The organism is Aggregatibacter kilianii (assembly GCF_003129965.1).
Lineage (GTDB): Bacteria > Pseudomonadota > Gammaproteobacteria > Enterobacterales > Pasteurellaceae > Aggregatibacter > Aggregatibacter kilianii_A.
The window spans coordinates 1-54970 of sequence record NZ_NRCJ01000013.1 but is presented as its reverse complement, the minus strand read 5'-3'; the positions used below and the strand labels follow the sequence as shown (position 1 = coordinate 54970).

General features: G+C 46.5%; 68 protein-coding genes and 2 pseudogenes (1 of these 70 cut by a window edge). 33 read left to right on the top strand and 37 right to left on the bottom strand.

From position 1 onward, the window contains the following. The 5 genes from DK430_RS10425 to leuD all read left to right on the top strand — a co-directional run. Nucleotides 1-324, top strand: the 3' end of a protein-coding gene (locus tag DK430_RS10425; RefSeq protein ID WP_109078996.1) for an ABC transporter ATP-binding protein/permease. The gene continues 1458 nt to the left of window position 1, outside the view; 324 of the gene's 1782 nt are visible here — the last part of the coding sequence; its start codon lies off the left edge, out of view; its stop codon occupies nt 322-324. A gap of 576 nt (nt 325-900) precedes the next feature. Further along, nucleotides 901-2448 (top strand): 2-isopropylmalate synthase, encoded by a 1548-nt coding sequence (gene leuA, locus DK430_RS10420; RefSeq protein WP_109078995.1) that lies wholly within the window; start codon nt 901-903, stop codon nt 2446-2448. Nucleotides 2449-2541: 93 nt separating this feature from the next. Continuing rightward, the gene (gene leuB / locus DK430_RS10415) at nt 2542-3618 is read left to right on the top strand and encodes a 3-isopropylmalate dehydrogenase (protein ID WP_109078994.1); all 1077 of its coding nucleotides are present in this window, start codon (nt 2542-2544) and stop codon (nt 3616-3618) included. Between the two features lie 129 nt (nt 3619-3747). Further along, on the top strand, nt 3748-5157 hold the full coding sequence (gene leuC, locus DK430_RS10410; protein WP_109078993.1) for a 3-isopropylmalate dehydratase large subunit: 1410 nt from the start codon (nt 3748-3750) through the stop codon (nt 5155-5157). Between the two features lie 10 nt (nt 5158-5167). Then, the gene (leuD, locus tag DK430_RS10405) at nt 5168-5770 is read left to right on the top strand and encodes a 3-isopropylmalate dehydratase small subunit (protein WP_109078992.1); all 603 of its coding nucleotides are present in this window, start codon (nt 5168-5170) and stop codon (nt 5768-5770) included. A 54-nt stretch (nt 5771-5824) separates the two neighbouring features. Here the strand turns inward: leuD and glpQ are convergent, their stop codons facing one another. The 4 genes from glpQ to rnr form a co-directional block, all read right to left on the bottom strand. After that, the gene (gene glpQ / locus DK430_RS10400; protein ID WP_109078991.1) at nt 5825-6910 is read right to left on the bottom strand and encodes a glycerophosphodiester phosphodiesterase; all 1086 of its coding nucleotides are present in this window, start codon (nt 6908-6910) and stop codon (nt 5825-5827) included. A 235-nt stretch (nt 6911-7145) separates the two neighbouring features. After that, complete coding sequence (gene glpT, locus DK430_RS10395; protein WP_109078990.1) at nt 7146-8588, bottom strand: glycerol-3-phosphate transporter; 1443 nt, start codon at nt 8586-8588, stop codon at nt 7146-7148. A gap of 327 nt (nt 8589-8915) precedes the next feature. Continuing rightward, nucleotides 8916-9653 (bottom strand): 23S rRNA (guanosine(2251)-2'-O)-methyltransferase RlmB, encoded by a 738-nt coding sequence (gene rlmB / locus DK430_RS10390; RefSeq protein ID WP_109078989.1) that lies wholly within the window; start codon nt 9651-9653, stop codon nt 8916-8918. Beyond that, nucleotides 9650-12085 carry a ribonuclease R gene (gene rnr, locus DK430_RS10385; protein WP_109078988.1) on the bottom strand — a complete coding sequence of 812 codons (2436 nt, stop codon included), beginning with the start codon at nt 12083-12085 and terminating at the stop codon, nt 9650-9652. The genes rlmB and rnr overlap by 4 nt, the downstream gene beginning before the upstream one ends. Before the next feature lie 248 nt (nt 12086-12333). On the opposite strand from rnr, the gene DK430_RS10380 reads away from it, so the two are divergent. The 3 genes from DK430_RS10380 (at nt 12334) to mreD (ending at nt 15018) form a co-directional block, all read left to right on the top strand. Further along, complete coding sequence (locus DK430_RS10380) at nt 12334-13389, top strand: rod shape-determining protein (protein ID WP_109078987.1); 1056 nt, start codon at nt 12334-12336, stop codon at nt 13387-13389. A gap of 67 nt (nt 13390-13456) precedes the next feature. Then, entirely contained in the window at nt 13457-14530 is a 1074-nt protein-coding gene (gene mreC, locus DK430_RS10375) for a rod shape-determining protein MreC (RefSeq protein ID WP_109078986.1), read from the top strand. After that, nucleotides 14530-15018 carry a rod shape-determining protein MreD gene (gene mreD, locus DK430_RS10370; RefSeq protein WP_109078985.1) on the top strand — a complete coding sequence of 163 codons (489 nt, stop codon included), beginning with the start codon at nt 14530-14532 and terminating at the stop codon, nt 15016-15018. Before mreC ends, mreD begins: the two co-directional genes overlap by 1 nt. Before the next feature lie 77 nt (nt 15019-15095). On the opposite strand, the gene dprA is transcribed toward mreD, so the two are convergent. The 6 genes from dprA to lexA all read right to left on the bottom strand — a co-directional run bounded on the left by dprA (nt 15096) and on the right by lexA (nt 18578). Next, nucleotides 15096-16214, bottom strand: a complete 1119-nt coding sequence (dprA, locus tag DK430_RS10365) for a DNA-processing protein DprA (protein ID WP_109078984.1) — start codon at nt 16212-16214, stop codon at nt 15096-15098. Nucleotides 16215-16405: 191 nt separating this feature from the next. Further along, nucleotides 16406-16855 (bottom strand): 50S ribosomal protein L9, encoded by a 450-nt coding sequence (gene rplI, locus DK430_RS10360; protein WP_109078983.1) that lies wholly within the window; start codon nt 16853-16855, stop codon nt 16406-16408. Between the two features lie 15 nt (nt 16856-16870). Next, complete coding sequence (rpsR, locus tag DK430_RS10355) at nt 16871-17101, bottom strand: 30S ribosomal protein S18 (RefSeq protein ID WP_005541294.1); 231 nt, start codon at nt 17099-17101, stop codon at nt 16871-16873. Nucleotides 17102-17113: 12 nt separating this feature from the next. Then, nucleotides 17114-17440: a primosomal replication protein N gene (gene priB / locus DK430_RS10350; protein WP_109078982.1), complete on the bottom strand. Its 327-nt coding sequence runs from the start codon at nt 17438-17440 to the stop codon at nt 17114-17116. Next, nucleotides 17427-17804: a 30S ribosomal protein S6 gene (gene rpsF / locus DK430_RS10345; RefSeq protein WP_109078981.1), complete on the bottom strand. Its 378-nt coding sequence runs from the start codon at nt 17802-17804 to the stop codon at nt 17427-17429. Before rpsF ends, priB begins: the two co-directional genes overlap by 14 nt. A 150-nt stretch (nt 17805-17954) precedes the next feature. Next, a complete protein-coding gene (gene lexA, locus DK430_RS10340; protein ID WP_109078980.1) occupies nt 17955-18578 on the bottom strand; it encodes a transcriptional repressor LexA in 624 nt (207 codons plus the stop codon). A gap of 209 nt (nt 18579-18787) precedes the next feature. Between lexA and plsB the strand changes: the two genes are divergently transcribed. Next, nucleotides 18788-21226 carry a glycerol-3-phosphate 1-O-acyltransferase PlsB gene (gene plsB, locus DK430_RS10335; RefSeq protein ID WP_109078979.1) on the top strand — a complete coding sequence of 813 codons (2439 nt, stop codon included), beginning with the start codon at nt 18788-18790 and terminating at the stop codon, nt 21224-21226. A 61-nt stretch (nt 21227-21287) separates the two neighbouring features. Here plsB and DK430_RS10330 read toward each other — a convergent pair whose 3' ends face one another. Further along, nucleotides 21288-21989, bottom strand: coding sequence for a DUF8095 domain-containing protein (locus tag DK430_RS10330; protein WP_109078978.1), 702 nt, complete (start codon nt 21987-21989; stop codon nt 21288-21290). A gap of 83 nt (nt 21990-22072) precedes the next feature. Further along, nucleotides 22073-23452 carry a signal recognition particle protein gene (ffh, locus tag DK430_RS10325; protein WP_109078977.1) on the bottom strand — a complete coding sequence of 460 codons (1380 nt, stop codon included), beginning with the start codon at nt 23450-23452 and terminating at the stop codon, nt 22073-22075. A gap of 153 nt (nt 23453-23605) precedes the next feature. Between ffh and DK430_RS10320 the strand changes: the two genes are divergently transcribed. From DK430_RS10320 to DK430_RS10300, 5 genes are all read left to right on the top strand, one after another. Next, nucleotides 23606-24400, top strand: coding sequence for a cytochrome C assembly family protein (locus tag DK430_RS10320; RefSeq protein ID WP_109078976.1), 795 nt, complete (start codon nt 23606-23608; stop codon nt 24398-24400). Nucleotides 24401-24474: 74 nt separating this feature from the next. Next, entirely contained in the window at nt 24475-25737 is a 1263-nt protein-coding gene (locus DK430_RS10315; RefSeq protein ID WP_109078975.1) for an HlyC/CorC family transporter, read from the top strand. A gap of 178 nt (nt 25738-25915) precedes the next feature. Continuing rightward, the gene (gene exbB / locus DK430_RS10310) at nt 25916-26383 is read left to right on the top strand and encodes a TonB-system energizer ExbB (protein WP_109078974.1); all 468 of its coding nucleotides are present in this window, start codon (nt 25916-25918) and stop codon (nt 26381-26383) included. A gap of 3 nt (nt 26384-26386) precedes the next feature. Then, the gene (exbD, locus tag DK430_RS10305; protein ID WP_109078973.1) at nt 26387-26836 is read left to right on the top strand and encodes a TonB system transport protein ExbD; all 450 of its coding nucleotides are present in this window, start codon (nt 26387-26389) and stop codon (nt 26834-26836) included. Nucleotides 26837-26845: 9 nt separating this feature from the next. Then, complete coding sequence (locus DK430_RS10300) at nt 26846-27607, top strand: energy transducer TonB (protein ID WP_109078972.1); 762 nt, start codon at nt 26846-26848, stop codon at nt 27605-27607. 77 nt (nt 27608-27684) lie between these two features. Here DK430_RS10300 and purB read toward each other — a convergent pair whose 3' ends face one another. Next, on the bottom strand, nt 27685-29052 hold the full coding sequence (gene purB / locus DK430_RS10295) for an adenylosuccinate lyase (RefSeq protein WP_109078971.1): 1368 nt from the start codon (nt 29050-29052) through the stop codon (nt 27685-27687). Between the two features lie 23 nt (nt 29053-29075). Next, nucleotides 29076-29687 carry a high frequency lysogenization protein HflD gene (gene hflD, locus DK430_RS10290; RefSeq protein WP_109078970.1) on the bottom strand — a complete coding sequence of 204 codons (612 nt, stop codon included), beginning with the start codon at nt 29685-29687 and terminating at the stop codon, nt 29076-29078. Between the two features lie 110 nt (nt 29688-29797). Here hflD and DK430_RS10285 point away from each other — a divergent pair, with 110 nt between their 5' ends. From DK430_RS10285 to DK430_RS10255, 7 genes and pseudogenes are all read left to right on the top strand, one after another. Beyond that, a complete protein-coding gene (locus tag DK430_RS10285) occupies nt 29798-30208 on the top strand; it encodes a copper chaperone PCu(A)C (protein ID WP_109078969.1) in 411 nt (136 codons plus the stop codon). A 142-nt stretch (nt 30209-30350) separates the two neighbouring features. Continuing rightward, a complete protein-coding gene (pyrR, locus tag DK430_RS10280) occupies nt 30351-30887 on the top strand; it encodes a bifunctional pyr operon transcriptional regulator/uracil phosphoribosyltransferase PyrR (protein WP_109078968.1) in 537 nt (178 codons plus the stop codon). A 71-nt stretch (nt 30888-30958) separates the two neighbouring features. Continuing rightward, the gene (locus DK430_RS10275) at nt 30959-31885 is read left to right on the top strand and encodes a peptidylprolyl isomerase (protein WP_109078967.1); all 927 of its coding nucleotides are present in this window, start codon (nt 30959-30961) and stop codon (nt 31883-31885) included. A 78-nt stretch (nt 31886-31963) separates the two neighbouring features. Continuing rightward, on the top strand, nt 31964-32827 hold the full coding sequence (gene rsmA, locus DK430_RS10270; protein ID WP_109078966.1) for a 16S rRNA (adenine(1518)-N(6)/adenine(1519)-N(6))-dimethyltransferase RsmA: 864 nt from the start codon (nt 31964-31966) through the stop codon (nt 32825-32827). 3 nt (nt 32828-32830) lie between these two features. Then, a complete protein-coding gene (gene apaH, locus DK430_RS10265; RefSeq protein WP_109078965.1) occupies nt 32831-33658 on the top strand; it encodes a bis(5'-nucleosyl)-tetraphosphatase (symmetrical) ApaH in 828 nt (275 codons plus the stop codon). An 11-nt stretch (nt 33659-33669) separates the two neighbouring features. Then, nucleotides 33670-34200, top strand: coding sequence for a GNAT family N-acetyltransferase (locus tag DK430_RS10260; protein WP_109078964.1), 531 nt, complete (start codon nt 33670-33672; stop codon nt 34198-34200). After that, nucleotides 34197-34598: pseudogene (locus DK430_RS10255) on the top strand (HI_0552 family protein); the annotation flags it as partial. The gene DK430_RS10260 and the pseudogene DK430_RS10255, both read left to right, overlap by 4 nt. Nucleotides 34599-34789: 191 nt before the next feature. On the opposite strand, the gene DK430_RS10250 reads toward DK430_RS10255, so the two are convergent. The 16 genes from DK430_RS10250 to DK430_RS10180 all read right to left on the bottom strand — a co-directional run bounded on the left by DK430_RS10250 (nt 34790) and on the right by DK430_RS10180 (nt 44700). Then, nucleotides 34790-35140 carry a Mor transcription activator family protein gene (locus tag DK430_RS10250; RefSeq protein WP_109078963.1) on the bottom strand — a complete coding sequence of 117 codons (351 nt, stop codon included), beginning with the start codon at nt 35138-35140 and terminating at the stop codon, nt 34790-34792. Between the two features lie 3 nt (nt 35141-35143). Beyond that, nucleotides 35144-35614: a gp16 family protein gene (locus tag DK430_RS10245; RefSeq protein WP_109078962.1), complete on the bottom strand. Its 471-nt coding sequence runs from the start codon at nt 35612-35614 to the stop codon at nt 35144-35146. 78 nt (nt 35615-35692) lie between these two features. After that, nucleotides 35693-36238 (bottom strand): DUF551 domain-containing protein, encoded by a 546-nt coding sequence (locus DK430_RS13305; protein ID WP_204352541.1) that lies wholly within the window; start codon nt 36236-36238, stop codon nt 35693-35695. A 14-nt stretch (nt 36239-36252) separates the two neighbouring features. After that, on the bottom strand, nt 36253-36717 hold the full coding sequence (locus DK430_RS10235; RefSeq protein ID WP_109078961.1) for a hypothetical protein: 465 nt from the start codon (nt 36715-36717) through the stop codon (nt 36253-36255). A gap of 2 nt (nt 36718-36719) precedes the next feature. Beyond that, nucleotides 36720-37019 carry a hypothetical protein gene (locus DK430_RS10230; RefSeq protein WP_109078960.1) on the bottom strand — a complete coding sequence of 100 codons (300 nt, stop codon included), beginning with the start codon at nt 37017-37019 and terminating at the stop codon, nt 36720-36722. A gap of 10 nt (nt 37020-37029) precedes the next feature. Continuing rightward, nucleotides 37030-38475: a YadA-like family protein gene (locus DK430_RS10225; RefSeq protein WP_109078959.1), complete on the bottom strand. Its 1446-nt coding sequence runs from the start codon at nt 38473-38475 to the stop codon at nt 37030-37032. A 35-nt stretch (nt 38476-38510) separates the two neighbouring features. Beyond that, nucleotides 38511-38693 (bottom strand): FMN-dependent NADH-azoreductase, encoded by a 183-nt coding sequence (locus DK430_RS10220; protein ID WP_109078958.1) that lies wholly within the window; start codon nt 38691-38693, stop codon nt 38511-38513. Then, complete coding sequence (locus DK430_RS13300; protein ID WP_204352540.1) at nt 38690-38854, bottom strand: hypothetical protein; 165 nt, start codon at nt 38852-38854, stop codon at nt 38690-38692. The genes DK430_RS10220 and DK430_RS13300 overlap by 4 nt, the downstream gene beginning before the upstream one ends. 365 nt (nt 38855-39219) lie before the next feature. Continuing rightward, on the bottom strand, nt 39220-39741 hold the full coding sequence (locus tag DK430_RS10215; protein ID WP_109078957.1) for a host-nuclease inhibitor Gam family protein: 522 nt from the start codon (nt 39739-39741) through the stop codon (nt 39220-39222). A gap of 11 nt (nt 39742-39752) precedes the next feature. Continuing rightward, nucleotides 39753-40094 (bottom strand): hypothetical protein, encoded by a 342-nt coding sequence (locus DK430_RS10210; RefSeq protein WP_109078956.1) that lies wholly within the window; start codon nt 40092-40094, stop codon nt 39753-39755. A gap of 1 nt (nt 40095) precedes the next feature. Further along, on the bottom strand, nt 40096-41274 hold the full coding sequence (locus tag DK430_RS10205; protein WP_109078955.1) for an AAA family ATPase: 1179 nt from the start codon (nt 41272-41274) through the stop codon (nt 40096-40098). Nucleotides 41275-41284: 10 nt separating this feature from the next. Further along, a complete protein-coding gene (locus DK430_RS10200) occupies nt 41285-43057 on the bottom strand; it encodes a TnsB C-terminal domain-containing protein (RefSeq protein WP_109078954.1) in 1773 nt (590 codons plus the stop codon). Between the two features lie 11 nt (nt 43058-43068). Then, a complete protein-coding gene (locus tag DK430_RS10195; RefSeq protein ID WP_109078953.1) occupies nt 43069-44010 on the bottom strand; it encodes a hypothetical protein in 942 nt (313 codons plus the stop codon). Nucleotides 44011-44019: 9 nt separating this feature from the next. Then, on the bottom strand, nt 44020-44316 hold the full coding sequence (locus DK430_RS10190; RefSeq protein WP_109078952.1) for a helix-turn-helix domain-containing protein: 297 nt from the start codon (nt 44314-44316) through the stop codon (nt 44020-44022). 10 nt (nt 44317-44326) lie between these two features. After that, entirely contained in the window at nt 44327-44506 is a 180-nt protein-coding gene (locus DK430_RS10185) for a hypothetical protein (RefSeq protein WP_109078951.1), read from the bottom strand. An 11-nt stretch (nt 44507-44517) separates the two neighbouring features. After that, on the bottom strand, nt 44518-44700 hold the full coding sequence (locus DK430_RS10180) for a DNA-binding protein (RefSeq protein WP_109078950.1): 183 nt from the start codon (nt 44698-44700) through the stop codon (nt 44518-44520). Between the two features lie 118 nt (nt 44701-44818). Here DK430_RS10180 and DK430_RS10175 point away from each other — a divergent pair, with 118 nt between their 5' ends. From DK430_RS10175 to DK430_RS10165, 3 genes are read left to right on the top strand one after another with little or no spacing between them, the layout of a single operon-like run. After that, on the top strand, nt 44819-45226 hold the full coding sequence (locus DK430_RS10175) for a helix-turn-helix domain-containing protein (RefSeq protein WP_109078949.1): 408 nt from the start codon (nt 44819-44821) through the stop codon (nt 45224-45226). Nucleotides 45227-45276: 50 nt separating this feature from the next. Next, nucleotides 45277-45696, top strand: coding sequence for a hypothetical protein (locus DK430_RS10170; RefSeq protein ID WP_109078948.1), 420 nt, complete (start codon nt 45277-45279; stop codon nt 45694-45696). A 28-nt stretch (nt 45697-45724) separates the two neighbouring features. Continuing rightward, nucleotides 45725-45973, top strand: coding sequence for a hypothetical protein (locus DK430_RS10165; RefSeq protein WP_109078947.1), 249 nt, complete (start codon nt 45725-45727; stop codon nt 45971-45973). Between the two features lie 277 nt (nt 45974-46250). Here DK430_RS10165 and DK430_RS10160 read toward each other — a convergent pair whose 3' ends face one another. The 5 genes from DK430_RS10160 to DK430_RS10140 all read right to left on the bottom strand — a co-directional run bounded on the left by DK430_RS10160 (nt 46251) and on the right by DK430_RS10140 (nt 49136). Next, a complete protein-coding gene (locus DK430_RS10160; protein WP_109078946.1) occupies nt 46251-46601 on the bottom strand; it encodes a Mor transcription activator family protein in 351 nt (116 codons plus the stop codon). Between the two features lie 3 nt (nt 46602-46604). Further along, complete coding sequence (locus tag DK430_RS10155; protein ID WP_109078945.1) at nt 46605-47075, bottom strand: gp16 family protein; 471 nt, start codon at nt 47073-47075, stop codon at nt 46605-46607. A 78-nt stretch (nt 47076-47153) separates the two neighbouring features. Beyond that, a complete protein-coding gene (locus DK430_RS13375; protein ID WP_239496814.1) occupies nt 47154-47699 on the bottom strand; it encodes a DUF551 domain-containing protein in 546 nt (181 codons plus the stop codon). A gap of 2 nt (nt 47700-47701) precedes the next feature. Next, nucleotides 47702-48001, bottom strand: coding sequence for a hypothetical protein (locus DK430_RS10145; RefSeq protein ID WP_109078944.1), 300 nt, complete (start codon nt 47999-48001; stop codon nt 47702-47704). Nucleotides 48002-48014: 13 nt separating this feature from the next. Further along, nucleotides 48015-49136, bottom strand: coding sequence for a YadA-like family protein (locus DK430_RS10140; protein WP_109078943.1), 1122 nt, complete (start codon nt 49134-49136; stop codon nt 48015-48017). A gap of 96 nt (nt 49137-49232) precedes the next feature. Here DK430_RS10140 and DK430_RS10135 point away from each other — a divergent pair, with 96 nt between their 5' ends. After that, nucleotides 49233-49481 (top strand): hypothetical protein, encoded by a 249-nt coding sequence (locus DK430_RS10135; protein ID WP_021616456.1) that lies wholly within the window; start codon nt 49233-49235, stop codon nt 49479-49481. 1 nt (nt 49482) lies between these two features. On the opposite strand, the gene DK430_RS10130 is transcribed toward DK430_RS10135, so the two are convergent. Beyond that, nucleotides 49483-49860, bottom strand: a complete 378-nt coding sequence (locus DK430_RS10130; RefSeq protein WP_109078942.1) for a hypothetical protein — start codon at nt 49858-49860, stop codon at nt 49483-49485. 1 nt (nt 49861) lies between these two features. Beyond that, on the bottom strand, nt 49862-50212 hold the full coding sequence (locus DK430_RS10125) for a Gp49 family protein (protein ID WP_109078941.1): 351 nt from the start codon (nt 50210-50212) through the stop codon (nt 49862-49864). 156 nt (nt 50213-50368) lie between these two features. On the opposite strand from DK430_RS10125, the gene DK430_RS10120 reads away from it, so the two are divergent. From DK430_RS10120 to DK430_RS10085, 8 genes and pseudogenes are all read left to right on the top strand, one after another. Beyond that, complete coding sequence (locus DK430_RS10120) at nt 50369-50737, top strand: putative holin (protein ID WP_109078940.1); 369 nt, start codon at nt 50369-50371, stop codon at nt 50735-50737. A 2-nt stretch (nt 50738-50739) separates the two neighbouring features. Continuing rightward, nucleotides 50740-51381: a transglycosylase SLT domain-containing protein gene (locus tag DK430_RS10115; RefSeq protein WP_109078939.1), complete on the top strand. Its 642-nt coding sequence runs from the start codon at nt 50740-50742 to the stop codon at nt 51379-51381. Next, nucleotides 51372-51818, top strand: a complete 447-nt coding sequence (locus DK430_RS10110) for a hypothetical protein (RefSeq protein ID WP_109078938.1) — start codon at nt 51372-51374, stop codon at nt 51816-51818. The genes DK430_RS10115 and DK430_RS10110 overlap by 10 nt, the downstream gene beginning before the upstream one ends. Nucleotides 51819-51917: 99 nt before the next feature. Further along, entirely contained in the window at nt 51918-52268 is a 351-nt protein-coding gene (locus DK430_RS10105; protein WP_109078937.1) for a hypothetical protein, read from the top strand. A gap of 1 nt (nt 52269) precedes the next feature. After that, a complete protein-coding gene (locus DK430_RS10100) occupies nt 52270-52575 on the top strand; it encodes a hypothetical protein (protein ID WP_109078936.1) in 306 nt (101 codons plus the stop codon). 9 nt (nt 52576-52584) lie between these two features. Further along, nucleotides 52585-53124: a DUF3486 family protein gene (locus DK430_RS10095; protein ID WP_109078935.1), complete on the top strand. Its 540-nt coding sequence runs from the start codon at nt 52585-52587 to the stop codon at nt 53122-53124. An 83-nt stretch (nt 53125-53207) separates the two neighbouring features. After that, the gene (locus tag DK430_RS10090; RefSeq protein WP_109079015.1) at nt 53208-54728 is read left to right on the top strand and encodes a terminase large subunit domain-containing protein; all 1521 of its coding nucleotides are present in this window, start codon (nt 53208-53210) and stop codon (nt 54726-54728) included. A 2-nt stretch (nt 54729-54730) separates the two neighbouring features. Further along, nucleotides 54731-54898: pseudogene (locus DK430_RS10085) on the top strand (DUF935 domain-containing protein); the annotation flags it as partial. Nucleotides 54899-54970 lie beyond the last annotated feature (72 nt).

Below are 54970 nucleotides of genomic sequence, written 5' to 3'. Positions count from 1 at the left end.
GTGAATGACATATTGCAACAAGTGCAACTCGCCCATTTGCAGGATCGTTTAGCGCAAGAACAGGACTGGAGTCGGATTTTATCCCTCGGTGAACAACAACGCCTTGCCTTCGCCCGCTTATTACTACACAAACCGAAAGTGGCATTTTTAGACGAAGCCACCGCCAGCCTTGACGAAGGCTTGGAAGATGCCATGTATCGTTTGATTCGCCGTGAGTTACCGAAAACCACGATTATCAGTGTGGGACACCGTTCGACACTGGTGGCATTACATGAGAAGCATTTGGAATTGCGAACAGACAGCACTTGGGCGTTAACACATTAATTTATCAGATCAACGTTAATTTTCTTTAATAGAAAACGTAGGGGCGGGTCCTGTGCCCGCCCAAGTTTTGATTTGATATTGACGGGCGGGCACAGTCCCCCTACAAAAAAACGCCGGCAAAAACCACCGCACTTTTATTTTTCTCCGCTAACGTAAAAAAGTAGAACTATTTAGCAAATAAAATTACGTCAGGATAAAAACGGGTGATTCGCAATAAAATTGGAATATTTTACTGCCAAGTTCGAAAATTTTAAATTTTACCTCTAATTTAATTTCACAAAATCAGCAAAAACAAAAAGAAAATGCTGAATTAATGTTTGACAGAAAAAATTAAATCCGTAATATGTGGCGCGTTCTTACAGATTTTATTCATTAGGATTTTCTATGTTTTATCACGTTTCTTTATCTCTCAACCTACTGCTCTCACACTCGTTGTGCGGCTAAGTTGTGGATGAAGAACAGTCAAATGTAGAAACACCCGAATCGTAACCCGCACTTCAGTTTGCGGGTTTTTTCGTTTTAAAAACACCGTAAAAAATGACCGCACTTTCGGAGTGATTAAAGAAGGAAATTGTTATGACAGATCGCGTGATTATTTTTGATACCACCTTGCGTGACGGCGAGCAGGCGTTGAAAGCAAGTTTAACCGTAAAAGAAAAATTGCAAATCGCCTTGGCGTTAGAACGCTTGGGCGTGGATGTGATGGAAGTGGGCTTTCCTGTTTCCTCCCAAGGGGATTTTGAATCCGTGCAAACCATCGCGCGCCATATTAAAAATTCCCGTGTGGCGGCATTATCCCGCGCCGTAGAGAAAGATATTGATGCTGCAGCTGAAGCTTTGAAAGTGGCGGAAGCATTTCGTATTCACACCTTTATCGCCAGCTCCGCCTTGCATGTGGAAGCCAAATTAAAACGCACCTTTGATGATGTAGTGGAAATGGCAGTGGCAGCAGTAAAACGCGCCCGTAACTACACGGACGACGTGGAATTTTCCTGCGAAGACGCTGGCCGTACCGGTATCGACAATATCTGCCGCATTGTGGAAGCCGCCATCAACGCCGGCGCCACCACCGTGAACATTCCAGACACCGTGGGCTACTGCTTACCGACGGAATACGGCAACATCATCGCCCAAGTGCGCAACCGCGTACCGAACATCGACAAAGCCATCATTTCCGTGCATTGTCACAACGACTTAGGCATGGCAACGGCGAACTCCTTAACCGCTGTGCAAAACGGTGCACGCCAAATTGAATGTACCATTAACGGCATCGGCGAACGTGCGGGCAACACGGCGTTGGAAGAAGTGGTGATGGCAATCAAAACCCGTCAAGAATTATTCGGCGTCGATACGCGCATTAACACCCAAGAAATTCATCGCGTGAGCCAAATGGTGAGCCAATTATGTAATATGCCGATTCAACCGAACAAAGCAATCGTCGGTTCTAACGCTTTTGCGCACTCCTCCGGCATTCACCAAGACGGTATGTTGAAAAACAAAAATACTTACGAAATCATGTCGCCGGAAACCATCGGCTTGAAGAAAGAAAAATTAAACTTAACCGCCCGTTCCGGTCGTGCCGCGGTGAAAGGCCACATGACCGACATGGGCTACACCGAACAAGATTACGATTTGGATAAATTGTACGATGCCTTCTTGAAATTGGCGGATAAGAAAGGTCAAGTGTTCGATTACGACTTAGAAGCCTTGGCGTTCATCGATATGCAACAGGGCGACGAAGATCGCTTGGTATTGGACAAACTTTCCGCCCACTCCACCAAAGAATACCCGGCAACGGCTTTCGTTCAATTAAAATTGGACGGCGAGAAATTAAGCACCTCCTCCATCGGCGGCAACGGCCCGGTCGATGCGGTATATAACGCGATTTTGACCTTAACCGGTTTAGACATCAAAATGTCGCACTATAACTTAACGGCAAAAGGCGAAGGCGCCGAAGCCTTAGGTCAAGTGGATATTGTGGTGGAACACGAAGGTCGTAAATTCCACGGTGTCGGCTTAGCGACAGATATTGTGGAATCTTCTGCGTTGGCGTTAGTGCATGCGATTAATGCGATTTATCGCGCGCATAAGGTGGCGGATATTAAAGGGCATAAGAATCAGTAAGATCACGTAGGGGCAAATCACATTTGCCCAAAGAAGTTAATGGAACATCAGGGCAAATGTAATTTGCCCCTACACAGAAATAGGAAAACCCAAATGCAATCATACAACATCGCAGTTCTCCCCGGCGACGGTATCGGTCCGGAAGTGATGGCAGAAGCCATTAAAGTATTAAACAAAGTGCAAGATAAATTCGGCGTGAAATTCAATTTCAACGAATTTTTCGTTGGCGGTGCGGCAATTGATAATTGCGGTTGCCCGTTACCGGCGGAAACCTTGAAAGGTTGTGAAGATGCGGATGCGATTTTATTTGGTTCCGTGGGCGGTCCGAAATGGACGAATTTACCACCGGATCAACAACCGGAACGCGGTGCATTGTTGCCGTTACGCAAACACTTCAAATTATTCTGCAATCTTCGCCCTGCGACCCTTTACAAAGGTTTGGAAAAATTCTGTCCATTGCGCGCAGACATTGCAGCGAAAGGCTTTGACATGGTCGTGGTACGTGAATTAACAGGCGGGATTTATTTCGGTCAACCGAAAGGACGTGAAGGCGAAGGCGCACAAACTAAAGCTTTTGACACGGAAGTGTATTACAAATATGAAATCGAACGTATCGCCCGTGCAGCATTTGAAGCGGCGATGAAACGTCGTAAACACGTGACCTCTGTGGATAAAGCCAATGTGTTACAAGCCTCTATTTTATGGCGTGAAACCGTAGCGGCAATCGCGAAAGAATACCCAGAAGTGACCGTTGAAAATATGTATATCGACAACGCCACCATGCAGTTAATCAAAGCACCGGAATCTTTCGACGTGCTACTCTGCTCGAACATTTTCGGCGATATTATTTCCGATGAAGCGGCAATGATCACAGGTTCTATGGGCATGTTGCCGTCTGCAAGCTTAAACGAAGAAGGTTTCGGCTTATACGAACCGGCAGGCGGCTCTGCGCCAGATATCGCCGGCAAAGGTATTGCCAACCCAATCGCGCAGATTTTATCGGCGGCGATGATGTTGCGTTATAGTTTCAACTTAAATGATGCAGCGGATGCCATTGAAAATGCAGTACAAAAAGTGCTTTCAGCAGGTCACCGCACCGGTGATTTAGCGGATGATTCTGTGCCTATTTCAACTGCGGAAATGGGTACGTTGATTGCGGATGCGATCTAGTCGTAGGGTGGGATTTATCCCACCATTCACAAAATGAATTTATTGGTGGGATAAATCCCACCCTACAAGTGCGGTTAAAATTCAAATTATTTTTCAACTGTACTTCCCTAACGAATTGAGAAAAACATTATGGCAAAAACACTTTACGAAAAATTATTCGATTCGCACATTGTGTACGAAGCGGAAGGCGAGACGCCGATTTTGTATATTAACCGTCATTTGATTCACGAAGTGACTTCACCGCAAGCGTTCGATGGCTTGCGCGTTGCCGGTCGTCAAGTGCGTCAGGTCAGAAAAACCTTTGGCACCATGGATCATAGTATTTCCACCCAAGTGCGTGACGTAAACAAACTTGAAGGTCAGGCGAAAATTCAAGTTTTAGAGCTTGAGAAAAACACCAAAGCCACCGGTATTCAATTGTTCGATATGAACACCAAAGAACAAGGTATCGTGCATGTGATGGGGCCGGAACAAGGTTTAACGCTTCCTGGCATGACCATCGTTTGCGGTGACTCGCACACGGCAACCCACGGTGCTTTCGGTGCGTTGGCGTTCGGTATCGGTACGTCCGAAGTGGAACACGTTTTAGCGACTCAAACCTTAAAACAAGCGCGTGCGAAAAGCATGAAAATTGAAGTGCGTGGCAAAGTGGCGCCGGGCATTACGGCGAAAGACATCATTCTTGCTATCATCGGTAAAACTACTATGGCAGGCGGTACAGGTCATGTGGTGGAATTCTGCGGCGAAGCCATTCGCGATCTTTCTATGGAAGGCAGAATGACCGTGTGCAATATGGCAATCGAAATGGGCGCAAAAGCAGGTTTAATCGCACCGGATGAAACCACCTTCGCTTATTTAAAAGGTCGTCCGCATGCGCCAAAAGGCAAGGACTGGGACGACGCAGTAGAATATTGGAAAACCTTAAAATCTGACGATGATGCACAGTTTGACACCGTGGTAACGCTAGAAGCGAAAGACATTGCACCGCAAGTGACGTGGGGCACCAATCCGGGGCAAGTCATCGGCATCGATCAATTAGTGCCGAATCCGACGGAAATGACGGATCCCGTCACCCGCGCCTCCGCCGAAAAAGCCTTGCATTATATCGGTTTGGAAGCCAACACCAATTTGAAAGATATTGCCGTGGATCAAGTGTTTATCGGCTCTTGTACGAATGCACGCATCGAAGATTTACGCGAAGCGGCAGCGGTAATGAAAGGTCGCAAAAAAGCGGAGAATGTAAAACGTATTTTAGTGGTGCCGGGTTCAGGCTTGGTGAAAGAACAGGCGGAAAAAGAAGGTTTGGACAAAATCTTTATTGAAGCAGGCGCGGAATGGCGTAACCCGGGTTGTTCCATGTGCTTAGGCATGAATGATGACCGCTTGGGCGAATGGGAACGCTGTGCATCCACCTCAAACCGTAACTTTGAAGGTCGCCAAGGCCGTAACGGACGCACCCACTTGGTCAGCCCAGCAATGGCAGCGGCAGCAGCCATGTTCGGTAAATTCGTTGATATTCGTGACGTAAAATTAAATTAAGGAGCAGAAGATGGCAGGATTTAAACAACTTTCAGGCTTAGTCGTACCATTGGACGCGGCGAATGTGGATACGGATGCGATTATCCCAAAACAATTCTTACAAGCCATTACCCGCGTGGGCTTCGGAAAACATTTGTTCCACGAATGGCGTTATTTAGATGTGGAAGGCACCAAGCCAAATCCGGAATTTGTGTTGAACTACCCGCAATATCAAGGCGCGACGATTTTGCTCACGCGTAAAAACCTCGGCTGCGGCTCTTCCCGTGAACACGCGCCTTGGGCGCTCGCCGATTATGGTTTCAAAGTGATGATCGCCCCGAGTTTTGCAGATATTTTCTATAACAACAGCTTGAACAATCACATGTTGCCAATCCGCTTGAGCGAAGAAGAAGTGGAAGAAATCTTCCAATGGGTATGGGCGAATGAAGGTAAACAAATTCATGTGGATTTGGAAGCCATGACCGTTACCGTCGGCGATAAAGTGTATCACTTTGAACTGGACGAATTCCGTCGTCATTGTTTGTTGGAAGGGCTGGATAACATTGGTTTAACCCTTCAACACGAAGACAAAATCGCGGAATACGAAAGCAAAATTCCGGCGTTTTTGCGCTGATTTGCTTAACTCTTAGGAAAGTAAAAGGCGGACAAATTGTCCGCCTTTTATCCATTATTTATGTTTTTTCAAAAACTCCACACCGGTATCAGGGAAGTCGGTAAACACACCTGTTGCACCGGATTTATTCAATAACGCATCATACATTTGATTTACGTCAGTGAAGAATTCAGGTAAGGCATCTTTACGCACGGTATAAGGGTGTAATTCAACCTTATATTGCGCCAATTCTTTCACTAAAGGCGTATATTCGATTTTACCCGGTTTAGATTTTTCTTTATCGACTAACATATACCAACCCGGACCAACACCATCGGCATATTTCACCACTTCCGCCATGGCACCCGGTTTAAACATCCAATCGTAGTCATAGTTCACCCATTTGCCTTTCGCATTTTTCTCTTCGGTTTCATGCCAATCGGTATAAGCCACTAATTGAACCAATTTCAAATCCATACCCATTTTCGGAAGTAATTCGGTTTTGATACGTTTTAACTCGTTGAAGTCAAAAGTTTGTAAGTAAACCATATCGGTTTTTTTGTCATAACCGTATTTTTTCAACACCTTAAGGGTTTCAACTGCAATGTCTTTGCCGTTTTGATGATGGAACCAAGGTGCTTTGATTTCAGGATAAATCCCCACTTTTTTACCGGTAGATTTTTCTAAACCTTGGATAAATTCAATTTCATCTTCAAAAGTATGGATTTTGAAGTGTGATTTCCAAAGAGGGAAACGACCCGGATAAACTTGAGCTTGTTTACCATCTTTTGTTTCAAAGTTTTCTGTCATATTTAAACTTTGAATTTCTTTTAAAGTGAAGTCGATCACGTAGTAACGACCGTCTTTACGGTGACGATGCGGGAATTTTTTCGCCACATCGGTTAAACCATCTAAGAAGTGATCGTGAATCACCACTAAACGACCATCTTTAGTCATGGCTAAGTCTTGTTCAAGGTAATCAGCGTGTTGTGCAAAAGCGAGCGCTTTCGATTCAAGCGTATGTTCCGGCAAATAGCCACTTGCGCCACGGTGAGCGATAATAATTTTATCTGATTTCATATTGTCCACTGAAGATTGCGCGCTACAACCGGCAAGCACGCCGGCAGCTAATAAAGAAAGGGCTAAAGTTTTAAGTTTCATAAGCATTTCTCCTTGAAAGTGCGGTTGATTTTTAGGGTGTTTTATGTGTAGCTGAACATCTTGACTCCAACCGTTTACGGGGGGAGCTGTCGCGAAGCGACTGAGGGGGGGAGTTCCCCCCTTCCGCCCTTCGGGCACCTTCCCCCGCAAGCAGGGAAAGGCAAGATTACATTTTTAAAGAACTCTAATTACAAAAAAGGCGGCAAGCTATTTGCCTGTCGCCTTTTTAAGCTAATTATTTAGTACCGTAAGTATCGCCTAATTTCGCTTTGTGTTTGCCTTCTTCTACCATTACGATGAAGAGTAATAACACCGCTAAGATACCGCCTGCGATCATGACGTAGAAACCGCCATCCCAGCCATAGAATTCAGCAGCCCAACCTACAACAGCTGACGCAGAAACCGTACCACCTAAGTAACCGAATAATCCGGTGAAACCTGCTGCAGTACCTGCTGCTTTTTTCGGTGCAAGTTCAAGCGCATGTAAACCAATCAACATAACCGGACCATAGATTAAGAAACCGATTGTGGTCATTAAAATAAAGTCAGTTAATTGATATGGGTTTTGATACCATGCTGCGTAGTTACCAATTTCCGCTTCCGGTGTTGCCGGATTTTTCCATAATGCCACTACTGCGATCGTAGTTAAAATCATGAAGATGAAACCGGTTAAACCACGTTTACCTTTGAATAGGTGGTCGGAAACCCAACCGCAAAGTAATGTACCCGGAATTGCCGCTAATTCATAAATGGTGTATGCCCAAGCGGTACCTTTAATGTTGAAGTGTTTCACTTCACCCAAGTAAACCGGGGACCATTTTAATACGCCATAGCGAATTAAATAAACGAATACGTTGGCAATTGCGATGTACCATAACAATTTGTTTTTCAATACGTAAGTCATGAAGATTTCTTTAGTAGAAAGTTCGTGCTCGTAAGTTTTTTCGTTATAGTCATCCGGATAGTCATTACGCCATTTTTCTACAGGAGGTAAACCACATGATTGCGGTGTATCTTTCATGATGAAGTAGATTGGAATGGCGATGATCATGGCGGCAATACCCGGATAGTAAAGGGATTGTTGCCATACATCTTTTGCTGTCGCTTCAACGCCGTGAGTGCTGAAATAAATGGCACTGGCTAACAACACCATGGCGCCCGGCACCATACCGCCGACGTTGTGGGCACAGTTCCAGATGGAAACGATGGTTCCGCGCTCGGATTTAGACCACCAGTGTACCATAGTACGACCGCATGGAGGCCAGCCCATACCTTGGAACCAACCATTCAGGAAAATCATGATCCACATAACCAAAATGCCGGATGTCGCCCAAGGGAATAACCCCATCATGGTCATACATAAACCGGATAATAACAAACCGAATGGTAAGAAGACCTTCGGGTTTGAACGGTCTGATAACATTGCCATAAAGAATTTGGATAAACCGTAAGCAAGCCCTGCCGCCGTTCCCACAATACCTAATTCGGCTTTGTTATACATTCCGGCTTCAATCAAGCCTTTTTGCGCCAAATCGAAGTTTGCACGCACAAAATAATACGCGGCATAACCGAAAAAGATCCCTGCGAATACCTGCCAACGAAGACGTTTATAGGTGGAATCAATTTTGTCTGCCGGCAGCTCCGCAATGTGTGGAGCCGGTTTAAATGGACCAAACATAAAATTCTCCAAATGTTGATTAAGTCATACTGTCTTTTGTGAAAAACACGTTGGAATGATAAAGGAAATCTAAAAACAGAAAAGGGGAATTATGGGATTTTGTGAGAGATATCACAAAAAATATACTCCATTTGATTGAATGCGAAACATCAAAGTGCAAAAACTGAAAATAAATGCTCTTTTTCGCGCATAATTTGTAAGGAAATTATTGGAATGAAAATGATTTTGGGCTTTTGCCAAAGAAAAGTGCGGTCGTTTTTGAAAGTGTTTTTTGAAGAAGATTGAAAAATAAGACGAGCTCAACCCCCGTCCTATCCGCAGATGAATTTACCCCAAGCGTTGACGTACAATTTCAAACAAACATACGCCGGTGGCGACAGAAACATTGAGAGACGACACGGAGCCCGCCATCGGAATGCTAATCAGCTGATCGCAGTGCTCGCGGGTTAAGCGGCGCATGCCTTCGCCTTCCGCACCCATCACCAACGCCAGTGCCCCGGTCAGTTTCGTTTGATACAAGGTTTCGGTGGCTTCCCCTGCAGTGCCGACAACCCACACATTATGACGTTCTTGTAGATCGCGCAAGGTACGGGCGAGATTGGTTACGCGAATCAGCGGCACATTTTCTGCCGCACCGCACGCCACTTTACGCGCGGTGGAATTCAGTTGTGCGGATTTATCTTTCGGCACGATTACCGCACTCACGCCCGCCGCATCGGCAGTACGTAAACACGCTCCTAGATTATGCGGATCCGTCACGCCGTCCAGCACCAATAACAACGGCGCATTTTTGCTCTCCAGTAAACGATCCAAATCATGTTCGTTTAACTCCGGTAAGCCGTGCACGCGTGCAATAATGCCTTGGTGCACTTCGCCCTCGGCTTTTTTGTCCAAGGTTTGTCGGTTTAAAAATTGAACGGAAATGCCCAAGCGTTGAATTTCATTAATCAAGGGTTGCAAACGTTGGTCTTCACGGCCTTTTAATGCCAGCACTTCAATTAAACGTTCCGGATGATGGGTGACAAATGCTTTCACCGCGTGGATGCCATAAATGGTTTCACTCATGCTTTTTTCTTCGCCTTGTTAGTGTTAGAGGCGGTTTTGGGTTTCGTTTTAGAAACACCGCTTTTTTTAACCGCACTTTTTTCTGATGTTGTGTTTTTCTTTGCCGCCGTTTTCTTTATAGCCGTTTTCTTTGTGGCTGCTTTTTTTGTCACAGCCTTCTTAGAAGCACCGGCTTCAGCTCTTTTCGCTTTCGTTTTCGCCGTTTTGCCGCTACGTCTCGGTTTACGCTCACTGGAAATTAACGCAAAATCAATTTGTTTTTGCTCCAGACTGACTGTCTCTACACGCACTTTCACTGCGTCGCCCACGCGGAAAATCATGCCGCTGTTTTCGCCGATGAGGCGCTGTTTCGGCATATCGAACAAATAGTAATCGTTCGCTAAGTTTGAAATGTGCACCAAACCGTCGATAAACAAATCGTTCAAACGCACAAAAAAACCGAAGCCGGTAACAGAAGAAATCACGCCGTCGAACGCTTCGCCCACATGATCCTGCATATATTCGCATTTCAGCCAATCCGCCACTTCGCGGGTCGCATCGTCGGCACGGCGCTCTGTAGAGGAACAATGGGCGCCGAACACATCCATTTCGTCCGCTTGATAATGATACCCGCCGGTATCGGTGGTTTTGCGTTTGGAACCTTTCTGTTTCGCCAACAAATATTTGATACTGCGATGTAGGGTTAAATCGGGATAACGGCGAATCGGCGAGGTGAAATGCGCATATTCGCTCAATGCCAAGCCGAAATGCCCGGTATTATCGGCGCTATACACCGCTTGACTCATGGAGCGCAAGAGCATGGTTTGAATCAATTCCCGATCAGGGCGTTGTTTAATCTGTTCCAACAATGCCGCATAATCCATCGGCGTCGGTTTATTGCCGCCGCCCAAGGTTAAGCCGCATTCGGCAAGGAAACTGCGAAACGCCGTGAGCTTTTCCTCGCCCGGCAAGGCGTGAATACGATACAACGCCGCTTCGTGATTTTTCTCGACAAAATTTGCCGCCGCAATGTTCGCCAAAATCATACATTCTTCAATGATTTTATGGGCATTGTTGCGCACCACGGGTTCAATGCGCTCAATGCGTCCCAAGGCGTTAAAAATAAATTTACTCTCGACAGTTTCAAATTCAATCGCGCCACGTTGTTGGCGGGCTTTCACCAACGCCCGATACATCTCGTGCAGGTCTTGTAAATGGGGCACTAACGGGGCATAACGCTCGCAAAGTGCGGTGTCTTTTTCCAGTATTTTTGCCACTTTGTTATAGGTTAAACGGGCGTGGGAGTTCATTACTGCTTCATAAAACCGGTAATCCGTCATTTTGCCTTTGGCAGACAAGGTGATTTCACACACCATGCACAGGCGATCCACTTGCGGATTTAAGGAACACAACCCGTTGGACAATTTTTCCGGTAGCATAGGCACCACGCGATTCGGGAAATACACGGAATTGCCGCGAGTGTACGCCTCCGTATCTAGCGCGCTTTTCGGACGTACGTAATAACTCACATCGGCAATCGCCACCCAGAGTTTCCAACCTTTACCCTGTTTTTGACAAAAGACCGCATCGTCAAAATCGCGCGCGTCTTCGCCGTCGATGGTCACCAACGGCAAATCGCGCAAATCCACCCGCCCGCGTTTTGCTTCTTCCGGGACGTCTTCCTGCCATTTTTTAAGTTGTTTTTCCACCGCACTTGGGAACACATGCGGAATATCATGCTTGCGAATAGCAATTTCCACTTCCATGCCTTTCGCCATGCTTTCGCCAAGAATTTCGGTGATTTTGCCGATAGGCTGGAAGAACGGAGCGGTGCGCGGATTGAGTTCCACCACCACAACCTGCCCCATGCGTGCGCCGAGACGGGCTTCATCAGGAATTAAAATATCACGTGTGATTCTGCTGTCGTCCGGCACCACATAACCGATGCCCTGTTCGAGGAAAAACCGCCCGACAATTTGCTTTTTGTTGGCTTCCAACACCCGCACAATACGCACTTCCGGACGACCTTTGCGGTCAAAGCCGTTGGCTTGCGCCAACACATAATCGCCGTGCATGACTTTTTGCATTTGCACGTTCGGAATGAAAAAATCCTCTTTTTTCCCTTCCACTTGCAAAAATCCGAATCCTTCCCGATGCCCTATAACCATGCCTTTGAGCAAATCCAGTTTTTCCGGCAAGGCATAGCGTTTACGTTTAGTGAACACCAACTGACCGTCATTTTCCATGGCGCGCAAACGACGGCGCATGGCTTCCTGTTGTTCTTCGCTATCAACGACAAGCGCGGCAAAGATTTCTTCTTTGCTCATCGGGGAATTGTGCTTGCGAATAATTTGCAGGATAAATTCGCGGCTGGGAATCGGGTTATCATATTTCGCCAATTCTTTTGCGTAATTCGGATCCTGCAAAGCGGTTTTACTGTTTTTTTTCGCCATAATTTTTTATCAGTCAAATAAAGTGCGGTCAGTTTACACCCTGTTTTGACTAAAGCAAGGGAAATGATATGCCCAAGGGCTTAAATACAGGCTCTAAAACCTTGAACGTAAAGGTTTCCCGTGGATTTTTTTACCTTATTTATACAAAATTTTCTGTTATAACCCCGCATTTTTTGGTACATTTAGCACAATTTTTTTGACGCTCAAATGTGAGCATTCTTTGTTCAATTCAGCTAAACGGAATTCCTATGTTATTTAAAAAAATTCGCGGTCTATTTTCTAATGATCTTTCTATCGATCTTGGTACGGCAAACACATTAATTTATGTCAAAGGACAAGGCATTGTACTTGACGAACCTTCCGTCGTCGCCATTCGCCGTGACCGTAGCGGTTCATTAAAAAGCATTGCGGCAGTAGGTAAAGAAGCAAAACAAATGTTAGGTCGTACGCCGAAAAGCATTGAAGCTATCCGCCCGATGAAAGACGGGGTTATCGCCGACTTCTTTGTCACCGAAAAAATGTTGCAATATTTCATCAAACAAGTACACAGCGGCAACTTCATGCGCCCAAGCCCGCGCGTGTTAATCTGCGTACCGGCAGGGGCGACTCAAGTTGAACGTCGCGCCATTAAAGAATCAGCCATCGGCGCCGGCGCCCGCGAGGTATATTTAATCGAAGAACCGATGGCGGCGGCGATCGGCGCGAAATTACCGGTCTCCACTGCAACCGGCTCCATGGTTATCGACATTGGCGGCGGTACGACGGAAGTGGCGATCATTTCCTTAAACGGTATCGTGTATTCTTCTTCCGTGCGCATCGGCGGCGACCGCTTTGATGAAGCTATCGTGTCTTATATCCGCAAAACCTTCGGCTCCATTATCGGTGAACAAACTGCCGAACGGATCAAAAAAGAAATCGGTATCGCCTACATCCAAGATGAGAGCGAAATCAAAGAAATGGAAATTCACGGTTCCAACATTGCCGAAGGCGCGCCTCGCTCCATTACCTTAACTTCCCGCGATGTGTTGGAAGCCATCCGTCAACCGCTCAGCGGCATCGTTTCTGCGGTACGTACCGCCTTAGAAGAATGTCAACCGGAACACGCCGCCGATATTTTCGAGCGCGGCATGGTATTAACCGGCGGCGGTGCGTTATTGCGCAACATTGATGTTTTACTTGCGAAAGAATCCGGCGTACCGACTATCGTAGGAGAGGAACCGTTAACCTGCGTGGCACGCGGTGGCGGTGAAGCGCTTGACATGATTGATATGCACGGCGGCGATATTTTCAGTGATGAAATTTAATTTAAGCTAAACACCACAAAAAGTGCGGTAAGTTTTGACCGCACTTTTATTTAGCCCGGATTAAACAATGAAACCCATTTTCGGTAAAACACCTCCCCTAGGATTAAAGCTCTTTCTTGCCGTCACGGCCTCCATCGGTTTAATCCTGTCCGACGGTCAAACCACCACCATGATTCAAACCCGCGGTTTTCTCGAAACGGCGGTCGGCGGGCTTTATTATTTAGCCAATACGCCGCGCACCGTGCTGGACGGCGTATCCGACAATTTGGTGGACACCAACAAACTGCAAATCGAAAATAAAGTGTTAAAAGAACAACTGCGGGAAAAAAACGCCGATTTGTTGTTGCTTGACCAATTAAAAGTGGAAAATCAACGCTTACGTTTGTTGTTGAACTCACCGTTACGCATTGACGAATATAAAAAAATCGCCGAAATTCTCACTGCCGAAACCGATATTTATCGTCAACAAGTGGTGATTAACCAAGGACAAAAAGACGGTGCCTATGTCGGGCAGCCCATCATTGATGAAAAAGGGGTTGTCGGGCAAATCATTTCCGTGGGTGAAAACACCAGTCGAGTTCTCTTGATTACCGATGTCACTCACGCCATTCCGGTACAGGTTTTACGTAATGATGTGCGCTTAATTGCCAGTGGTACCGGTCACAGCGATGAACTCACCTTAGACAACGTTCCCCGTTCCGTGGACATAGAAAAAGGCGATTTACTGGTGACATCAGGATTAGGCGGGCGCTTTTTGGAAGGCTACCCTGTTGCGGTGGTCGAGTCTGTTTCCCGTGACGGGCAAAATTACTTTGCTACCGTTACCGCCAAGCCTTTAGCGTCCATCGATAAATTACGTTATGTGCTTTTATTATGGCCAACTAACGAGGATATGCGTAAAGCCAAATCCATCACACCGGAAGAAGTGCGCAAAACGGTACAACAACGTTTAGAAAATCAAGGCAGTGAAGCTAACAAAGTGAAAAAAGCCGTCGTACCGACCGAAGATAGCGAACCTTCAAATAGTACAAGCGACACGTCGGAAGAGAATACCCCGCCGACACCACCGGACGCTTCAGGGGAAAACAATGCACCGGCACCGGTGATGCCCAATGAACAACCCCATGGGGAGGAAGACTGATGGAAGGTCGTTTTATTTTCCAATGTTTCGTGCTAAGTGCCGTTTTTATTATCGCTCTGGTGATGGAAATCGCCCCTTGGCCGGTGGGTTTCCAAAGCTTTAAGCCGGCATGGATCGTGCTTGTATTTACTTACTGGACGTTATCCATTCCACATAAAGTCAGTATCGGTTGGGCATTTATTATCGGCGTCATTTGGGATTTAGTGTTAGGCTCAACACTAGGAATTCATGCGTTGGTTCTATCGGTTTTTGCCTACTTAATCAGCACGTACCACCTCATTCTGCGTAATCTCTCTTTGTGGATGCAAAGTCTTTTGGTGGTCGCATTAGTCTTTGCGATTCGTCTGAGCATCTTCTTCATTGAACTGCTGCTACATAATGCCACCTTTAACTGGCAGGAGATTTTCGGTGCCTTGGCAAGCGGAATTCTTTGGCCTTGGGTCTTTTTGTTATTAAGAAAAATCCGCCGTCAGCTGGGCATCGGTTAACTAACAAGAATGGTCACGCCGTTAAAAACGGCGTTTTTTATGACCGCACTTTTTCATCCGAAAACCTTTTTATCCAATCAAACCCGCCGATATAACCCATTTTCACCGACAATCAAATCCTGTAATTCAAGTTCTAACAATTGAATAAGAATCTGATCAATAGACAGGTTAAGCGTCGTGGATAAATCATCCGCACTCATAGGGCTATAGCCGATCTTATTGTATAGCTCGGGATGGGACGGCGTGATGGGCGGCGGTAATGCATTAGATGTCGTTTTCGAGATCCCTGAAAAGTGCGGTCGTTTTTGCGGGCGTTTTTTCCATGCTATTTGCGGTGCAAGATTTTCTAGAATATCGTCCACGTTCTCAACCAACATTGCCCCCTGTTTGATGAGCTTATGACACCCCTGGCTAAATTGACTTTGAATATTGCCGGGTAAGGCAAAGATCTCGCGATTCTGCTCTAAGGCATAACGCGCGGTAATTAACGAGCCGCTACGTTCGGTCGCTTCAATAATCAAGGTCGCTAAAGATAATCCGCTGATAATGCGATTACGACGTGGAAAATTTTCGGCAATGGGCGGTTGTAGCGGAAAAAACTCGGAAACCAACGTACCACCCTGCTCAAGAATATGCTGTGCCAACTTGCGATGTTTGGCAGGATAAACCTCTTCTAAACCGCTACCTAATACTGCAATCGTCGGCTGTTTCAAATCCACTGCCGCCTGATGACAAAAGCCATCGATCCCCAGCGCAAGTCCACTGGTAATAATGAAACCGTTAGTGGTCAATTCCGTAGCAAAATATTTTGCCCAATATTCACCGTAGTTTGAACATTGTCGGCTTCCGACAATGGCAATTTGTTGATGCGATAATACGCTTGGCTCACCTTTTACGAACAATACCGGTGGTGCGCTTTCAATTTGTTTTAATAATTCGGGATAATCGGGGTGAAAATAATCCAGAATATGATTTCCTTCTTTTTCGCCCCACAATAGCGCCGGTTCAATATAACGTTGTTCCGGCCTAAACCAGGCTTTGATTTGCTGAGCATTCCAACCAATTTGCTGAAATGCAGAGGCATCGTAATGCTGTAGATCAGTTAAATTGATTTGAGCAAGTATCTTATGAATTGAAGTGGGTCCCAGCTTTGGAATTTGCAATAAACGTAGTAAGAGTTCTAAATTTTTATTCATATTTTTCCTTACTCGGTATTTAAAAGAGGGATTATAAATGAAACAAAAATGTAGAAATAAAAAGGTTCTCAATTTTGCGATCAGGATCGTAATTTATAGAAAAGTGAATAAAGATTTGATGTATCGACAAGGCATAAATGAGCAAATAAAAAACCCGGCACAATGACCGGGCTTTTTTGTTTAGAACGAAATTATTCAGCAACGATAACAACGTTTAAGTGAGAGAAAACTTCACCATGGAATTGGAAAGTCACTTCGTGTTCGCCTAATGTACGGATTAAACCGTTTGGTAAACGAACTTCACTTTTCGCCACTTCAACGCCTTGAGCAGTGATTGCATCAGCGATGTCGCGGGTACCGATAGAACCGAATAAACGACCTTCGTCACCGGCTTTAGAAGCGATAGTTACAGAACCTAATGCCTCTAAACGTGCTGCACGGTCAGCAGCGGCGGCTAATGCTTGAGCTGCTTTTTCTTCTAATTCTGCACGACGTGCTTCGAAATGTTCAATGTTAGCTTTAGTTGCCATAACTGCTTTCCCTTGTGGGATTAAGAAGTTACGGGCATAACCGGATTTAACATTTACTTGATCGCCCACTTTACCTAAGTGTGCAATTTTATCTAAAAGAATTACTTGCATTTGACCTTCCCCTTCTTAGTGATGATGCGTGTCAGAGTAAGGTAATAACGCTAAATAACGGGCGCGTTTGATCGCGCGGGCTAATTGGCGTTGGTACTTCGCACGAGTACCGGTAATGCGGCTTGGTACAATTTTGCCGCTTTCTGAAATGTAGTTCTTTAATGTAGCGATATCTTTGTAATCGATTTCAACAACATTTTCCGCTGTGAAACGGCAGAACTTACGACGACGGAAATAACGTGCCATTTGGCTGGTCTCCTAATCTATAAATTCGATTTGCTCGGCGTGTAAGACTAATTGCGTTGACCCATTTTTTAACTGATGGGTGGTTAAAAAACCTTGAATTAAGACTTTACTGCCGACCGTAATGCCTTGAGTTTTTTCTACTAATTGATTGCCGCTGATCTGAATCGGGATTTTACACCAAGCTTGTCGCGTTAAATTCGCTTCAACTTGATTTGAACGATGTTCCAGTAAAAACTGACAATGTTCAATTCCATTCGGACTTTTGCGTCGTTTAGGATTACCGGCAACAATGCCAATAATGGATAAACGATTATCAATGTTCAAATTACTCTTCAGCATCCTCAAAATCGTTGGTTTCAACTTCAGTTGAAGCGCGACGTTCGTCTTTCGCTTTAACCATTGGGGACGCTTCGGTTACGGCGTGCTTAGTGTGGACAACAAGGCTGCGCAATACAGCATCGTTATAACGGAAAGTCGTTTCTAGCTCGTCGATTACTTGTTGAGGCGCTTCTACATTCATAAGCACATAGTGTGCTTTATGTAATTTGTTAATTGGGTATGCTAATTGACGGCGACCCCAATCTTCTAGGCGATGAATTTGACCGCCCGCTTCTTTTACAGAACCGGTGTAACGTTCAATCATGCCCGGTACTTGCTCGCTTTGGTCCGGATGAACCATAAACACGATTTCGTAGTGACGCATTACTGCTCCTTACGGGTTAATCAGCCTCCAACGTAAGACCAGTCACCAATCTTGTGGAAGCAAGGAACTAATTCGGATGTGACTGAGGGCGCAAATTATACACTGAATCGGGGCTTTTGCAATAAAAGTGCGGTTGTTTTTTCAGGTGTTTTACATCCAGGCGTTATTGCGAATGATACCTACGGCGATGCCCTCAATTTCGAAATGCGTCGGTTGGGTTAAATCCACCACAATCGGGGCAAATTCTTCATTTTCAGCATGTAAATAGATTGTGGAGCCTTTGCGCTCCAGACGTTTTACCGTCACTTCGTCTTCAATGCGCGCCACGACAACTTGCCCGTTACGTACGTCTTTGGTACTGTGCACCGCCAACAAATCACCGTCCAAAATGCCGATGTCTTTCATGGATTGGCCATAAACTTTCAGCAAAAAATCCGCCTGCGGTTTGAACATAGTCGGATCCACATGATAAGTGCCTTCAATATGTTGTTCCGCTAAAATCGGCTCCCCTGCCGCCACACGTCCGATTAACGGCAAACCGGATTCTTCTTCCGTATGACTTTCCAACAACAAGCGAATGCCACGTGACGTGCCGGAAACAATTTCAATCACGCCTTTTTTTGCCAATGCTTTTAAATGCTCTTCCGCTGCATTTGGGGAACGAAAACCGAGTTCTTTAGAAATTTCCGCACGGGTTGGCGGCATACCGGTAGTTTCAAGGTGATGTTTAAGAAAATCATAGACTTCTTGTTGTCTTGCTGTAAGTGGCTTCATAAAATTACCCTGTTATTTTATACATGAATAACTGTTATTATATACAGAAAGCAATTGGGTGCAACCTTTCTTTTGTTGAAATATAAAGGGAATCATCGCTTTCTCTTAGAATTGTGTCGGATGTCACTAATCGGGCGATATTTTTATGCTAAACTACCGCGAAATTTATTCCATAGTCAGCAAAATAACGAGATAAAAGGAAATTTATTATGGCTGCTTTTTTGAATGCTTATCGAAAATTGCTTGAATTGCCATTGTCGATTTTAGTGAAGAATAATCCGATTCCCCATAATCCCATTGAAGAATTGGAACTCAATATTACCCAACCTATTCTTTACGTTTTACCGTACACCTCCGAAACCGATTTTGTCATTTTTCGCAAAAATTGTTTAAGCGTCGGCTTACCGGATCCCTTAGAACAAAATGAAATCAACGGCAATGCCTTACCACGCTTTGTGTTTCTTGATGAGGGGCGTAGTTTCTTTAAGTCTAAAGGCGCAAAAAAAGAAACCACGGCGATTTTTAATAAATATCTGGAATTACACCGCACTTCCTCTGATTTGGATGTGCAATTGATCCCGGTTTCCGTGTTATGGGGGCGTGCGCCGGGGCGTGAAGATAAATCGGGCTTGCCGAATTTACGCCTATTAAACGGCTTGCAAAAAACCATTGCGGCACTGTGGTTCGGACGCGATACCTTCGTGCGCTTTTCACAAGCGGTATCGTTGCGTTATATGGCGCGTGAACATGGGTTCGACCAAAAAATCGCACAAAAATTAGCCCGCGTAGCCAAAATGCACTTTGCAAAACAGCGAATTTCCGCTACAGGTCCGCGCTTGCCCAATCGTCAGGCGATGTTCAATAAGTTATTGCAACAACCTGTGATTTTGGCCGCTATTGAAGATGAAGCGAAAAGCAAAAATATCAGCGTGGAAAAAGCCCGTAAAGAAGCGGAGAAAATTCTTGATGAAATTGCCGCAAACGTCAGTTACGAAGGCTTACGCGTAGCGGATCGTTTCCTGCGTTGGTTGTGGAATAAGTTGTATCAAGGCATTGAAGTGGAAAATGCCGATCGCGTGCGCAAACTGGCGTTGGAAGGGCATGAAATCGTCTATGTGCCTTGCCACCGTAGCCATATTGACTATTTATTGCTGTCTTATGTGCTATATCACCAAGGCTTGGTGCCGCCCCATATTGCCGCAGGGATTAACCTGAATTTCTGGCCGGTGGGCGGTATGTTCCGTCGCGGTGGGGCGTTTTTCATTCGACGTACGTTCAAAGGTAACCGTTTATATTCCACTATTTTCCGTGAATATTTGGCGGAATTGTTCCATCGTGGCTATTCGGTGGAATATTTTATTGAAGGCGGTCGCTCCCGCACCGGGCGCCTGCTGGCACCTAAAACCGGCATGATGTCTATGACCCTACAGGCATTACAACAGCAACAGAGCCGTTCCATTACCGTGGTACCGGTGTATGTGGGCTATGAACACGTTTTAGAAGTGGACACTTACGCGAAAGAATTGCGCGGCGCGGCGAAAGAAAAAGAAAATGCCGGCTTGGTGTTGCGCGTGATTAAGAAATTGCGCAATTTAGGCAAAGGCTATGTGAATTTCGGTGAACCGATCACGTTAAGCAACTATTTGAACCACCATTTCCCGGAATGGAAAGAACCTTTGGAAGATCGCCCGCAATGGTTTAACAAAGCGGTAGATGCCGTTTCCAATCAAGTGATGGTAAACATTAATAAAGCCGCTGCGGTCAATGCGATGAACCTGACCGGCACGGCGTTATTATCTTCCCGTCAGCGCGCTTTGTCCCGCGAACAATTATTGGAACAGCTTTCCAGCTATCAACAATTCCTGCAAAACGCGCCTTATTCCGACGATGTGGTGGTGCCGACGGAAAACCCGGAAATCATGCTGGATCATGTGTTAAGTCTTGATCGTGTGGGCATCTTGCTGGAAAAAGACAATTTCGGTGAAATCGTGCGCTTGGAACGTTCTTCAGCGGTGTTAATGACCTATTACCGCAACAATATCCAGCATTTATTTGTATTGCCGTCCTTAGTAGCGAGTATTGTATTGCATTATGAAGCCATTCAGAAAAATCTGGTATTGGATGCGGTGTTGAAAATTTATCCGTTCTTGCGTAGCGAATTGTTCTTACATTTCAGCCAGGAACAATTAAGCGAACGGGTAGAACAAATTATTGCCGAACTGCAACGGCAAAATATCATTAAACGCAATGAAAATATGCTGGCGATTAACAAGCCTAATATTCGGATGCTTCAACTTTGGTCGGCGGGCGTGCGCGAAATTTTGCAACGCTATTACATTACCGTGAACTTACTGCAAAATAACCCGTTGATATCCCGTGCAAATCTGGAAAAAGAAAGCCAATCTGTCGCGCAACGTTTGTCCGTTCTGCATGGCATTAATGCACCGGAATTCTTTGATAAAGCGGTCTTCTCGGCATTTACCAACAGCTTGAAAGATCAGGGCTATTTCAATGAAAGCGGCACCGCCAATACGGAGAAATTACAGGAATTGGCAGATATTCTCACCCACCTCATTTCCACCGAAATTTGCTTAACCATTAACGGCGCAGTGACGAAAGTGGAAGAAAAGGAACATGACGAGAATTAATTAACAACATAAAAGTGCGGTCATTTTAAAAAACGTTTTTTGTGACCGCACTTCAGCTTTTCTAGCGACAAATAATGTTAGTAAAGATAGTCGCTTTTTCTTTTAAGTTAGCTAACGCCAATTGTTGCCCTTGTTTCGCTTCATGCTTCTTGCTTTCGGCGACAAAGGCGCTACTCCCCGTCACTAAAGGTTTATAATTCATATCCTTGATATCTTGCTTAGAAATCGTGGCACTTAATAAAATCGTGTAATAGTTATCGTAGTCTTGGTAATAATTCGTTGCCATTTTAACTTTTACACCATTTTTACCATTAAAATCAGTACACATTGATTTTTTCGCCGTAAATTCTGCATGGGCAAGTCGTCCCTTACCAAACTCATAGAAATCGATTTTCTTCGCTTTTGCAAGTTTGTTTACATCTTCTTTTTGATGCGGGCTTAAACTGTTAGCATTTTCCGTTCCAAAGTATATTGCCATGCTATTGACGTGAGCATCGTAAATGTAATACAGATTCCCAATTAAATCTTCGACGCCTTGAGCACCTTTCCGATAAGCTCTTCCTACACTGTCCGTACGCGTTTCATTCGGGTGAGATTGCGCATATGCGGTAGTTGTACTAACGAAAGAGATATATTGAGTAGATTGATCAATATCTTTATAGGGACGCCAATTTGGTGAGTCATCACTCAAACCGAGTTCACTCATTGAACAGGCGGTGAGTGATAATACGGTGCCTAATAATAAGAGAGTTTTCTTTTTCATTTGATTTTCCTCATTATGTTGAAGGTCTTAGATAGTAAAAGTGCGGTTAAAAATTTCTTCGTTTTTAACCGCACTTTATTTTTCTAACGTCTAAACATTCCGCCTAATCCGCCGAGTCCGCCGCCCATTAAGCCTTGCATGCCGCGCATCATTTTTGCCATGCCGCCTTTACGCATTTTCTTCATCATGCGTTGCATTTCGTCGAATTGTTTGAGCAATTTGTTGACATCCTGCACCTGCGTGCCGGAGCCGAGGGCAATGCGACGACGACGGGAGCCTTTGATCATGTCAGGGTTGGCGCGTTCTTTTAAGGTCATTGAGTTGATAATGGCTTCCAGTTTGTTAAACATTTTGTCGTCCACCTGATTTTTCACATGATCCGGTAAGTTTTTCGCGCCCGGCAGTTTTTCCAAAATGGACATCATGCCGCCCATTTTCTTCATTTCGCGTAATTGTTCGCGGAAATCTTCCAGCGTAAAATCGTCGCCTTTTTTGAATTTTTGCGCCATCTTTTCCGCTTTTTCACGGTCAACGGAGCGTTCCAAATCTTCAATCAGGGAAAGCACATCGCCCATGCCGAGAATACGTGACGCAACACGATCGGGATGGAAAGGCTCCAGCGCATCGGTTTTTTCGCCAACTCCGAGGAATTTAATAGGCTTGCCGGTAATTTGGCGAATGGATAACGCCGCACCGCCGCGCGCATCGCCGTCCACTTTGGTGAGAATTACACCGGTCAACGGAAGCGCTTCATTGAACGCTTTTGCCGTATTCGCCGCATCCTGACCGGTCATGGCATCCACGGTGAACAGGGTTTCAATGGGATTTAAGGCCGCATGAACCTGTTTGATTTCATCCATCATTTCGTTGTCAACGTGCAAACGACCCGCCGTATCCACGATCAGCACATCGTAGAATTTCAGTTTGGCTTCCGCCAATGCCGCTTTAGCAATATCCACCGGTTTTTGTTTCACGTCGGACGGGAAGAAATCCGCGTTCACGCCTTGAGCAAGGGTTTCCAACTGCTTGATCGCAGCAGGGCGGTAAACGTCAGCAGAGACTACCAACACTTTCTTTTTATGGCGTTCGCGCAGGAATTTCGCCAGTTTCCCCACGCTGGTGGTTTTACCCGCCCCTTGTAAACCCGCCATTAAAATCACGGCAGGCGGTTGGGTCGCTAAATTCAGGCTTTCGTTGGCTTCGCCCATTGCCGCTTCCAATTCGGCTTGCACGATTTTGACGAATTCCTGACCCGGTGTCAGGCTTTTGTTCACTTCCACGCCAATGGCGCGTTCTTTCACTTTATTAATAAAATCGCGCACCACCGGCAATGCCACGTCGGCTTCCAGCAATGCCATACGCACTTCGCGTAAAGTCTCTTTAATGTTGTCTTCGGTTAAACGCCCACGTCCGCTGATGTTGCGCAGGGTTTTGGAAAGGCGATCGGATAAATTCTCAAACATAATATTTCCTGTGGTTAAATCGGAAAGGGATCATCGGTAAAATGGCGTTCATTATACTGAAATTCCGCATCTTTTCACGCCTGAAATAAATTAATGGCGATTTTAACCCGATGTCGCTAGAATAAAACGCCAAAGAAACATGGGATACGATTTATGTGGATTGCCGTTTTATCAATGAGTTTTTATTTAATCAGCGTGTTGTTGATTACGCCGATGTTATTAAATTCGCAGACTAATGGTGAACAAACCAAGCCGAAAAAAACACTTTTTTTTCTGACCGCACTTTTTGCCATTATTTTTCACATCATCAGCACCTTCCCGTTATTGCGCGATCTCGCCGGTGGGCAAACCTTCACGATTATGGAAGTGGCGTCCTTAATGAGCGTCATTATCGCGCTGTTAGCCACCCTTGCCATGTTGCGCGTAAACACCATGTGGTTTGTGTTGCCTATCGTCTATTGTTTTTCTATCGTTAACTTGGTTTATGCCACCTTTATTCCAAGCCACATTATTCAATTGCTTAATCAAGATACATCCATGTTATTTCACATTGCATTGTCGATTTTTGCCTATGCGGTGTGCTGTATCGCCACCTTGTACGCCATTCAACTGGGATGGATTGATCGTCGTTTAAAAGCCAAGAAAATGAGCTTCTCCCCGATGGTGCCGCCATTGATGACGGTAGAACGCCATTTTTTCGGTCTGCTGGTAAGCGGCGAAATATTGCTCACGCTCACCTTAATTTCCGGCACGTATCACCTGCTTCACGCTATCACCCCGGATAACCTGCACAAGGGCTTGTTTTCATTACTCGGTTGGATTGTGTTCGGCATCGCCATTTTAGGGCACAAGAAATACCGCTGGCGTGGAAAAAAGATGATTATTTACGCTATTTCGGGTATGATTTTGCTCACGATTGCTTACTTTGGCAGTCGATTGATTGTGTAACATCAAAGGATGAGAGAAAAGTGCGGTGAGTTTTTCCCGCATTTTTTATTTTCAATTAACACAAGGATTTTACGTTGGACAGTATTCCCCTTAGTACGTTATTTATTATTTTAATTGTTTGTTTGGTGCTTTCCGCCTATTTTTCTGGTTCCGAAACCGGTTTGCTTTCGTTAAATAAATATCGCCTGCGCTTTTTAGCCGAACAAGGCAATAAAGGCGCGCAAAAAGCGGAAAAGCTCTTAATCAAACCGGATAACCTATTAAGTTTTATTCTTATCTTCAACAATTTAGTCAACATTAGCGCCTCCGCTATCGCTACCATGATCGGAATGCGCTTATACGGCGACGCAGGCGTAGCGATTGCTACCGGCGTGCTGACCTTCGTGATGTTGATTTTCTCCGAAATTTTCCCGAAAACCGTGGCGGCGATGTACCCGGAAAAAGTGGGGCTGACCACCAGCCATTTATTAATTCCGCTCATTAAAATTTTCTCTCCGTTAGTCTGGATCATGAATTTATTTACCAAAAGCTTAATGCGTTTGGTGGGGTTGAAACCGGATTTGAAAAAACAGGTAATCAGCCGCGAAGAGTTACGCAGTATCGTAACCGAAGCGGGTGAAGCTACGCCGGATGAACAGCATCCACAAATGTTGCTGTCCATTTTAGACATGGAAACCGTCACGGTAGACGACATTATGGTGCCACGCAATGAAATCGGCGGCATCGATATTGACGATGACTGGAAAGCCATCATGCGCCAATTGAATCATGCGGCACATAACCGCGTGGTGCTGTATAAAGGCAGCATGGACGAAAACGTGCTGGGCATTTTGCGTGTGCGCGAAGCTTTCCGTTTGTTACTGGAAAAAAATGAATTTACTAAGGAAACCCTGATTCGCGCCGCAGATGAAGTGTATTTCATCCCCGAAAGCACACCATTAAAAGCGCAATTGGCAAACTTCCGTCAGCGTAAGGAACGTATCGGCTTAGTGGTGGACGAATACGGCGACATTAAAGGGTTGGTCACGTTGGAAGATATTTTGGAAGAAATCGTCGGCGAATTTACCACCTCTAATGCGCCGACCATTGATGAGGAAGTCACCCAACAATCGGACGGTTCCATTATTATCGATGGCTCCGCCAATTTGCGCGACTTAAATAAAATGTTTCACTGGAACTTGGATACGGAAGAAGCCCGCACCTTTAACGGTTTAATTTTAGAGCACTTAGAGGAAATTCCACACGAAGGCACGGTGTGCGAAGTAAACGGTTTGCAGGTCACCGTGTTGGAAGTCAGTGACAATATGATTAAACGGGCAAAAGTGATTAAACTCTAACATCAGAATTGAATAAAAGCTGAAGCGATGAAGCCTATTTCATCGCTTTTTTATTTGTAAATTTCAATTTACAAAGAGGCATAGATCCTTATAATAAATGCGATTAATTATCAGTTAAAAAAGGATATGATTTATATTCTTTTTTCTATTCAGCGCATATTTCAAAAGGGAAAAACAAATGCCGCAAATTTTCGAATTCTTACAAAATTACAGTGACTATATTATTATCGGCTTATTGCTATTTATGAGTATTTTAATGCTCACCATGGTCATTGAACGCTTCCTCTTTTTATCCCGCGTTAAAGTCAGCCAATATTCCACCATCTATGCACTTGAAATCGACTTGAACCGCAACCTTACCGTTATTTCCACCGTGGGCGCCAATGCACCTTATGTGGGTTTGTTAGGGACAGTTATTGGGATCTTACTGACCTTCTATCAAATCGGACAATCCGGTGGTGAAGTGGATGCCGGTGAAATCATGTTGCACCTCTCTTTAGCCTTAAAAGCCACCGCACTGGGTATTTTGGTGGCAATTCCTTCCATGATTTTCTATAACGCCCTTGGACGTAAAGTGGAAGTCAACCGCTTGAAATGGAAAGTGCTAAATTCACAAAAACATAAAGAAGACCAAGATAAGGAATAACCCGTGAAAAAGTTTGATGAAATCAACATTATCCCGTTCATTGATATTATGTTGGTCTTGTTGGCTATCGTGCTCATCACCGCTTCTTTTATTTCTCAGGGCAAAATCCAGGTGAATGTGCCGAAAGCCAGTTCTTCCGTGGCATTCAAATCCAACGAATTGGCGAAATTGTTAACGGTAACGGCAAAAGGCGAATTATATTTCAATGACAAGCCGACTAATCTTGAAAGTTTGGAAAGCGAAATTGCCGGTTGGGATAAACAGCAAAAAGTGACATTAAAAATCGATTCGGAGGCCACCTTCCAAGATTTCGTTTCCGTGACGGATTTATTGGCGAAAAACGAAATTAAAGATGTAGCGATTGTGGCAACCAAAGATAATGGTGCTACCAAACCGAAAGCCGCCGACGGGCAATCCGCTAAACCTGCAGAGCAGCCGCCTGCCGGCAATTAGGAGCATATTATGCAAACAGCAAAGCGTTTACTGTTAAGTTTGCTTTTGTCTCTGCTTATTCACGCCGCCATTGTTTATCTGTTGTTCTGGAGTCACATAACAAAATCGGATTTCAGCGCCAATAGCGTTGCAGGTGAATTATCCACCAGCATTTCCATGGAAATGTTAATGGCGCAAGTGGAAGCGGAACCGCCACCACCGGTGGAAGAAAAAGCACCTGAGCCGGAAAAACAGGAAACCGTGGATGATCCAACGGTAAAACCGGAGCCACCGAAAGTTGAGAAACCGAAAGAGCCGGAAAAACCAAAAGAGAAGCCGAAAGAAAAACCAAAGGAAAAACCGAAAGACAAGCCTAAACCAAAACCAAGAACGGATGTACCTGTGGGCGATAGAACTGTGGATTCCAATGCTTCGGTGAATTCTAAAGCCACCTCCACCGGCCCGGTCACCACCAATAACCCGAATTTGGCGGGAAGCGGAGCTAATAGCGATGAGAGAAATGCCTATTTATCCGCCATACGACGCGAAATCGAGAAGCATAAACGCTATCCTGCGCGAGCAAAAATGATGCGCAAACAAGGCATTGTGACCGTTTCGTTTTCTATCGGCGCAGACGGTTCGATTAGCGGTGCAAGCATTGTAAAAAGTTCGGGGACAGAAGATTTGGATAATGCCGCATTAAGCGCGGTAAACAGCGCCAGATCCATCGGTCCGCGCCCGGCGGGTATCAGCGCGTCCATTAGTGTGCCGATCAGCTTCAAAATTAACTGATTGGTCTTAAATAAAAAAGTGCGGTCACTTTCTTCGGTGTTTTTTAAGGGCGTATTCAATACGCCCTTTTCTTTCTCTTATAGTTTTTCCACCAGTTCCACGGCGGCACCAATGTAGCCGGCAGGGGTAAGTTGTTGCAGGCGGGCTTTTTCTTCTGTCGGGATATCTAATTTTTCAATGAAATCAAACATGGCTTTGGCATCTACGCGTTTGCCACGGGTTAATTCTTTCAGTTTTTCGTATGGCTTTTCAATGCCGTAACGGCGCATTACGGTTTGAATCGGCTCGGCGAGCACTTCCCAGTTTTGATCCAATTCTTCGCGTAAATGGTCCTCGTTCACTTCCAGTTTGCTGATGCCTTTTTGGGTGGCGGCGTAAGCGATTAAACAATAGCCTAAACCCACGCCGAGGTTGCGCAACACGGTGGAGTCCGTTAAGTCGCGTTGCCAGCGGGAAATCGGTAGTTTGCTGCCCAAGTGCGCCATCACGGCGTTTGCCAAACCAAGGTTGCCTTCGGAGTTTTCAAAATCGATCGGATTGACTTTATGCGGCATCGTGGAGGAACCGATTTCACCCGCAATCGTGCGTTGTTTGAAGTGATTTAACGCAATGTAGCCCCACAGGTCGCGGTCAAAGTCAATCATGATGGTATTGAAACGTGCGACGCAATCGAACAATTCGGCAATGTAATCGTGCGGTTCGATTTGCGTGGTATACGGGTTCCAAGTAACGCCCAAAGAGGTCACAAATTCTTCGCTGAATTGGTGCCAATCAATGTCCGGATAGGCGGATAAATGGGCGTTGTAATTTCCTACTGCGCCGTTAATTTTGCCAAGGATTTCAAGTTGTTGAAGTTGTTTATATTGACGTCTTAAGCGATACACCACGTTTGCCATTTCTTTACCCACGGTAGTCGGCGAGGCAGGTTGACCGTGCGTACGGGAAAGCAACGGGATGCGCTTATATTGCTCTGCAAGTGCGGTGATTTTTTCGATTAAATTTAACCATTCCGGCAACAGCACGTTATCCCGTGCGGTGCTTAACATCAAAGCGTGCGACAAATTATTAATGTCTTCGGAGGTACAGGCAAAATGAATAAACTCGCTGATTGCCGCCAATTCAGGCAATGCGGCGCTTTTTTCTTTCAGGAAATATTCCACCGCTTTCACATCATGATTAGTGGTCTTCTCGATTTCTTTAATACGTTCCGCATCAATAATGCTGAAATTTTCTACAATGCTGTCCAGGTAATCGTTTGCTTCCTGTGACAAAGAGGGAGCTTCGGTAATTTGTGCGGTCGCCGCCAGTTTTTGTAGCCAGCGGACTTCCACCGTCACGCGGAATTTTAATAACCCGAATTCGCTGAAAATACCACGTAAAGCGGCGGTTTTGTCCTGATAACGTCCGTCAATAGGGGAAAGTGCGGTTAATGCGCTGAGTTGCATAGCATGAAGCTCCATGAGTTAAATTAAAGAGAAGAGAGAATCTGTTGTGCTGTGGCAGCGATTTTGCTGCGAAAGAACAAGAGTTGCCATTTCGTTCCGCCCACTTGTTGCCACAAAATCGCCGAGCGAATGCCGGCTAACAAGGCGGCACGAATGCGATTTTGCGTGCCTAATTGCTGCAAATATTGGGTGACGCCGGTGACTTGAATGCGACGACCTAACGGGCTGATGACATCCACATAAATGCCGGCAAAATTGGACAGCATTTGTTCGTCCAGTAAATGATAGTGTTCCAGTTGCGTCGGGAGATATTGCACACGACGCGCCAATTCCTGTTTGGCTTCAGGCGTTTTATTCAATTTGCCCGCCAACGCCAATAAACTCAACCAGTAACGCCCCAGTTCAGGCTCGCTGCCGTTGAGTTGCTCACAAAGCGTGGTTAAACCCAGTTTCAGATGATGTTCATCGCCGCCGAAGACATCTAATGTGGTGTTCGGCGCGGTTTGTAACAAACTGTTTAGCGAGGTTTCCAGTGCCTGAGGATCAGCTTCACCGTTTAATGCCAGTTGTTGAACTAATTTTGCCGCTTGGCATACGCCGGCAAGGGCGAGGGTAATGTCGTAATAATTTGCCATTGAGGTTTTACAGAATTGAGTCATCGGAAAATTGGGCGGTAATATAGCATTTTTCTGTTATAGTTTAAAGGCAATCGGCACCGCCGCTTAACATCATAAAGGAGAAAATCATGCGGACTCTGTTAAAAACGTTGCTTTTTTTGACCGCACTTTTACCGCTTTGCATCTCTGCAAAAATCAGCGTAGAAAACGCCACTGTCTTCGCTACCCATAGTGCCGATGAACCCAGTGCCATTTTTATGAATTTACACAATGACGCTAAGGATCCCGTCAATCTTGCTCTGGCGCAAAGCCCGCAAGCGGCACGTCTTGAGTTGCACGGTATGCAAAACGGCAAAATGCTCAATGTTTCCGGCATTGAAATCCCCGCCAACGGCAACACGCAGTTAAAACGCGGCGGCTTGCACATTATGGTGTTTGAATCCGCTAAGGCGTTACGGGCGGGCGAAAAATTTCCGTTGCTGCTGATGTTTGATAATGGAGAGCGGGTTGAGGTTGAGGCGGATGTGGTCGAGCGCTAAGTTTTTTGGGAAAAGTGCGGTCATTTTTTTGTGTGTTTCTTTTGGTTACTTTTCTTTACACAAGTAAAGAAAAGTAACGATAATTATGATATGTTACCTCCACTTCCACTTTTTCTAACAAAACAACCTAAACTAAAATCCTATGGAAAAAATCATTATCGACGAAAATCAGTTCCTTCGAACCGTTTCCCGTATTTCCCACGAGATTATTGAAAAACATCAGACGCTGGATAATTTGGTTATTGTCGGGATTAAGCGCCGCGGTGCGGAAATTGCCGAGCTGATTAAGAATAAAATCAAATCCTTAACCCAAACGGAAATTCCGTCTTTCGATTTGGACATTACGTTTTATCGCGATGATCTTGAACCGGCGCGAGAGGAGCAAGTGCCCGTTTATAGCGGAGCATCCGATTTCATTAATATTCAGCATAAAGAAGTGATTTTGGTGGACGATGTGCTGTTTACCGGACGCACTATTCGCGCCGCGTTGGATGCGTTGGTGGATTTTGGACGGGCTGCGAAAGTGGAATTGGTGATTTTGGTGGATCGCGGTCATCGTGAGTTGCCGATTCGTGCAGATTATGTGGGCAAGAACGTACCGACCAGCCGTAGCGAAAATATTCAGGTACGCACCATGAAGTTCGACCAATGCTACGAAGTGGCGTTGCTGTCCAAATAAAGTTTGTGAACCTTTGGCAAAATTGATAATCTAACCAGTAATTTCAACCTTATAACGGAATATTAACGCATATGAATTTGAAGTCAGTTTTGTTTGCCGCCGTCGGCTTTTTGGCTTTTGCCGCTAACGTTCAGGCAGAGGAAAAAGTGGTCGCCACCGTTAATGGCATTCCGGTGTTGGAAAGCCAGGTGCAAAGCGTGATCAATAAGAAAACCAACGATCGTCAGGGAGCGTTGAACAAAGTCATCGATGATATTTTGGTGGATCAGGCGGTAAAAGAATCGGGCGTAAAAGTGAATAACGCGCAAATTGATCAAATTATTGAAGGCATCGCGGCGCAAAACGGCTTAACTTTTGGTCAGTTACTGGATGCGCTGGATTATCAAGGTATTAGCTATCGCGCTTATCGCCAACAAATCGCGCAACAAGTGATGATGTCCGAAGTGCGCAACCATGCCATCAGTCAAAGTGTGGATGTGTCCCGCGAACAGGTTGAAGCACTCGCCAAGAAAATGTTAGACGAAGCGAAAGCCAAAGGTACCGTGACGCAAGCCACCGATACGCAGTATGAAGTGCGTCATATCTTATTGAAACTCAATCCGTTATTAAACGACGCACAAGCTAAGGCACAACTTGAACAAATCCGTGCGGACATCGTCGCCGGCAAAACCACGTTCGCCGATGCGGCGTTAAAATATTCCAAAGATTATTTATCCGGTGCGAACGGCGGAAGTCTTGGTTATGCCTTCCCGGAAATGTACGTCGGTCCGTTCAATCAGGCGGTGCGTACGACCAAACAAGGCGTCATCAGCGCGCCGTTTAAAACCGAATTCGGTTGGCACATTTTGGAAGTGACCAACACCCGTCAGGCAGACCGTACGGAAGACGCTTATCGTCAGAAAGCCTATGAGCAAATCGTTAATCAACAATTGCAGGATTCGGCACGCGACTGGGTGCAGGCATTGCGTAAACGAGCGGACATTAAATACATAAATTAACGGAAATCCCGACCCTAAGGTCGGGATTTTGTTTTATAATGCACCGCACTTTTCGTTATTTTTATAAGATCTTATTCAATGAATTCAAAAAAGCATTTAGGTCATACGGCGCGTAAACGGTTCGGGCAAAATTTCTTGCACGACAACAACGTTATTCAAAATATCGTGGCGGCGATTTATCCACAGCCTAACCAGTTTTTAGTGGAAATTGGCCCCGGTTTGGGCGCATTGACGGAACCCGTAGCGGAACAGGTGGAGCATTTAACCGTGTTGGAATTGGACCGTGATTTAGCGGAACGCCTACGCCATCATCCGTTTTTACATCAAAAACTCACTGTTATCGAAACAGACGCCATGCAATTTGATTTTTCCACCCTTTACGAACAAGAACATCTGGTGGAAAAAGGGCAAAAGCTGCGTGTCTTCGGCAACCTGCCTTACAACATTTCTACGCCCTTAATGTTCCATTTGTTTAACTATCACCACATTATTCAAGACATGCATTTCATGTTGCAGAAGGAAGTAGTGAAACGCCTATGTGCTGCGCCGAACAGCAAGGCTTACGGACGTTTAACCATCATGGCGCAATATTTCTGTCAGGTCATGCCGGTCTTGGAAGTGCCGCCGAGCGCCTTTAAACCTGCGCCGAAAGTGGATTCCGCCGTGGTGCGTTTGATTCCGCACGCCACTTTGCCGCATCCGGTGAAAGATTTATATTGGCTCAACCGCGTGTGCTCTCAAGCCTTCAATCAACGTCGTAAAACCTTGCGCAATGCCTTGTCCGGTTTATTTTCACCTGAAAATCTGACCGCACTTGAGATTGATTTGAACGCCCGCGCGGAAAATCTCAGCATTGCGGATTATGCGCGTTTGGCGAACTGGCTGGCAGACAATCCGCCGGCGGATGTCAATCAAGATGATGTGACGGATTCGGAAGCATAAAAAATGGCGACATATTTAATCGGCGATCTACACGGTTGCTATGACGAATTACAAATCTTACTGGAACGGGTGAACTTCGATTCCGCGCAGGATACGTTATATTTCACCGGTGATTTGTTGGCGCGCGGGGATAAATCCTTAGAATGCCTGCGTTTGGTGAAATCCCTAGGCAGCTCTGCGCACACCGTATTAGGCAATCACGATTTGCATTTTATTTCCACCGCACTTGGGGTGAAGAAAATCAAAGGGCGCGATCGCGTGGACGCCATTTTTGCCGCGCCGGATTTTTTCGAGCTCACGAATTGGCTGCGCTACCAGCCGTTACTGATTCACAATGAAGCGCAGAATTTCGTGTTAGTGCACGCCGGCATTTCCCCCGATTGGGATTTAAACACCGCCAAAGCCTGTGCCAAGGAAGTGGAAAATGTGTTGCGTCACGGCAATTACCGACATCTGATTGAACATATGTATGCCGAACAGCCCGATCGTTGGTCGCCCGATTTACAGGGGGTGGGGCGTCTGCGTTACAGTATCAACGTGTTTACCCGCATGCGTTTTTGCTACCTCGATCGTCGTCTGGATTTCGCTTGCAAGCTTCCTATTAAAGAGGCACCGACAAACCTTGCACCTTGGTTCACCTTGGATAATCCGTTGTATAAGCAAGAAAATATCGTCTTCGGGCATTGGGCGAGTTTGGTGGATGAAATCACGCCGCCAAACATTTACGCACTGGATACCGGCTGCGTCTGGGGTAACCGCCTTACCATGTTGCGCTGGGAAGACAAGCAATATTTCACCCAAAGTGCGGTCAAAAATTACAGTAATTTTTAAAGGCGGTTATCGTGCTGAATGAATCTTTCCTCACAAAAGAGAAACTGATTTTACGCCGTCCCAATTTAATGGATAAAATAGCCATTCTTGAAATGATTAAAGAATTTCAGCTTTATAAGAGTGAAATGGATGGTTGTTTTATTGATGAAAAACTTGATTACGAGAATTGGTTGGAGACTAATCTGAAATCGGAACAAGGAATTGACTTGCCGGAAGATTTTGTCTCTGCAGTTCAATTTGTTAGTTTTGATGAAAAAGGGCGTGCAATAGGCTTTCTTCACCTGCGTTTATCCTTAAATGAATATTTAAGACAGTTTGGCGGACATATTGGTTATAGCATTCGACCTTCTATTAGAAATAAAGGATATGCGAAAGAGCAATTAAGGCTAGGACTTCAGCAGGCAAAAGAGATGTCAATTTTTGATGTACTTTTGACTTGCCATACAACAAATATTGCAAGTCAAAAAGTTATCTTGGCTAATGGCGGAATTTATCAGGATACTCTTAATGAAATACAACGTTACTGGGTCAAAAATAAATGAATCAATCTAAACTGACTTCTCAATCTTGCGACCTCTTCAATATTCCCTTCTTCCAATTCGCCCAAATGAAAAAATTCTGTCCGGAAGACATTCCGCGCATTAAAGCGGATTACAAAGCTCATTGGGATAATTGGAAAACCACAATTTTGCAGGTTGCCGCCGAGCTCGGTGCGCCTTTTGCCAAGCCACATATTGAAAGTTGGACCAACGGTTGGCAGGTGCGCGGGCACTTCTTCGCCTATTTTAAATATGAATACAACCTCAATTCCGCCGCGATTTTGTCGGTGTTGCTGAACAGTCGTCGTTTGTCGGTGAGTCTGGACTGGCATTGTTATCGTGCCGATCGGTCGCAAATTAACGTGCAGCAATATAATCAATGGCTGGAGAATTTTGATTTTGCTGACCTATGTTGACATAAATAATATATCATCAGCGCAATAAATGGGACTTAGGGGGATAATCCTTGAAGAAGTGGGATAGGGGAAATGAAACAGCGTTACAGTATGTGCAACAAAATAATCAAAGAAAATAAAACAAAAAAGGCTCTAAAAAATTAGATCATTAGAGCCGTTATTTCCACCGTACTTTTTTACGTAAACATGTCCGGTTGTCTCTCCTTAATTATCCTATCCTGAATACGTTTAATAATCTTACGCAAAGCATTTTCTGTTAAGTCAAAGCGACGTCCAAGTTCGCCCCAATTTCGACCGTTGAAACTGTTATAAATATCTAAGTCGCGCTGGGAAATCTTATATCTGTAATCTTTCGGAAAACAGATAACTTGCCCGGCATATTCTTCGCTCAAACAGTTGGCAACGCTGACGCCAATCTGCTCACAAATGTCCTGCCCTAAGTTGTAATTTTTACATAGCGCAATCACCAGCGATTCGATTTCTTCCAGCAACTCGTGGCGGCGGATTTGCATTAGCGACTCTTTCATAAATTACTCCTTAATCATTCGTTTTTGCCACTGTTTAAGGCGTTCCAACACAACTGACGCCTGCTCATTGTTGAGCCAGCCCACAAACGGAATCGGCTCGCCTTGCGCATTTTTAGCGATATTTTTAACGAACGCATTCAGACCGTCTTCGCTGCGGTCACGGATAATGCCGGCGTCCGCCATCTCAATCCATTTTGCACGGATCTTTTTAACGATATTGCTACTCACCGGCGCAGAGCTCGGCGGCGATTTGCGTCTGCCGTCTTTAAAACGCCCGCCGGAAACCTGAAAACCGCGTTTTTTCATCGCGTCCACGACCTTGTTTAGCTCAATCAACGTCATTTGTGTGCAGCTATCTTTTCCAACTGTATTAACAAGAAAAAGGCGATACACCTCTTTATCCATCTGTAACTTACTTTTCCCGATGTGTATAAGCTGAATTAATTGCTTTCTTCTTGCTTCTTTTTGATCCATTTTTTGCCCTCTCCGTCATACGATTAAGCCTTCTCTCGCGAGAAGGCTGAATGATATGTTAGATTTTAAGAATAAAGGCTATTCTGAAGGTGGTTGTGGTAGCGGTTGCCAATAAATAACCTCTACTTCCTCGCCCAGATTTGTGTCTGACTCCCAGTATGGAATCAAATTTCCTTTGCGGTCCTCTTTGTTGTCATACAAATACCAACCAAGTCCGACAAACCAATGATCACCATCTTCGGTAAAATAAATCAGGTGTTTGTTACGTGCATTACGATATTCAGAGTCCGTCGAAAAAGGCTCCGGCAATCTCTCCGAGCACTTAACCCACTCATTCTGTGGATATTCAACAAGCACCGGATTCTCAACCATGTGAGTGTACTCATCGGCATAGAGTTCTTTTTCCTCGTCGGTGAGCGGTCTGGTCGGCAAATCAAACCCACCTAATACAACCCCAAAACACCCTTCTTTTATAGCGTCTTCAAGGTCAGTATCAAATCCATCATTTGCGCCAAATTCAAAAGTTTGGTCGACAAAGTCTTGCGCCTGTGCTTTGGCTTCTTCGAGTGTTTCATGCGTAATGAACTCACGTTCTAACGCGTCATAAGCAAAATATTTTTTCATTTTTTGATCCTTACTTAGTAATAAGTTGGAAATTGACTTCTTAAAATCAAATAGCAGTTTGTTTTTAGCTCAAAAATGCTTCTTGGAAGTCCGCTAATCGGCATGGTCTTGCGCGATTTTCCGTCTGTTTCGAGCCCGCAAGGTACGCCGATTGCTTGCCAATTTCGGACAGCTTGTATAGCAACTTCTTCAAGGTGTAATGAGTTGATAACAAAGGATTTACCGCCTAAACGTGAAAGCAGATCACTTTGTCTGATAAGTTTCTCCACTTTGCGTTTGAATCGCCCTTTGCTTAGATTTGAGCCGGCAACAAGATCATTTATATTTAGTGTTGCAAACATTTCTGCATCCTTTGCCGCTTCGTTTTCGCTATAAGTACCAATGTTATCACCCATATAATTCACGATTGTGCTACTTGCTACATGGCTTAATGTTTCGTCCCAAATATATTCGAGGATTTGGTTATCTGTGACTTTCATTTTTACTCCTTATCTCTCTCAACAGACATCACATACCCCATCCATAACAGCTCACAAATTGCATCATAAAAAAGCTTGCTAATTTTCAAGTTTGACGACGGTGAGCTGATGAATCCCTGATTTTGCCAGTTCATTAGGATGTTACGCTCTGCGCTGTTAATATGTTTCGGATCTACGTTATTGTCATTAATTACGCAATATTGCAAATAAGGCATTAAACGTAGCTCAGTTTGGGTGAACTCATAACCCAGCAACTCTTGTGCTTTAGCCATGATTTCGTCGGTTAGCATACCTCTTGGCATAAATCACCCCTTACCACTGTCTCGTCAAACCCGCACCAAAAGACACCTCATTTTGCGTATTAACCGCAACTGACGCGCTCACGATCCATTTTGTGTTGTCGGTCATTTTTGAGTAACGCACCGCGATAGCTTGCTGACCTGCGTGACCGCCGACACCAACACCCAGCGCGCTATAACCGCCGTGTGTTGCGTGCGGAATGTTGGCAACAGCAAAAGCGGAAGCCGTGCCGGCACTGGCGCGTTTACGGTTTTTAGCAACATCGCCCGCAAGGTTGTTAATGCGTTTGTTGGTATCTGCCAATCCTGCGCTTAATTTGTTGATGTTAGCGCGGTTGGTGGCGATTTGGCTGTTATTGGCTCGAATCTGGCGCGCGTTGGCATTAATTTGGTTGTTATTAGCTTGAATTTGGCTTGTATTGGCACTGATTTGGTCGCCGTTGGCTTTAATCTGGCGCGTGTTGGCAGAAACTTGACCCGCAACCGCGTAAAGTTGGCTACCGTTAATGGCGTCGGTGGACGTTTTGCTGACCTCTCCTGCGGCAACATTAACAACCTGACGTTTTAGCTTGTCATCACCGACGGAAACCACCGCTGTCGGGTCACTGCCGGCAAAATTGCCATAATTAACGCCATTTACGACCGCACTTTTAACCGCTTTTGCCTCTTGCGTTTTTGAGCTGTCGCCCAATGCCACGCCGAAAGTGTGGTCTGCCTGTGCGCTACCGCCTAATGCGACCGCACTTTTCGCCGTGGTAGCGGAATCGTTACCTAACGCAACCGCCGTGTCGGCAGTGGCACGTGAGCCTGTGCCGACCGCTAACGAACTCACACCGCTGGCTTTAGTGTCGGAGCCGAAAGCAGAGGCGTTTTGTGCGGTGGCTTCCGCCCGCTCGCCGACTGCGCTTGACTCATTCGCCGTAGCTTTGGATTTGGTGCCGATAGCGATGGAGTTATTGCCCTCGCTAAGTGCGTCACGACCTAACGCCGCACTTTTAATGCCTTTTGCGTTGGCTAATGTGCCCACCGCCGTGCCGCTGTACGCGCTCACACTTGCACCGTCGCCGATTGCCGTGCCTGTGCTGGCGGTTACTTTAGATTGCACGCCGATTGCTGTGCCGTAGCTGGCGGTAATCGTTGCGCTGTTGCCGACCGCCGTGGATAAGTCGCCGACAACGTTGCCTTGCAGGCTGATAGACGCGTTGCCGTTGACGGTGCCGCTAATTGCCAGCGCGGTTTGACCTTTGCTGATAGCGTGGTCGCCGATGGCAACGTTGCGGTAATCATGCGCTTGTGTATAGTTGCCGATGGCGGTGGATTGGTTGCCTTTTGCCTGCGCATAAGTGCCGATTGCAACGGATTGGTCGCCGGTAGCGGAAGCGCCGGTGTCAAGGTTAATGCTTGCGTGTGCGTTGACGGCCAAAGCCACGGAGAAAGCGATTAAAGTCATTTTTTTCATGTTTTTTTCCTTATTTAGGTTGGTTAATAAAATCTTTACTGCTCAAGAATCGGCGTAATTTTCCGCGCCACATGTTTCATTTCTCGGCTTGCGGTTTGTAACATCAGCAAGCATTCCTGTTCTTTGTCGTCGAGCCACATTTCCCGCGCCATTTCAAGCTGTTCGGCAATGTGCGCCAGTTGTTCGGTGACTCTGATTTTTTTTTCGTCGTGGGTCATAATTCTTCAATCTCCACCACATCGTCGATTTCCGTTATCACATGCGGAAACTCGTCAACGTTAACCTCATTTAAATCAATGAGCGTGTTTACTTCTTCAATGTTTTCCGCCTCCACGGTCACTTCAACCATGCAATAAAGGCGGGCGATATATTTCGGCATGTTGTCCTCCTGTGTTAGGTGTTTGCCTCTTTGTTTGCTAAAATGTTTATAAAACGTTTTGCTAAGTTTTAGTGTATTATGGTACGCGTTTGAGTATATGTCAACTCTCTTTTGCGTATATTTATGGGTGTTTTTTGTAAAGATAAGGTAAAGAAAGAAGGGCTAAAAATAAGCCCGCACGGGGCGGGCTTGGAGGGTCACCAATATCTGCCGATGAGCACGATTAAAATCAGCGAAAAGGCAAGGTGAAACTTTAACAGGGTTAAAAAGGCTTCGTTCATCTCAATATCCGGCTTCGTCCAGCAACCCCACAATCAGCGCCAACACCGCGCCGATAATGAGATACGTTAAAGGATTGCCCAGCATTAAGCCGCCTCCTGTTCAAACGGGGTGATCACAAAGTCTTCCACCCCGGTGATCACTTTAATGCCCGCAATGCCGGCGACCGCACTTTTCTCATTGAGAATGGCTTCCTTGTTGATTTCTTCCTTGGTGCGGATAAAGCGCTCCAGACCATGAATACGCAGGTTTTGTAACACCGATTCCACGCCGGTGATTTTCACGCTTGGGTTGCGCACCCGCCAGGACACCTCGCCGGTCACCAAGTTGGCGGTTTTGGTTTTGCCGCCGTTGGTGATTTGGTCGCGGTTGGCTTCGCTCCAGTATTGCACCCCGTTGGTTAGCGCGTTAATGCGCTCTTGCAGCGGGACGAATCGGTCTTTGTAGCTTTCGGTGATCTCGGCGATTTTGTCGTTCATCTCCGCTTCCATGCGGGCGATTTCGCGGCTCAGGTCGCCGATGGTTTTAATGTCGCTTGCAGCGTCTTCGCGGGTTTGCGGCACGTAAACCTGAGCGGCGGATTTAACGCGGGTAGCTGATTTAGCCATTTTTTTACTCCTTAGTGAATAGTGATGTTGATGTCGTGTTTGAGGAAGGAAAACATAATCCGGCAACCGGCAATCATGGTTTCTGCCGTGCAAATAATGCTGTCGTCCCCCTCATGGGTTTGCATAACCACCTCCGCTTTGCCTCGGGCAACCCAGCGGCGGGTTAATGCGTTGTGTCGCACGTTGATAATCGGCACAGGTGCCAAAAACACATGGCGTACGACTAAGCCGATACGGTTGCACTCCAGCACGGCTTTTTCGGCTAAATTAAGCTGACTCAACGCGTGCATGCTCGCCAGGCTTAACGGTTTTTGCGCTTTCTTTTTCGGCGCGTTTTTGTTTTTTTCTGTCATCTCAAACCCCTTTGATGACGTCGGCGCTGACTAACGGCGCGCCCAATTCGGCGGCAAGATTCATCGCGCCGGTGATCAAGTTGCCCACCGCAAGCGGATATAACAGGCTGTGTTGGGTTTTTGCCCGGCTGTTGCTCATCACCAAGCGATTACGTAACGCGTCCAGCGCGTCGCGCTCAAAGATGTCGGCGGTTTTGCGTCCCACCGCTTTCAGCCGCCACGCCACATATTCTTCTAGGCAATTATCCAGCGGCGCCAGCTCCACAATTTCGCAACGTTGCACCACTTCGCGCACCTCAAAATTGCGCTCGGAGAGTTTTTGTTTAAGCTCCGGCTGACCGATAAGCACAATCGAAAGCAATTTTTTAAAGCCGTCTTCCAGCTCAAAAAAGCGTTTCAGGTGCTTTAAAGTCGGCACCGGCAGACTGTGCGCTTCTTCGATGATTAAAATATGCTGATTGCCCGCCCGTGCACTCTCTTTTAATACGCGGTGCAACTGACGGAAACGCGCTTCCGGCGAGCGTTTCACGCTTTCCAGCGGCGCCAGCGTGTTGATAATGCTCTCCGCAATGTGCGCCGCTTTTAAGGTTTTGCCCTTGAGGTCGTTGTCCTCCATGGCGATGATGTACGGCTCAATCACAATCACCGGCAAGCCGTCATGATTAATGCGCTCAATCAAATCACGCCGCAGGGTGGATTTGCCGGCACCGCTCTCGCCGACCACCGCCATAAACCCGCCGAAGCGCGCAGTTTGGAACAATGCCTCGCGCACATAGCGCACGTCCGGCGAAGAAAAAACCTCTTCGGCAGACCGCACTTCGTCCGTGAATGGGTTATTGAATAATGAAAAATGTTTTTTAGTGGCTGGAAATAAAGCCTGTTTTGCGAGTAACATAGTGTCTTCCTCTGTTGTTATTGACTGCTCGTCAAGGTTAGGGGAATCCTCCGCAGGCGTTGCCTCGCCTGCGGAATCATCCGTTAAAAGTTCGGAAAGTGCGGTCGAAATGCCGAGTGTTTTTAACACCTCGGTCAACCGCGTTTTAAATTGCTCGGTGCCGGTTTTAATCAGCAAACCGTGATTCACCAAATTGGTGATCACCGCCGGTGACACCGACAACAAGCCCGCAAGTTTTCTTTGCGAAATGCCTTTTTCTTCTAAAATTGCTTTAAGTTTCAACATAATGTCGTCCTTATGCGTTAACTAACCGCAACGGTTTTGCCGTGCTCGGCAGGTGCTCTTGCGCCAATAGCGCTTCCAGTTCCGGCTCGCTCATGCCGTTCGGGTAACGCTGATTAAGCCACGCCATGGTTTCCGCGCTGTATTCTGCACCAAAGCGCGCTTTCAGCCGTTTTGCCACCTCGATTTTGTTAAGCGGTGCCAGCTCCACCCGTTTGGCGTTGGCGGTCAATTCGTGCTCTTGTCCGCGTTTTGGTAGGTAATCCACGTAATCGTGCTCTTCCACTGCCTTGTAAGGGTTAATGCGCCCGCCGAATAATGGCGCTTTGGCTTTCTTGGCGGCTTTCACTTCGTCGTCCGTTTCGGCGTCGTATGCGATGCGCTCTACGGTCTCTTTGTTGTACTCAAATACGCTCTTGTTGTGCGGTTTGTACTCTTCGCCGATAATCGCCGCATCCACGCGGAAGCCGTGGTCGTCGTATGCCACCGGCTCAACCACCGTCCAATATTGCAACCCGTCGGCATCCACCCGGCGCACCTGTATGCAGTCGGGGCGGTATGGGTTTTTGCCGATAGTCACCACCGTGCCAACCATGGCCTCATTAATGTTGCGCAGGTCGTAAGTTTTAGATTGGAAGCTCACCGTTAAATCGTCTTTGACGGTGCGCTCGGTGAGTTTGGTCACCATCAACTCGCGGCAAATATCAAGGCTTGGCGCCATCACCAACTGCTCGGCGGTAATCCCAAGCCATGCCTGATAACGCGTTTTGTTGTGGCGCGTATGCACCGCCGTGCCGTTAAAATAGGTCATCCAACGCCCCGCCAGTTGATTCAGCTCGTCTAGCCCGCTCACCCGGGTAAAGCGCAAACCGCTCTCAAACTGCCGCTCCACAATGTCGTTGCCTTTTTCCACCTGCCCTTTGGCGCGCGGTTTGCCCGGTGCATTGACTTGCAATTTAATGCCGAGCTGATTGCACAAATGGGCAAACATAGCGGAGGTATTTGCCGAGCCCGGGTCAAGCATCACCATTTTCGGCACGCCGCAAAACGGGTCGCGGGTGTTGCGTTTTTGCATGGCGTTAATAAAGCAATTGCACAGGTTTTCCGCGCTCTCGCCGCCGTACACATACTGCACATAAATCACCCCGGAGGCGTGGTCGGTGATGACATAACGCCACACCCGTTGGTTTTCCACTTTTTTGATGTTGGCGGGTTTGTTTTTGTAAAACTCCTTTTCTTCCATGATATTTAAGCCGTTACCACCGTCCGCTTGCTCTTTCAGGTAATACAACACACACAAAGACGGGTCGATTTGCCAGCAATGATTCGGGTGCAGGCTTTTCATCGCGTTGACCGGTGCCGGGCGGGAAAGTTGTTCCGGGTGCAGGTTATAGGCGCGTAACGCGCGGCTGACCGCACTTTCGGAGAGTAACCGCACTTCGCCTGTGCTCTCGTCGATATACTCGGCTTTGATCTCATTGTTGGCGCGTAACACCTTGAGCACATCGGCAAGGCTCGACATCACTTTGTTGTTGACCCCGCGCCGGCAAGCCAGCCAATAAGCCGAAATGGTTTGCGCCTCGTCCAGCTCCAGCGCCACCGCGCCTTTGTCACTGCGTTGTTTGCGCGCTTTCGGGGCGCATAACGTTTTTAGTTCGCGCATTAATGTGGCATGGCTGACATTAAGTAACTCACAGGCTTGCGCATACACCTCGCCTTTTTTGCCGTGCGGCGCATTGGCGGCAAGGTGGGCAATTTCAAGGAGTTTTTCGGGTAAAATCGCCATAATGCAAATTCCTATTGATTGTCACCGTTTAAAATTGCGTTAAATTCCGCGTCGTAGTCTTTGCCCTCAAAGCCTTCGCGCATCCACTCCGCGCGGTTGTCACCGTCCGCTAGGCGTGGTAAATTAAAGGCGGTGCGCAGCTCGTTCAGCACCAACTCAATCTCCGCAAGGGTGCCAACCATAAATTGTTTATGGTCGATACCGTTTTCCTGCGTGTGTCCATCCAGCGTTTCAAAGGCTTTCCATACTTGACCGCGCAGAATGGCTTCGGCGTTGTAAACCAGTTGTGAGGTTTCTTTGCGTAACAAGCCGCCTTTTTCGTCCGGGCTTAACGTATTGATGTGGTTTTTCTTCTTCTCCAACTCAATGTCGAGTTGGTTAATGCGATCGTTTTTGTTTTTCAACACCTTGCTTTGTGCCTCGTAGTTGGCGTGGCTTTGTTTTAATTGTCCTTCCAATACTTCTTTTTCGCGGGCATGTTTGGCGGTTAATTCCTCGATTTTTTCCAGCAATTCTTCTTTGTCGGTGTCATCTTCATATTCCGCATCCACAATTTCCGCGCGGACATCTTCGGGCAGTTTGCGCAATTTGCGCAGGTCGCGGTAGCCTAAGCCGAGGCGCTTACTGGTTACCAAAAAGTCTTCACCGAGGACGTTTAAATTTTGGATGTCGAGATTGACTTTTTCGTAACTCATGCCTAAACACTCGCAAAATTCAACAAAAGTTGTACATGTTACAGATTCTCCAGAAGGGTTATTTAAGACTAACCCTTTGAATTGTTTACTTTCTTTAATTTCCTTTAGCAATTTGATTTCTGTAACCGTTACAAGCTTTCTGGCAAAACTGCCCATTTTCAGCATACCGACTACCTCGTAGGCTTGAGCTTTATCTTGTGTCATTTGCTTAACAAGTATTGATACTGCGGTTTGTTGTTCTAATGTTAAATCTGTCATGGTTTATCCTTAGTAGGCGGCGGTGCCTAAGCGTTGTTTGAGTTCGTTAATTTGTGCGCTTGCCTTGTCCATATTGGCGGCGTGGCGCATAGCGATTTGGGCAAAAAGGGAACTGAAAGCAAACTTGCCGCTTTCCAGCTTGATGACAAAACCCTCATTCTTGAGTACATCAAGGGTGCGGCTGATATTTGCCGGGCTTTCGTCTAAGGCGGTGGCGAGTTCTTTGTTGCTTAACCCCGCAAAAGAATTGTTTTGCAACACCTTAATCACCCTCAAAGCACGCTGTGCCGAATTGACCTTCTCCATGTCACCCCCCTTATTTTTTTAAAATGCGGCGTGCAACGGAAAGCGGGATGCCGAATTCTGCGGCAATGTCGCGTTCGTCGCGGTTGCGACCTTGATTAAACACGACGTGCTTGTTTAATTGTTTGACGGCGCGAATGCGGTATTCCCGTGCTAAATACCAAGTGCAAAATTTAATTAGTAACTTTTTCATGCTCCACCTCGTTAGTTAATCGGTTTTTTTAATCCAAGTTTTAAAGCGATTTCGTGCGCCTTGCCTCGGTCGCCCTTGGCGAAGCCGTTCAGCACGCGGGACACTTCCACGGGGGTGTAACCGTGTTCTTTTGCCCACGCGGCGAACGTCCAGCCGTTTTGTTTAAATTTGCGTTTTACTGCTTCTGGTGTCATTATTAGTTCTCCTGTTGTTGGTTAAATGTTTATGAAATGTTTTGCTAAGATTTGAATGTATTATTGTACGCGTTTGCGTATATGTCAATATGTTTTTGATTATATTTTGAGGTTTTTTATGTTAATGGGTGAAAGATTAAGAGAAGAAAGAGAAAGAATTGGATTGACTCAAGCGGCATTAGGTGCGGTAGGCGGCGTACAAAAGCAGGCGCAACTGAAATATGAGAATGGAGCACGAAACCCTACATCTGAGTATTTAATTGAAATAGCCAAGGTCGGCATTGATGTAAGTTATGTGCTCTTCGGCACTCGCGCCAACAATGCACTCACCGCCGAAGAAGAACAGCTGATCGCCACTTTTCGTGCCGCACCGCCTGCCGTGCGCCAGTTTATGTTGGGCGGAATTGCGTCGGCAAGCATGAAAATTGAAGGGAATCACAACAAACAGCACAAAAATACAGACGCCGACAATATGGAAATTAAAGGCGATAACAACGTACAAATCGCAGGCAAAGCCCGCAAATAATAAGAATTAGAGTCTCATTAGCTACACACACCACGGAGGATAAAACGGCTATGACGATGACAATCCAAGGAAACAATAACACGCAAGTCAGCGGCAACTTAACCGAAAACCACTACCACGGCCCGCAAAGCGCGGAAATCCCGCTCGACCACCCGCACCGGGTGTTGTGCCCGCAGTGTAATTTGCCAACGCTCAAATTTAATGAATACTGCGGCAACGGGCGCTGCACCTACGGTATCCGCCTGCATTTCGCCGAGATTGAACGCAAAAAACTGCGCGAAGCCAACCGAGTCGCCCGTGTCATCAGCGACCGACTGAACAATATTAAGTTTTTTAAAATCGGCATTGTGGCGGCCGCCGTCTTTGTCGGCTTTTATTTGGCAAAAAACCACATCGGCGGCTTGACCGGGCATTTTATGGCAATCGCCGGCATGATAATGCTTGCGGGCTCGGCGCGGGCGCAGAAATAAGAATTTATAAGGAATAACCGGAGGGAACATGAAAAATCTAGAAAGTATCATCATTGCAGAAATGGAAAAACACCATCCGAATGCCGTATCGGACGCCGAATTTTGGGCGAAACTCGAGGAAACCTACGGTGAGTTTGAGCTAAATAACGTGGTGATGGGGTTGTATAAGCGAGGCGTAATTGGATTTATGCCCTACCATAAAAAAGGCTCACCGACACAACCGCCGGCAAGCCCTTATAAAATCGTTTATCGTGCTATGACACTTCGAAAACGCTAAGTCATTCCTCTTCTTGCCCGGTAATTTGCGCAAAAAGCTCTTCTTGCTGGGCAAACACACCTTGCAGCATCACATCGACACCAACCAATCTGCCGGCATTCTGATCCATAGTGATATAAATAATATAGTCTCAGCGACATAAATGGGACTTAGGGGGATAATCCTTGAAGAAGTGGGATAAAGAAAATGAAAGACCGTTACAGTATGTGAAAAAGAATAATCGTAAAGATAAACAATAAAAAAGGCTCTACAAAATTAGATCAGTAGAGCCGTTATTTTATATGAACATGTCGGGTTGCTTCTCTTTAATTATCCTATCTTGCACACGCTTAACAATCTTCCGCAAAGCATTCTCAGTCAGGTTATAACGACGTCCAAGTTCACCCCAATTGCGACCGTTGAAACTGTTATAAATATCCAAGTCACGTTGAGCAATCTTATATCTGTAATCTTTAGGAAAGCATATAACTTGCCCGGCATATTCTTCGGATAAACAGTTGGCAACGCTGACGCCAATCTGCTCACAAATGTCCTGCCCTAAGTTGTAATTTTTACATAGCGCAATCACCAACAATTCGATTTCTTCCAGCAATTCGTGGCGGCGGATTTGCATTAGCGACTCTTTCATAAATTACCCCTTAATCATTCGTTTTTGCCACTGTTTAAGACGTTCTAACACAATCGACGCCTGCTCATTGTTGAGCCAATTCACGAATGGAATCGGCTCGCCTTGTGCATTTTTAGCAATATTTTTAACGAACGCATTCAAACCGTCCTCACTGCGCTCTCTGATAATGCCGGCGTCCGCCATTTCGATCCATTTTGCGCGGATCTTTTTAACGATATTGCTACTCACCGAGGCGGAACTTGGTGGCGACTTACGTTTACCGTCTTTAAAACGCCCTCCGGAAACCTGAAAACCGCGTTTTTTCATGGCATCTACGACCTTGTTTAACTCAATCAAATTCATCTGCGTGCAGCTATCTTTGCCCACTGTATTAACAAGAAAAAGGCGATACACCTCTTTATCCATCTGTAACTTACTTTTCCCGATATGAATAAGTTGAATTAACTGCTTTCTTCTTGCTTCTTTTTTTTCCATTTTTGTCCTCACTGTCATATGACTAAGCCTTCTCTCGCGAGAAGGCTGAATGATATGTTAGATTATTAAGAATAAATGCTATTCTGATGGCCGTTTTGGTAGTGGTTGCCAATAAATAACTTCGACTTCCTCTCCTATGTTTTCGACTGATTCCCAATAAGGGATTAAATTTCCTTGGCAATCCTCTTTTTGGTCGTATAAATACCATCCAAAGCCAATAAACCAATAGTCACCATCTTCCGTGTAGTAAATTATGTGTTTATTTTCTTCGCTACGATGCTCATAATCGGTTTGTAACGGATCAGGCAATCTATCCAAACACTTAATCCACTCATTTTGCGGATACTCAACAAGCACCGGATTTTCAACCATGTGAGTGAACTCATCGGCATAGAGTTCTTTTTCCTCTTCGGTGAGCGGTCTGGTCGGTAAATCAAACCCGCCTAACACAACCCCAAAACACCCCTCTTTTATGGCATCTTCAAGGTCAGTATCAAATCCATCATTTGTGCCAAATTCAAAAGTCTGGTCGACACAGTCTTGCGCTTGTGATTTAGCTTCTTCTAGTGTGTCATGCGTTGTGAACTCACGTTCTAACGCATCATAAGCAAAATATTTTTTCATTTTTACTCCTTATCTCTCTCAACAGACGCAACATACCCCATCCATAAAAGCTCACAAATTGCATCGTAAAAAAATTTGCTAATCTTAAGATCAGATGAAGGCGCACTGATGTAGTCTTTATATCGCCATCCGGTCAAGATTTTGCGTTCGTTGCTGTTTACACGGAAAGGTTCTATGTTTTGGTCATTAAGCACACAATACTGTATATACGGCATCAATCTCAGTTCTTCTTGTGTGATTTCATAGCCCAATAATTCTTTTGATTTGGCCATAATTTCGTAGGTTAATATGCCTCTTGCCATCTTTTTTTACTCCTTACCACTGTCTCGTCAAACCCGCACCAAAAGACACCTCATCTTGCGTATTAACCGCAACTGACGCGCTTACGATCCATTTTGTACTATCGGTCATTTTTGAGTAACGCACCGCGATAGATTGCTGACCTGCGTGGCCGCCAACCCCAACGCCGAGCGCACTATAACCACCGTGTGTCGCGTGCGGGATATTTGCAACCGCGAGCGCGGAAGCAGTGCCAGCGCTGGCACGCTTGCGATTTTTAGCAACATCACCGGCGACACGGTCAATGCGTTTGTTTGTGTCCGCCAAGCCCGCATTTAATTTGTTAATGTTCGCGCGGTTGGTTGCAATTTGGTTGTTGTTGGCCTGAATTTGGCGCGCGTTGGCATTAATTTGGCTATTGTTGGCTCGAATTTGGCTTGCGTTGGCATTAATTCGGTCACTGTTGGCTTGAATTTGGTGTAAGTTGGCAGAAACTTGACCCGCAACCGCATAAAGCTGACTGCCGTTGACAGCGTCCGTGGAGGTTTTGCTGACCTCACCCGCGGCAACATTAACAATCTGACGTTTTAACTTGTCATCACCAACGGAAACCACCGCTGTCGGCTCACTGCCGGCAAAATTGCCATAATTAACGCCATTTACAACCGCACTTTTAACCGCTTTTGCCTCTTGCGTTTTTGAGCTGTCGCCCAATGCCACGCCGAAAGTGTGGTCTGCCTGTGCGCTACCGCCTAATGCGACTGCACTTTTTGCGGTGGTGGCGGAATCATTACCTAACGCAACCGCTGTATCGGCTGTCGCGCGTGAACCTGTCCCCACGGCTAAAGAACTCACGCCGCTAGCCTTAGTGTCAGATCCAAAAGCCGAGGAATTTTGAGCGGTAGCTTCTGCTCGCTCACCGACGGCGCTTGATTCGTTCGCGGTGGCTTTGGATTTCGTGCCGATAGCGATAGAGTTATTGCCTTCGCTTAGTGCATCACGTCCTAATGCCGCACTTCTAATGCCTTTTGCGTTGGCTAATGTGCCAACCGCGGTGGCGCTGTATCCGCTAACGCTTGCGCCGTCCCCGACTGCGGTGCCTGTGTCAGCAGTCACTTTAGATTGCACGCCAATCGCCGTGCCGTAGTTAGCGCGCACCGTGGCAGTGTTTCCGATTGCAGTAGATAAAAGACAATATTTTGGAATACATCGACAAAGAATAAATAAGAACCTAATAAAATAACCGGAGGAAACATGAAAAATCTAGAAAATATCATCATTGAAGAAATGGAAAAACACCATCCAAATCCTGTATCGGACGCCGAATTTTGGCAAAAACTTGAAGAAACCTACAGCGAGTTTGAATTAAATAATGTGGTGATGGGCTTGTATAAGCGTGGCGTAATTGGGTTTATGCCGTACCATAAAAAAGGCTCACCGACAGAACCACCGGCAAGCCCTTATAAAATCGTTTATCGCGCGATGACGCTTCGGAAACGCTAAATCATTCCTCTTCTTGCCCGGTAATTTGCGCAAAAAGTTCTTCTTGCTGGGCAAACACACCTTGCAGCATCACATCAACGCCAACCAATCTGCCGGCATTCCAGAAATGAAGAAATGAGGCAGAATCCCAATAAACGCTTTCAGGTGTAGCGACGATCCATTCCGCTTCAATTTCGCATTCTGCGATTTCCTCGGCGCTGGTCACATAAATAAACTCGCCGTCAATAGGCTGTTCTTTGGCTTTTGCAGCGTAACCATAACGGTTACTGCTTTGATGCAAAGGAATCAGAAAAGCGTCGCCATAGTCTTCGGTGGTCACCAAACAATAGCCCGTCGGCGTAATGACAACCTTAACGATGTTGATTGATTTAAGTTTCATTTTAAGCCTCGCTACGTTGTGTGGCTTCATACATCCGCTGTTTAGCTAAATAGCCTTCCAGCATCAAAATCTTATCCATCGCATTATCAAAGGCGACTTTCTGGCCGACCTCCATGTCATACGTTGCTAGGCTTAGGCATGCGCTTTCACCTGTGACAGTAAAGCCGTTTTGCAGCGTCAGTACGCACACCGTAAGCACGCCATATTGTAAGTAGTCCGCCGTTTTGATCACGGATTTGATGTGTTCATAGGTTAATTTTTCCATTGTTTTTCCTCGTTTTTCGTTATTCGGTAAGGGCGGCAGGTCATAAGGCTTGCCGCGCGGGGTTAAATGCGCAAAAGGTTGATACATTACATTGTCAGATCCTTTTTCTGTGGTTTTTCGGTGTGCCTAGTTTGCCTGTCCGTGCATCAAAAATATTCTAAACGCGTCCAAAATACGCGCACTTCATAAATAGCTAAGCTAAAAACTCCAAACCACCCCATTTATCAAAACTAAGGAGTTTTTATGAAAGGTTTTTTAAACGCATTAAAGCACGGTCGCCTATTATCTTGGGTCATTTCCGCCCTGTGTTTACTTGCGATCATTGGTCTTATTTCACCTGCGCAGTTGCCTGTAGTGTTGTATAAATTGGCCCTAGTGTCTATTGCATCCATTATCGGTTACCACCTTGACCGCGCCTTATTTCCGTATTCGAGCCCCGGCAGTTATTTGCGCGAACGTTGGAATAAACGCGAATCCAAGCTCGCCTTGCGCCCTGAAAATCAGCCGGAATATCCGATTTGCGATGGCTATTTGAACGTCTTTGCCGTGGTGGTATTACGCCGCGCGCTCATTGTTGGTGCGGTTATTTTGGGCGTGACGTTAGGACTGTAACTATGCGCGTTGTCCATCGCACCAATAAGTGCTTCAAATTTTGCGCCCATGCCTTGGTGGCGCTGTTGCTATCCTCGCTTTTATGCGTGCCGTTAGCCTTCAGCGCGCCGAATCAGGCAGCGCAATACCAACGCACCTTAACCCGCGAAAGCTATGCCGTTTGGGGCTTAAATGCCCCAATCCCAGTGTTTGCCGCGCAAATCCATCAAGAATCGCAGTGGAAAACGACCGCACTTTCGCCCGTCGGCGCGCAAGGCTTGGCGCAGTTTATGCCAAAAACCGCCGACTGGATTTCGGCGTTGTATCCCGAACTTGCCGACAATCAGCCCTACAACCCCGACTGGGCGTTGCGGGCGTTAGTGCGTTATAACCGTTACAACTATGAACAGATTAATGCGCGTACCGAATGCGACCGTATGGCATTTATGTTATCGGCATATAACGGGGGCTTGGGTTGGGTGCAACGTGATAAACGCAAAGCCAAGGCGCAAGGGCTTGACCCGCTGACCTACTGGCAAAGTGTTGAGCTCGTCAACAGCGGGCGCAGCCGTGCCAATTTTGCCGAAAATCGTGGCTACCCAAAGCAGATTATCTACCGCTGGCAACCGCTTTATATTAACTGGGGGATTCCGCAATGCTTATGAGAGGCGTCACCGCACTTTTTAAAACTGACATCGGCAGAGCTATTTTAAACGGCGTGCTGATTACGCTGTTTACTATTTGGAGTTGCTACCAAGCCTATGAGCGCGGTGTCGCTGATACCAAAGCCACCTACGAACAAGAGGAGAAAACGGCAATTAAGGGGCAATTAGACCGCATGGGACGTGACATCATGACGGCGGCTGTCGTTAGCCAAATCACCCTCGCCAAACTTGCCGACTATCAAACCGAAGGAGACCAAACAACCTATGAACTACAGCAAACCCTTGCGAAAAACAGCCATCGCCGTCGCGATTGCCGCTATCCTGCTGACAGCCTGCAAAAGCTCAGTGACGCCCGCACCCGCGCAGCCAAAGCCGTTACCGGCGGCATTAGCGGTGCCGTGCCAAGCCCTGCCGCCACTCCCGCAAAACCACAGTGACGCGGTGTTAGTGGCATTAAAGCAAATGTATGATTTATACGGCATTTGTGCCGGCTTGCACGTGGATTTGATTAATTATGTGCAAAAGGGGGAGGGAAAATGACGGAAGTCAGTACATGGCAGGTCATCACCTTTTTTGTGAGCCTGGTCATTACCATTATCGGCATGCTGATTGGCTTTGGGAAAATCCTGCTCGCACAGTTTGAATCCAAGCTGAACGAAAAATTTAAGTTTACCGAAACCCAATATCAGCAGCTCCACCAAGACATCAAAGAGGCGCGCCGCCTTTCGGAAGCTGCTAACAACATCGTGATGGAACTAAAGATAAAAATGCCGGAGGACTACCAAAAACGCGACGACGCGATTCGTAGCGAGACCGTTAATTCGGCGCGGTTTGACGCAATCAATGAAAAGTTAGACAGGGTAATTTTAATGTATGGACGAAAATAACATGATCCAATTTGAGAAAAACAAACGCGAGCACGTACGCTGGTTAATTTTGCTTACTCTCGACCACGCCCGTCCCATCGGTGCGGCGGAAAGCCTGATTTTAACCACCATCCAAAGCGTGCCGATGCAACTGACCGCCCTTGAGTTACGCCGCGAAATGGACTATTTAGCCGGGCGTAATCTCATTGAGTTGCGCGGACGCGATACTGCCCGCTGGCACGGCAAATTGACCGCTGAAGGCATTGATTTTGTCGAGTACACCAGCGCGTCTATCAACGGCATTGCCCGCCCTGAAAAATACTGGTAAGGAGGCGACATGCCGAAACGCTCAACCGTCAAACAACTGCCGCAATCCGTCAAGGATTGGCTGGACGCCGCCCTTGTTGAGAATAACTTTAGCGGTTACAGCGCACTGGAAGACGCCCTCAAAGCCCGTGGTTACGACATCTCCCGTAGTGCGGTGCACCGTTACGGGCAGGAGCTGGAACGCCGTTTAGCGTCGGTGAAAGCCAGTACCGAGGCCGCAAAAATCATCACGGACAATATCAGCAGTGACAAAGGCGCACAAAGCGACGCGATTTTGGAGATGATCCAAAGTCAGGTGTTTAACACATTGATGAAAATGGAAGACATCAACGCGGAAGACGACCCGATGAAACGCCTTGCCGCCTTGTCTTTTGTGGGTAAAAACATCAGCCCGCTTATCGGTGCCAGCATTAACCTGAAAAAATACCAAGCCGAAATCAAAGCCCGCGCCGAAGCCGCCGCCAAGGAAGTGGATAAGGTTGTGAAGAAAAACGGCTTAACCGAAGAAACAGCCGACCAAATCCGAAAACAAATTTTAGGAATTGTGTAATGACCGAAAAACAATCCACTGCCGCCGACGATTTTAAATACTCCGAAGTGGCAAAAGCCATTAGCCGTGAATACCGCACGCCCATGTTGTTGCTCGGTTATCAGCAACGCTGGTGCGCGGATTTAACACCGGTAAAACTGTGCGAAAAGTCCCGCCGTATTGGTTTGACTTGGGGGGAGGCGGCGGATACCGGATTACTTGCCGCATCACAAAAAGGGATGGATGCCTGGTACATCGGCTACAACAAGGACATGGCACAAGAATTTATCCGCGATTGTGGTGACTGGGCGAAAGCCTACGGGTTGGCGGCAGGTGAGATTGAAGAAGTCGAAGAGATTTTTAAGGATGGCGATGACGAAAAAGCCATTCTGGCTTATGTCATACGTTTTGCCAGCGGCTGGCGTATCACCGCGTTGTCATCCCGCCCCTCTAACTTACGGGGTAAACAAGGGCGCGTGATTATTGACGAAGCCGCGTTCCACGATGACTTGCCGGAATTGCTTAAAGCGGCGATGGCGCTTTTGATGTGGGGCGGTCAGGTGCATATCATCAGCACCCACAATGGCGTGGATAACCCGTTTAACGAGCTGATTAGTGACGTTAAAGCAGGTAAAAAACCTTACAGCCTGCACACGATTACATTTGATGACGCCATTAAAGACGGGCTTTATCAACGTATTTGTCTGCGTTTGGGGCGCGAATGGACGCAGGAAGCCGAGGACGCTTGGGTGGATGAAATCCGCGCCTCTTACGGCGACGCGGCGTCCGAAGAGTTGGATTGTATTCCGCGTAACTCCGGCGGCGCGTGGCTCACCCGTGCACTGATTGAAAGCCGCATGAGCAAAGACACCCCGCTCATCCGCTTAACCAAAAACGATGAATTTAGCTTAATCGACGAGCCCGTACGCTACGCCGAAATCGAAGAATGGTGCGAAGAAAACCTGCTCCCGGTGTTGCAATCTCTGCCGAACGGGCAACGTAGCTACATCGGCGAGGACTTTGCGCGTAGCGGTGACTTGTCGGTGATTTGCGTAGGACAAGAACAGCCGGATTTAACCCTCAAAGAAGTGTTGGTGCTGGAAATATCCAAGGTGCCGTTTAAGCAGCAGGAACAGATTTATTATTACATCGGCGACCGCCTGCCGCGCTTATCCAAAGCCGCAAACGACGGACGCGGCAACGGGCAATTTTTATCCGAAGCGGCATTTGACCGCTACGGGCAGGTGGTCGAATCGGTGATGTTAAGCGAGTCATGGTACGCCCAACACGCGCCGCCGTTTAAAGCCGCTCTTGAGGACGGGACGTTTCACGGCATTCCGCGCCACGCCGACATGCTCGACGATTTGCGCGCGTTCCAGGTCATCAAAGGCACACCGCGAATCCCCGACAAACGCACCACCGGTACGAGCGGCACACAACGCCACGGCGACGCGGGCATTGCGAAGCTCTTGCTCTATTATGCCTATCGCACCGACGAGGGCTTTGAGATTGATTTTAAAGCCGGCAAACGGCGCGACACGGCGGATTTATTCGGTGAAAGCGCGGGCTTTTCTGCGCGCGGATTTGGTACGGTGCGAGGGCACAATAATTTTAGAGGATTTTGATTATGGGCATTAAAGATTGGTTTAAAAGCAAAAACAAAAAACCTGAAACCAACCGCACTATCGCCGGCACCGGCGACGGGCAGGACATCACCAAAGCCTACATGGGCGAGCTGGCACAGCCGGAAGACGGCGTACTGCGCGGACGCGGCAACGGCGACCTGTCGCTTTATCCAACGTGCCGTAAAACTCCGTCCTTCAGGGCGGAGATATAAGGCACAAACGGCGTAAGCCGTTTCAAACCT

What these genes read in the sequence shown, in the direction of transcription:
- glpQ (WP_109078991.1), bottom strand. Translation starts at nt 6,910, where the DNA reads ATGAAACTTAAAACTTTAGCCCTTTCTTTATTAGCTGCCGGCGTGCTT.
- DK430_RS10155 (WP_109078945.1), bottom strand. Translation starts at nt 47,075, where the DNA reads ATGGAAAAAAAAGAAGCAAGAAGAAAGCAGTTAATTCAACTTATTCAT.
- dprA (WP_109078984.1), bottom strand. Translation starts at nt 16,214, where the DNA reads ATGAATAAAAATTTAGAACTCTTACTACGTTTATTGCAAATTCCAAAG.
- mreD (WP_109078985.1), top strand. Translation starts at nt 14,530, where the DNA reads ATGGAAGGTCGTTTTATTTTCCAATGTTTCGTGCTAAGTGCCGTTTTT.
- DK430_RS10215 (WP_109078957.1), bottom strand. Translation starts at nt 39,741, where the DNA reads ATGGCTAAATCAGCTACCCGCGTTAAATCCGCCGCTCAGGTTTACGTG.
- DK430_RS10320 (WP_109078976.1), top strand. Translation starts at nt 23,606, where the DNA reads ATGTGGATTGCCGTTTTATCAATGAGTTTTTATTTAATCAGCGTGTTG.
- DK430_RS10275 (WP_109078967.1), top strand. Translation starts at nt 30,959, where the DNA reads ATGAATTTGAAGTCAGTTTTGTTTGCCGCCGTCGGCTTTTTGGCTTTT.
- DK430_RS10235 (WP_109078961.1), bottom strand. Translation starts at nt 36,717, where the DNA reads ATGAAAGTCACAGATAACCAAATCCTCGAATATATTTGGGACGAAACA.
- DK430_RS10160 (WP_109078946.1), bottom strand. Translation starts at nt 46,601, where the DNA reads ATGAAAGAGTCGCTAATGCAAATCCGCCGCCACGAATTGCTGGAAGAA.
- DK430_RS10100 (WP_109078936.1), top strand. Translation starts at nt 52,270, where the DNA reads ATGATCCAATTTGAGAAAAACAAACGCGAGCACGTACGCTGGTTAATT.
- DK430_RS10250 (WP_109078963.1), bottom strand. Translation starts at nt 35,140, where the DNA reads ATGAAAGAGTCGCTAATGCAAATCCGCCGCCACGAGTTGCTGGAAGAA.
- rpsR (WP_005541294.1), bottom strand. Translation starts at nt 17,101, where the DNA reads ATGGCACGTTATTTCCGTCGTCGTAAGTTCTGCCGTTTCACAGCGGAA.
- DK430_RS10190 (WP_109078952.1), bottom strand. Translation starts at nt 44,316, where the DNA reads ATGGAGAAGGTCAATTCGGCACAGCGTGCTTTGAGGGTGATTAAGGTG.
- leuD (WP_109078992.1), top strand. Translation starts at nt 5,168, where the DNA reads ATGGCAGGATTTAAACAACTTTCAGGCTTAGTCGTACCATTGGACGCG.
- exbB (WP_109078974.1), top strand. Translation starts at nt 25,916, where the DNA reads ATGCCGCAAATTTTCGAATTCTTACAAAATTACAGTGACTATATTATT.
- priB (WP_109078982.1), bottom strand. Translation starts at nt 17,440, where the DNA reads ATGCTGAAGAGTAATTTGAACATTGATAATCGTTTATCCATTATTGGC.
- DK430_RS10185 (WP_109078951.1), bottom strand. Translation starts at nt 44,506, where the DNA reads ATGAAAAAGTTACTAATTAAATTTTGCACTTGGTATTTAGCACGGGAA.
- DK430_RS10195 (WP_109078953.1), bottom strand. Translation starts at nt 44,010, where the DNA reads ATGACAGATTTAACATTAGAACAACAAACCGCAGTATCAATACTTGTT.
- glpT (WP_109078990.1), bottom strand. Translation starts at nt 8,588, where the DNA reads ATGTTTGGTCCATTTAAACCGGCTCCACACATTGCGGAGCTGCCGGCA.
- DK430_RS10120 (WP_109078940.1), top strand. Translation starts at nt 50,369, where the DNA reads ATGAAAGGTTTTTTAAACGCATTAAAGCACGGTCGCCTATTATCTTGG.
- DK430_RS10180 (WP_109078950.1), bottom strand. Translation starts at nt 44,700, where the DNA reads ATGACACCAGAAGCAGTAAAACGCAAATTTAAACAAAACGGCTGGACG.
- DK430_RS10225 (WP_109078959.1), bottom strand. Translation starts at nt 38,475, where the DNA reads ATGAAAAAAATGACTTTAATCGCTTTCTCCGTGGCTTTGGCCGTCAAC.
- DK430_RS10135 (WP_021616456.1), top strand. Translation starts at nt 49,233, where the DNA reads ATGAAAAATCTAGAAAATATCATCATTGAAGAAATGGAAAAACACCAT.
- purB (WP_109078971.1), bottom strand. Translation starts at nt 29,052, where the DNA reads ATGCAACTCAGCGCATTAACCGCACTTTCCCCTATTGACGGACGTTAT.
- ffh (WP_109078977.1), bottom strand. Translation starts at nt 23,452, where the DNA reads ATGTTTGAGAATTTATCCGATCGCCTTTCCAAAACCCTGCGCAACATC.
- DK430_RS10175 (WP_109078949.1), top strand. Translation starts at nt 44,819, where the DNA reads ATGTTAATGGGTGAAAGATTAAGAGAAGAAAGAGAAAGAATTGGATTG.
- DK430_RS13305 (WP_204352541.1), bottom strand. Translation starts at nt 36,238, where the DNA reads ATGAAAAAATATTTTGCTTATGACGCGTTAGAACGTGAGTTCATTACG.
- rplI (WP_109078983.1), bottom strand. Translation starts at nt 16,855, where the DNA reads ATGCAAGTAATTCTTTTAGATAAAATTGCACACTTAGGTAAAGTGGGC.
- rpsF (WP_109078981.1), bottom strand. Translation starts at nt 17,804, where the DNA reads ATGCGTCACTACGAAATCGTGTTTATGGTTCATCCGGACCAAAGCGAG.
- leuC (WP_109078993.1), top strand. Translation starts at nt 3,748, where the DNA reads ATGGCAAAAACACTTTACGAAAAATTATTCGATTCGCACATTGTGTAC.
- DK430_RS10210 (WP_109078956.1), bottom strand. Translation starts at nt 40,094, where the DNA reads ATGACAGAAAAAAACAAAAACGCGCCGAAAAAGAAAGCGCAAAAACCG.
- hflD (WP_109078970.1), bottom strand. Translation starts at nt 29,687, where the DNA reads ATGGCAAATTATTACGACATTACCCTCGCCCTTGCCGGCGTATGCCAA.
- pyrR (WP_109078968.1), top strand. Translation starts at nt 30,351, where the DNA reads ATGGAAAAAATCATTATCGACGAAAATCAGTTCCTTCGAACCGTTTCC.
- DK430_RS10200 (WP_109078954.1), bottom strand. Translation starts at nt 43,057, where the DNA reads ATGGCGATTTTACCCGAAAAACTCCTTGAAATTGCCCACCTTGCCGCC.
- DK430_RS10165 (WP_109078947.1), top strand. Translation starts at nt 45,725, where the DNA reads ATGAAAAATCTAGAAAGTATCATCATTGCAGAAATGGAAAAACACCAT.
- DK430_RS10095 (WP_109078935.1), top strand. Translation starts at nt 52,585, where the DNA reads ATGCCGAAACGCTCAACCGTCAAACAACTGCCGCAATCCGTCAAGGAT.
- DK430_RS10115 (WP_109078939.1), top strand. Translation starts at nt 50,740, where the DNA reads ATGCGCGTTGTCCATCGCACCAATAAGTGCTTCAAATTTTGCGCCCAT.
- lexA (WP_109078980.1), bottom strand. Translation starts at nt 18,578, where the DNA reads ATGAAGCCACTTACAGCAAGACAACAAGAAGTCTATGATTTTCTTAAA.
- rnr (WP_109078988.1), bottom strand. Translation starts at nt 12,085, where the DNA reads ATGGCGAAAAAAAACAGTAAAACCGCTTTGCAGGATCCGAATTACGCA.
- leuB (WP_109078994.1), top strand. Translation starts at nt 2,542, where the DNA reads ATGCAATCATACAACATCGCAGTTCTCCCCGGCGACGGTATCGGTCCG.
- plsB (WP_109078979.1), top strand. Translation starts at nt 18,788, where the DNA reads ATGGCTGCTTTTTTGAATGCTTATCGAAAATTGCTTGAATTGCCATTG.
- DK430_RS10230 (WP_109078960.1), bottom strand. Translation starts at nt 37,019, where the DNA reads ATGCCAAGAGGTATGCTAACCGACGAAATCATGGCTAAAGCACAAGAG.
- DK430_RS10205 (WP_109078955.1), bottom strand. Translation starts at nt 41,274, where the DNA reads ATGTTGAAACTTAAAGCAATTTTAGAAGAAAAAGGCATTTCGCAAAGA.
- DK430_RS10300 (WP_109078972.1), top strand. Translation starts at nt 26,846, where the DNA reads ATGCAAACAGCAAAGCGTTTACTGTTAAGTTTGCTTTTGTCTCTGCTT.
- DK430_RS10285 (WP_109078969.1), top strand. Translation starts at nt 29,798, where the DNA reads ATGCGGACTCTGTTAAAAACGTTGCTTTTTTTGACCGCACTTTTACCG.
- DK430_RS10110 (WP_109078938.1), top strand. Translation starts at nt 51,372, where the DNA reads ATGCTTATGAGAGGCGTCACCGCACTTTTTAAAACTGACATCGGCAGA.
- DK430_RS10125 (WP_109078941.1), bottom strand. Translation starts at nt 50,212, where the DNA reads ATGTATCAACCTTTTGCGCATTTAACCCCGCGCGGCAAGCCTTATGAC.
- mreC (WP_109078986.1), top strand. Translation starts at nt 13,457, where the DNA reads ATGAAACCCATTTTCGGTAAAACACCTCCCCTAGGATTAAAGCTCTTT.
- DK430_RS10380 (WP_109078987.1), top strand. Translation starts at nt 12,334, where the DNA reads ATGTTATTTAAAAAAATTCGCGGTCTATTTTCTAATGATCTTTCTATC.
- DK430_RS10170 (WP_109078948.1), top strand. Translation starts at nt 45,277, where the DNA reads ATGACGATGACAATCCAAGGAAACAATAACACGCAAGTCAGCGGCAAC.
- apaH (WP_109078965.1), top strand. Translation starts at nt 32,831, where the DNA reads ATGGCGACATATTTAATCGGCGATCTACACGGTTGCTATGACGAATTA.
- DK430_RS13300 (WP_204352540.1), bottom strand. Translation starts at nt 38,854, where the DNA reads ATGCCGAAATATATCGCCCGCCTTTATTGCATGGTTGAAGTGACCGTG.
- DK430_RS10220 (WP_109078958.1), bottom strand. Translation starts at nt 38,693, where the DNA reads ATGACCCACGACGAAAAAAAAATCAGAGTCACCGAACAACTGGCGCAC.
- rlmB (WP_109078989.1), bottom strand. Translation starts at nt 9,653, where the DNA reads ATGAGTGAAACCATTTATGGCATCCACGCGGTGAAAGCATTTGTCACC.
- DK430_RS13375 (WP_239496814.1), bottom strand. Translation starts at nt 47,699, where the DNA reads ATGAAAAAATATTTTGCTTATGATGCGTTAGAACGTGAGTTCACAACG.
- DK430_RS10130 (WP_109078942.1), bottom strand. Translation starts at nt 49,860, where the DNA reads ATGAAACTTAAATCAATCAACATCGTTAAGGTTGTCATTACGCCGACG.
- leuA (WP_109078995.1), top strand. Translation starts at nt 901, where the DNA reads ATGACAGATCGCGTGATTATTTTTGATACCACCTTGCGTGACGGCGAG.
- DK430_RS10090 (WP_109079015.1), top strand. Translation starts at nt 53,208, where the DNA reads ATGTTGTTGCTCGGTTATCAGCAACGCTGGTGCGCGGATTTAACACCG.
- DK430_RS10330 (WP_109078978.1), bottom strand. Translation starts at nt 21,989, where the DNA reads ATGAAAAAGAAAACTCTCTTATTATTAGGCACCGTATTATCACTCACC.
- DK430_RS10245 (WP_109078962.1), bottom strand. Translation starts at nt 35,614, where the DNA reads ATGGATCAAAAAGAAGCAAGAAGAAAGCAATTAATTCAGCTTATACAC.
- rsmA (WP_109078966.1), top strand. Translation starts at nt 31,964, where the DNA reads ATGAATTCAAAAAAGCATTTAGGTCATACGGCGCGTAAACGGTTCGGG.
- DK430_RS10145 (WP_109078944.1), bottom strand. Translation starts at nt 48,001, where the DNA reads ATGGCAAGAGGCATATTAACCTACGAAATTATGGCCAAATCAAAAGAA.
- DK430_RS10105 (WP_109078937.1), top strand. Translation starts at nt 51,918, where the DNA reads ATGACGGAAGTCAGTACATGGCAGGTCATCACCTTTTTTGTGAGCCTG.